The organism is Mycobacterium seoulense (genome assembly GCF_010731595.1).
GTDB classification, from domain to species: domain Bacteria; phylum Actinomycetota; class Actinomycetes; order Mycobacteriales; family Mycobacteriaceae; genus Mycobacterium; species Mycobacterium seoulense.
Genome location: NZ_AP022582.1, coordinates 1,548,090 through 1,604,720 on the forward strand (window position 1 = coordinate 1,548,090; position 56,631 = coordinate 1,604,720).

Below are 56,631 nucleotides of genomic sequence, written 5' to 3' on the forward strand. Positions count from 1 at the left end.
TGCCAGGCGCGGGCGATCGCCTCCGAGCCCGACGCGCACGCTGACACCGGTGTCATCACGCCGGCCCTGGCGTGCCGTTCCAGCCCCACCGCCTGAGCGGCGGCGTCGGGCATGTACTTGCTGACAGCCAGCGGCGAGACGGCCTTGACGCCGCGGGCGCGCAGGGTGTCGCGGGTGAACACCAGCTCCTCGCCGGAACCGAATCCGGTGCCGATGGACACCAGCAGGCGATTGTGGTCGACCTCGGGGGCGCCGGCGTTCTCCCACGCCCGCCGGTTGACGACCGCGGACATTCTCGCCAGGTAGCCCGTCCGGCGCAGCTCGGCCGGATTCAGCTCGCTGTCGAATTCCTCCAACAGGTGCCCGCCGATGCGGACCGGCAGGTCGAACTCCTCAACGAACGGGTCGTCGAGCTCACGGATTCCGCTTTGGCAGTCGAGCAACAACTTCCAGGTGGTCTCCGCATCCGTGGCCAATGCGGTGGTCATCGCCATCCCCGTGACGACGACGTTCGGAAGCGCCTGCCCAGTAATCAGATTCGTCATTGCTGTCGTGGATCATCCTTTCGCAGCGCCACCCCGGCCGTCTTCACGGCCCCACGCGTCATCGGGGCACCCTCCCGACGGACAGGAGGGCGCTCGGCTCCGAACCTTCGCACGCTCCCCATAGCGCCGGCCGTGGAATCAACCTCGATCGAGCGTAGCGCCAACGTGGCGTCCCGCCCGTGAAGACCCCGCCGCGACGTTGGCGTTGCCGCTCTTACGCGAGCGTAGCCGGACCTCAGCTCAGAAAGGCGTTGATCGCCGCGGCGAGGTCGGGGGACGCCGACGTGGCAAGGCTCTGGTAGCCACCGCCGCTGAGCTGGGCCACGGCTTCCCACGTAGCCCGGTCCGGGTCGCCGCCGAAGTCGATGACGTTCACCGCGATCGGTTTGGCCGGGTCGGCGCTCTTGCGGATGAAATCCTGCAACCCGGGGCCGTCCAGGCTCTGGTCGGTATGCGGGCCCGCCGTGACGACCAGAATCGAGTTGGTCTGCCCCGCGCGGTAATTCGCCTGCACGTCTTGGTAGATCATCCGCAGGGTGGTGAACGACACGGCCCCGCCGGCCGACGAGTACTGCTTGTCCAACGCCGCCGTCAGCGCCGCCGAACGCGGCTGGCCGTTGACGGGGTCGCCGAGCGGCCCACCGGCCACCTCGGACCGTCCCTCATGGCCGTCGAACGTCCACAACCCCACCACGGCGGTGGGCGGCAACGCCTTGATCTTGTCCTGAAGTGCCGCGATCACGTTCGCCAGCCGGGACTTCCCACCTTCCTGGCCGGGCATCGACTGGTCGAGCATGATGGTCGCCGCCAGTCCGCTCGACGGGGCCGCCATCGCCTCGGCAAGCGTGGCGCGCATCGCATCGTCACCCACGGACAACGCCGGCGGCAGCGCCGGGAACGTGGTGACCGGGCTGCTCGGCGGCGTGACGCCGTTGACCCGGAAGCCGGCCTTGGCCAGCTTGGCGAGTTGGTCGGGCTTGCGCATGAAGCGGGCGAACTCGCTGGCCGCCGAGGTCTGCTCCTGCGTCAGCCACGAGCCGCTCAGCAGCACCGTGGGGTAGTCGGCGACCGGCACGGGTCCCTGCGGCAGCCAGGAAGCGAGCGCGCCCTTGGCGTCTGGCAGCGACTGCCCGCGCTGGAACAGCTGCTGCTCGGTGGTGATCACCGCGTGCACCGGCGCGGTCGCCGGGTCGCCGGGCTTGAGCAGCGCGTTCATCGCCTCCGTCAGCGAGTTGTCGGCCAGTTTGGGTTGGGCGCTCAGCAAGGTGCGCACCGCGCCGGTGCCCTGCGTCGCGGGCGCGCCGGGGGGCACCGTGCCCGCGGCCACCGCTTCCCCGGCCAGGAACGCCGCGTCGCCGTTGCCGTTCGTCGGCACGGCCAGCCGCAGCGACCCCCACGCCGGCAGGTTCAGGCCGGCCAACCCGCTGGGGTTGGTCTGCAGGCCGGGCAGCGCCGCCCAGTTCTGGCTGCCCAGGGCTGACGCGAGTTCCGGCCGGACGGCCAGTACCACCGGCGACGTCACCAGCGAGCGGCTGTCGGTGATCGTCTTCTGCGCCGTGGCCCCGGCGAGCCGCGCGGCCGAGACCGAGCTGCCCGGGATCCACAACGCCGGCTGCCCACCGAGCTCGGCGGGCCACTTGCCGATGAAACCGTTCAGGACGGCGTCCGAGCCCGCCGGTTTGACGCTTACCTCCATGCAGTGGTCGCCGACGGGGCCGGCCGAGGAGTTGTAGCTTTCCGCGGACTGCCGCACCACGTCGGCGATCGACGGGTCGGCGATGACGGCGACCGTCTCCTTGCCGCCCACGCAGCGCCCGGCGGCCTTGTGCGAGCGGTTGGACAGCGCGTCACCGAAGAAGCTCCACAGGATCACGGTGCCCACCACCACGATGACCGCGACCAGGGCCACGATCACGCCGATGCTGACTCCGCGGCGCCCGCCCTCGCTGCGATGACCGCCGCGCCAATCGCCGAGTCCGCGGTGGCCGCGGCTGAACAGCGACGGCGAGGAGGCCGGCGGCTCGGACGCCGCCGGCCCCGGCTGCCGCGGCGGGAACTCCGGGTACTCGTCGGCGGTGCCGTCTTCGAACGCGTCCTCGGCGTAGAGGTCTTCCCCGGCGGAGTAGTCGTCCGCCGAGAAGTCCTCGTCGGGCGGGTAGTGACCCTCGTCCGGGTAGTCGTCGGTGACGGGGTGACGGTCGTCCGGCTCGCCGCGTTGGTACGGCTCGTCGGCGGAGTCCTCAGGGTCGGGCAAACTGTGCCTACCCATAGCGGTGCCCGTCGCCTTTCCGTTGATCCGTCCGACTTGTTGTCAACCCGCCGCTGATCTTAGTCACCAGCGGGCTCGATGCGTGGCGAGCCCGATTAAGGCACGAACTCAATTTGATTGCGCCGCGCGGGCCTTGGCTTCGCGACGGCGGCGATGCAGGATCGGCTCGGTGTAGCCGTTGGGCTGCTGCGTGCCGGTCAGGATCAGGTCCTGGGCGGCCAGGAACGCCAGGCTGTCGTCGAAGTTGGGCGCCATCGGCAGGTAGGCCGCATCCTTGGCGTTCTGCGCGTCCACCAGCGGCGCCATCCGCTCCAGGCTGGCCCGGACGTCCTCCTCGGTGATCACGCCGTGGCGCAGCCAATTGGCCAGCAACTGGCTCGAGATCCGCAGCGTGGCACGGTCTTCCATCAGCGCCACGTCGTGAATGTCGGGCACCTTCGAGCAGCCGACGCCCTGGGCGACCCAGCGCACCACGTAGCCGAGGATCGACTGGCAGTTGTTGTCGACCTCCTCACGGATCTCCTCGGGAGCCCAGGCCAGTTCCTTGGCCAGCGGGATGGTCAGCAGCTGGTCGATGTTGGTGCGCTTCTCGCCCGCCAGCTCGTCCTGCACGGCGCCGACGTCGACGTAGTGGTAGTGCATCGCGTGCAGGGTTGCCGCCGTCGGGGAGGGCACCCACGCGGTGGTCGCGCCCGCCTTGGGCTGGCCGATCTTCTGCTCGACCATGTCGGCCATCAGCTCGGTCATCGCCCACATGCCCTTGCCGATCTGCGCCTTGCCCTTGAAGCCGGCGGCCAGGCCGATGTCGACGTTGGCGTCCTCGTAGGCCTTGATCCACGTGGTGTTCTTCATCGCGCCCTTGCGGATCATCGGGCCGGCCTCCATCGACGTGTGGATCTCGTCGCCGGTGCGGTCCAGGAAGCCGGTGTTGATGAACACGACGCGGTCGGCCGCGGCCTTGATGCACGCCTTGAGGTTGACGGTGGTGCGCCGCTCCTCGTCCATGATGCCGACCTTGAGGGTGGCCTGCGGCAGGCCCAGGACGTCCTCGACGCGGCTGAACAGCTCGCAGGTGAACGCGACCTCGTCGGGGCCGTGCATCTTGGGCTTGACGATGTAGATGGACCCGGTGCGGCTGTTGACCAGCGGCCCGTTCACCTCACCCGTCCTGAGCCCGTGGATCGCGGTCAGGCCGGTGAACAGCGCGTCCATGATGCCCTCGAACACCTCGTTGCCGTCCGCGTCGACGATGGCGTCGTTGGTCATCAGATGCCCGACGTTGCGGACGAACAGCAGGCTGCGACCCGGCAGGGTCAGCTGGCCCTCACCGTCGGGCGTGGTGTAGGTGCGGTCCTGGTTGAGCACCCGGGTGAAGGTCTTGCCGTCCTTGGCGACCTCTTCGGACAGGTCGCCCTTGTTCAGCCCGAGCCAGTTGCGGTAGCCCAGCACCTTGTCGTCGGCGTCGACGGCGGCCACGGAGTCCTCGAAGTCCATGATCGTGGTCACGGCCGATTCGAGGACCACGTCCTTGATGCCGGCGCGGTCGGTCTTGCCGACGGGCGACTCGGGGTCGACGAGGATCTCGATGTGCAGGCCGTGGTTGACCAGGAGCACCGACCAGTCGGGGGAGCCGAGTTCGCCGGTGTAACCGGCGAACTTCTCCGGGCTGGCCAGCCCGACGGCGCCGTCGGCGGTCGCGACCTTCAGCTGGCCGTCTTCGACGGACAGTCCCGTCGCGCCGGCCCAGGAGCCGGCTTCCAGCGGCACCGCCTCGTCGAGGAAGTTGCGCGCGTAGGCGATGACCTTGTCGCCGCGAACCTTGTTGTAGCTGGTGCCCTTTTCGGCGCCGTCGCTCTCGGGGATGACATCGGTGCCGTACAGGGCGTCGTACAGCGACCCCCAGCGCGCGTTCGCCGCGTTCAGCGCGAACCGGGCGTTGAGCACCGGGACCACCAGCTGCGGGCCCGCGGTGGTGGTGATCTCGTCGTCGACACCCGAGGTCGTGATCGTGAAGTCCTCGGGTTCGGGCAGCAGATAACCGATTTCGGTGATGAACTGCCGGTACGCGTCGACGTCGAACGGCTCGATCACGCGTTGCCGGTGCCACTTGTCGATCTGGGCCTGCAGCTCATCGCGGCGGTTCAGCAGGTCGCTGTTCTTCGGGGTGAGGTCGGTGACGACTTTGTCCACTCCCGCCCAGAAGCTGTCGGGGTCGATGTCGGTGCCGGGCAGGGCCTCGTTGTTCACGAAGTCGTAGAGCACTCGGGCGACGCGCAGGTTCCCCGCCGACACGCGATCAGTCATGTTTCTCCTCCATAATGAAGCCTCTTCAAGCCGCCATTGGCTCGGAGCGGCAATGCCTTCAGCGTACCGAGCAGCAGCCCGGTGAGCGTATTCGCCCGACCTACCACACCAGGTCAGACCGCGCTGACAGCTGAAAACCATGCCGCTGCGGCGAGCCCGGGGATCAAATCCCAGCAACGCATCAACGCGCCGGCGATCCTGCGCCCTCCAGCACTTTCTTGACTGGTAACCGTTGAAATCATACGGGCTCCCCGCCGACCGACCCGGGGACCAGTCCTCCTACGCGTCGCGCATCGTCCCGACGAGGTCCTCGACCAGGTCTTCCATCGCCACCATCGCGACCACGTCGCCGCCGGCGTCGGTGACCAGCGCCAGATGGCTGTTACTGCGGCGCATCCGGGACAACGCGTCGGCCAGGGGCAGCGACCTGGGCAGCCGGGGAAGGGGGCGCACCATCGCGAGGTCGATCACTGTGTCGGGGTCGTCGCCGAGGGTCAGCATGTCCTTGATGTGCAGGTAGCCGATGAAGTCGCCGTTGACGTTGGCCACCGGAAACCGCGAGTAGCCGGTCTGGGCCAGGGCTTGCTCGACGGCGCCGACGGTCGGGCCGCTGCCCGCGGCGGCCACGGGCACCGCGTGCACCTCGGGGAGCGGGACCGCCACGTCGCCGACCACCCGGGTGCCGATCTGCAGCGCCCGGGTCAGCCTGGTGTGTTCCTCGCGGTCCAGCAGCCCCTGGGACACCGACTCGGCGATCATCTCGCTCAGCTCGATGGGGGAGACGGTGATCTCGAGCTCTTCCTTGGGTTCCACGCCCAGCGCGCGCACCACCACGCTGGCGCACTTGTTGTAGAACACGATGAACGGCCGCGCGGCGCGCACATAGGCCAGGTAGGGCGGCACCAACAGCATCGCCGTGCGCTCGGGACCGGCCAGCGCGATGTTCTTGGGCACCATCTCGCCGAGCAGCACGTGCAGCGTCACCACGATCGCCAGCGCGATCGCGAACGACAACGTGTGCAGCAGCGCCGGGGGAATGCCCGTGAGCCCCAGCGCCGTGCGCAGCAGGCTGGAGACCGCCGACTCGCCGATCCGCCCGAGCAGCAGCGAGGCGGCCGTGACTCCGAGCTGGGCCCCGGCGAGCATGGCCGGCAGCTGCTCTCCGGCGCGCATGACGGTGACCGCGCGGGCCTTGCCCTGTTCGGCCAGCGCTTCGAGGCGGTCACGCCGGGCCGAGATCAGCGAGAATTCCGCCCCGACGAAGAAGGCGTTCACGCCGATCAGCAGGATCGCCAGGAACACGCCCATCGGGTCGCTCATCGGGGCCCCCCTGCCGCCGGGCCCTCGCTGCGACCATGCAGCTCGGTCAACTCCAGCAGGTCGATGCGGCGGCCGTCCATCCTGATCACGGTCGCCTGCCAGCGCAGCGAGGTGTCCAGCAGCCCGTCGGCGTCCAAGGCCGGCAGCTTCACCGTCTCGCCGGCCACCGGGATATGGCCGAATTCGCGCAGCGCCAGCCCGCCGATGGTCTCGTAGGGACCTTCCGGGGCGCGGAAGCCGGTGGCGGTGGCCACCTCGTCGATGCGCAACAGGCCCGAGACCCGCCAGCCGGTTCCGGCCGCCACCACGTCCGGGGTGGCGTCGTCGTGTTCGTCGCGGACGTCGCCGACGATCTCTTCGATCAGGTCCTCGACGGTCACCATGCCGGCGGTGCCGCCGTACTCGTCGACGACCATCGCGGTCTGCAGGCTGTTGGCGCGGATCTCGGCCATGACGGCGTCGCCGTCCAGCGTCGACGGCACCACCGGGACGGGCTGCGCCACCGTGGTCAGCGGTGTGCGTGCCCGCTCGGCCGCCGGAATGGCCAGCACCTGTTTGACGTGCACGATGCCGACGGTTTCGTCGAGGTCGCCGTCGACGATCGGGAATCGGGAGTACCCGGACTCGGCGGCCGCGGCCACCAGGTCGGCAACCGTGTCGTCGGTCTGCAGCGCCACGATCTTGGACCGGGGCGTCATCAGTTCCTCGGCGGTCAGTGCGCCGAATTGCAGCGAGCGCCGCACCAGCGACGCGGTGGCCGCGTCCAGGGAGCCGCTGCGCGCCGAGGAACGCACCAGTGACATCAGTTCCTGCGGCGAGCGCGCCGATCGCAGCTCCTCGGCCGGCTCGATGCCCAGCTGGCGCACGATCCAGTTGGCGGCACCGTTGGTGAGCCGGATCGCCGGGGTGAAGAGCAGCGAGAACAGCAGCTGGACGCCCACCACGGCCCGCGCGGTGGACAGCGGCCGCGCCACGGCCAGGTATTTCGGGACCAGCTCGCCGAACACCATCGACACCGAGGTGACGATGACCAGCGCCACGAACGCCATGATCGCGTCGGCCGCCCGGTCCGAAATCCCCATCGCGTCGAACCAGGGGTGTGGCAGGTTGGCCAGCATCGGATCGGTCAGGTAACCCGCCGCCAATGTGGTTGCCGAGATGCCCAATTGGGCGCCGGACAGCTGAAACGACAGCTTGTGGTGCGCGCGCCTGATCGCGCGGTCACGCCGTCCGCCGCCGCGGGCGTTGGCCTCCACCGCGCTGCGGTCCAGCGTCGTGAGCGAGAACTCGGCGGCGACGAAGACCGCGTTGCCGAAGATGAGCACGGCGATGGCCACGACGCTGATCACGGTGACAGTGGTGGCGGTGACGTTCATCGATCGCCGCCGCCCGCCGGCCGATGGCCCTTGCGATAGGCCGGGGGAGGCTCCGCATCGGGCGATTCGTCCGGCGACCGCCGCGCCCGAAAGCCCATGGCCTGCATGGGTGCCTGCGGCACGTCGATCCCTTCGCTGCCTGGAGCCGGTGCGGACGCGGTCGCCTCCGTCGTTGCTGATTTATGGTAGCCGGATCGCCCCCGCCCACGGTCGACCACCATTTCCGGGAAGCCGCGAGCGCCCCTTATGAGGGAACCCGAGTATGGGTTGCCTAACCTTACCAAGCTAAGCTGCCGCATTATGGCGTCCGAAGCCCCGCCCGAAACCCGATCAGCCCACGTCCTGCCCCGCGAGCGCCGCGACCTCACCGACGAGATCGCACGCATGGCCCGACCCCCGCTTCCCGCGCTGGATCCGCCGTTCGCGCTGCGCGTCGCGCAGCGCGGCGACGCGGGCATGGTGTCGGAATGGATGAACCTTCCGCACCTGGCGGCGGCCTGGGAATACGACTGGCCGACGCCCCAATGGGAGCGCCACCTGGGTGCGCAACTCGACGGAACGTACTCGCTGCCGCTGGTGGGCAGCGTCCGCGGCAGGGATGTTGCGTACCTCGAATTATATTGGGGCGCAAAGGATCTTATTTCGGAGCACTACGATGCCCAGCCGTATGACTTGGGGCTGCACGCCGCCATCGCCGACCCGGCCCTGGTGCACCGGGGACTGGGCCCGATGCTGTTGCCGCGGATCGTCGCCAGCGTTTTCTCCGTCGAGCCGCGCTGCCGCCGCATCATGTTCGATCCCGATCACCGCAACACCCCGGCGCGCCGGGTGTGCGAGGAGGTCGGATGCGCGTTCCTCGGCGAGTACGACACGACGAACCGGCGCATGTCGCTGTACGCGCTGGAACGCCCCACCGCCGGGGCGTGACCGGGATGGTGACCCGGCGTCACCAACCCAGCGGCAGGGGATGGCCTTCGGCGAAGCCGGCGGCCGACTGCACCCCGACGACGGCCCGCTCGTACAACTCCGTCAGGTTGCCGGCCCCGACGTACGTGCACGTGCTCCGCACGCCCGAGGTGATGTGGTCGATCAGATCCTCGACGCCCCCGCGGTCGGGGTCCAGCCCCATGCGCGACGTTGAGATGCCTTCCTCGAACAGTGCTTTGCGGGCGCGGTCGAACGCGGTGTCGGCGGCGCTGCGGGCGACCACCGCCCGTTTAGAGGCCATGCCGTAGCTCTCCTTGTAGGGCTGGTCTTCGCGGTCGCGCATCAGGTCCCCGGGCGATTCGTAGGTTCCGGCGAACCACGACCCGATCATCACGTTGGACGCCCCGGCGACCAGCGCCAGCGCCACGTCCCGCGGATGGCGGACGCCTCCGTCGGCCCAGACGTGCCCACCCAATTGCCTTGCCGCCGAAGCGCATTCGACTACGGCAGAGAATTGGGGCCGGCCCACGGCGGTCATCATCCGGGTGGTGCACATCGCCCCCGGCCCGACGCCGACCTTGACGATGTTCGCCCCCGCGCCGAGCAGATCGCGGGTGCCTTCGGCCGAGACGACGTTGCCCGCCACCAGCGGCACCCCCAGTTCGAGGGATGCGACCGTGCGGATCGCGTCGAGCGTCTTGACCTGGTGCCCGTGTGCGGTGTCGACGACGAGCACGTCGACGCCCACCTCGGCCAGCGAGCGCGCCTTGGCCCCCACGTCGCCGTTGATGCCGACGGCCGCGCCCACCCGCAGCCGGCCGCCGGCGTCGACCGCCGGGGTATAGAGGCCCGTCCTGACGGCACCGGTGCGGGTCAGCACACCCGCCAGCGTCCCGTCTGCGTTCGTCACCACCGCGACCCCGATCGGGGCATGCTCGAGCAGGTCGAAGACCTTGCGTGGCTCGGTGCCGACCGGGGCCGTGACGAAATCGGTGATGGCCACGTCGCGCACCCGGGTGAAGCGGTCCACGCCCAGGCAGCTCGATTCGCTCACCAAGCCCATCGGGCGGCCCTCGAAGACGACGACGGCGACCCCGTGCGCGCGTTTGTGGATCAGCGCGGTGGCATCCGACACCGAGTCGTCGGGCGCCAGCACGACCGGGGTGTCGAGCACCAGATCACGGGTCTTGACGAACTCCACCGTCTGCTGCACCGCGGTGATCGGGATGTCCTGCGGCAGGATGACCAGACCGCCCCGCCGAGCGACCGTCTCGGCCATCCGCCGTCCGGCCACCGCCGTCATGTTGGCGACCACCACCGGGATCGTGGTGCCCGACCCGTCGTTGGTGGACAGGTCGACATCGAAGCGCGACGCGACCTCCGACCGGTTCGGCATGACGAAGACGTCGTTGTAGGTCAGGTCGTAGCCGGGCCGATGCCCGTCGAGAAATCTCATCGCTGTCGCTGTGCCCCCTCGTGTCCTCCGGAGTACCCGCTAGGCGGGTACTTCGCTGCGGTCTGCGCTCCACAGCGTGTGGAAGCGCTTGTCCGGGTCGTCGTCGATGCGGCCGTAGGTGTGCGCGCCGAAGAAATCGCGCAACCCCTGGGTCAGCGCCGCGGGCAGCCGCTCGGTGCGCAGGGCGTCGTAGTAGGACAGCGCGGAGGAGAAGCCCGGGATCGGAATGCCCAGCTGCGTGGCGGTCACGACGACGCGGCGCCAACCGTCGATCGCGGCCTCGATCGCGCTGCGGAAGTAGGGCGCGACGATCAGCGTCGGCAGGTCGGAGTCTTCGTCGAACGCGTCCTTGATGCGGTTGAGGAACTTGGCCCGGATGATGCAGCCGCCGCGCCAGATGGTGGCCAGGTCGCCCGGCGTGATGCCCCAGTCGTATTCGGCGCTGCCGGCCTGGATCTGGTTGAACCCCTGGGCGTAGGCGATGATCTTCGACGCGTACAGGGCCTGCCGCACGTCCTCCACGAATTGCTTGGCGTCAGCCGGTTTGCCGCCCAGCTCGCCAGACGCCAACCCCGTGGTGGCCTTGCGCTGGGTCACGGACCCCGACAGCGCGCGGGCGAACACCGCCTCGGCGATGCCGGTGACGGGCACGCCGAGGTCCAGCGCCGACTTGACGGTCCAGCGGCCGGTGCCCTTCTGCTCGGCCTCGTCGAGGATGACGTCGACGAGCGGCTTGCCCGTCTTGGCATCCTTCTGGCGCAGGACCTGGGCGGTGATCTCGACGAGGAAGCTGTCCAGGTCGCCGGAGTTCCACTCGTCGAACACGTCGGCGATCTCGTCGGCGGTCTTGCCGAGGGCGTCGCGCAGCAGCTGGTAGGCCTCGCCGATCAGCTGCATGTCGGAGTACTCGATCCCGTTGTGCACCATCTTGACGAAGTGACCGGCGCCGTCGGGGCCGATGTGGGTGCAGCACGGGACGCCGTCGACGTGGGCGGAGATCTCCTCGAGCAGCGGGCCCAGCGACTTGTACGACTCGGCGGGGCCACCCGGCATGATCGACGGGCCGTTGAGCGCGCCCTCCTCCCCGCCGGAGATTCCGGCGCCGACGAAGTGCAGGCCCCGGTCGCGCATCGCCTTCTCGCGGCGAATGGTGTCGGTGTAGAGGGCGTTGCCGCCGTCGATGATGATGTCGCCTTCTTCCATGGCGTCGGCGAGCTCGTTGATGACGGCGTCGGTGGGGTCGCCGGCCTTGACCATGATGAGCACCCGGCGCGGCTTCTCCAAGGCGTCCAGGAATTCCGCGATGGTCTCCGACCGCACGAACTTGCCCTCGTCACCGTGCTCTTTGAGCAGCGCGTCGGTCTTGGCGACCGACCGGTTGTGCAGCGCCACGGTGTAGCCGTGCCGGGCGAAATTGCGTGCGATGTTCGACCCCATCACCGCCAGACCGGTCACGCCGATCTGCGCGGAAGCGGTCTTGGAACCAGGGGCGGTATCCGACGAACCCATGTCTTCGCCTCTCAAGTCGGAGAACGTTGCCGAAAAGCTTTCCGTCACACTGTGGCACAGCGGACATGTGCCCGCCCGGGGTGATGACGCCCGCGCTGGGTCAGAGGTTGAACAGCCGGCGCAGCTCGGTGAGCCACGGTACGGCCAACGCGACGGTGGGCACCACGAACACGGCGACCGCGGCCAGATAGGCGGCGGCCGACAGTGCCCAGCTGTTGCCACACCCGCAGAGCCGGCGCACGCGGACCACCGTGCTGGTGCCGCCCGCTGCCAACGCGCCCGACGGCGCCCGGCCGGCCGCGCAGGCCACCAGCGCCCGCGCCAGGGGAGCGCGACCCGCCGCGCGCACGGCGGCGTCGTCGGCGAGCAACTCGACGAGCAGCTGCACCGCGCCGAGCGCGTTCGCGCTGCGCACCAGCCGCGGGAACGCGGCGTGCACCGCGGTGAAGGCTTCCAGTACCAGGTCGTGCCGGGCGCGCAGGTGAGCCCGCTCGTGGGTGAGGATCGCCGCGACCTCCGCATCGGCGAGCGTGTTCAGCGCTCCCTCGCTGACCACCACCCGGCTGCGCACCCCGGGCAGGCAGTAGGCGAGCGGCTGTGCGACGTCCAGCACGCGCAGGTCGCGCGTGCTGGCACAGCGCTGGGAGAGCGCCGCATCGTGACCGACCCCGACCAGATCGACCACCATGCGGTGATGGGCCCGCCGCCGCCGGTTCGCGATGGCCACCCGGACCACGGCGACCATCAATCGGGCGCCGACCAGCACCGTCAGCGCGAAAACACTGATGTATGCCGCCCATAGCAGCCACCCGAGCCGGCCCGCGTCGCCGACGATGCTCGCGGTGGGCCGGCCGTCGGGACCGGGCATCAGCAGCCGAGTGGCGATCGCGATGCCGGCGCTGAACGCCGAGAGGACCGCGGCCAGCGCGACGGCCTGCCACAACACCATCGCGGCGCGGGGCGCGCGCAGCGGCCAGCTCGCGCGTGCCAACAAGGCCGGCACCGGGCCGACCAGCAGCACCGCGAGGATGGTGAAGGCCAGCGCGGACACGCTGTCAGTCTCCCTCAGTCCTCCGCCGGCGCGCCAGCGGCTGGCGCGTTGCCGCGTTGACTGGCTTCCAGTTCGGCCAGCGCTCGCCGAAGCGCGTCCGCCTCGTCGGCGCCCACCCGCTCCACGAAGTGGACCAGTGCGGCCTGCCTGCCACCGGAATCCTCCGCCTGGGCCAGCGCGTCCACCATGAGCCCGGCGACCAACTCGTCGCGGCCGTGCACGGGCGCGTATCGGTGGGCGCGGTCGTCGCGGAGCTGGGAGACCAGGTTCTTCTTGGCCAGCCGTTGCAGGACGGTCATGATCGTCGTATAGGCAAGGTCGCGTCGAGCGGACAGCGCGTCGTGGACCTGGCGGACAGTTTGAGGTTCCGCCGTGGACCACAAGTGATCCATCACGGCGCGTTCGAGATCCCCCAGCCGGGTCAGTTTCGCCATAGTGCGTTCTCTCCTGAGCGTCGACATCATCTTACTCCGCGTACTACGGACGGTCGTACCGAAGCTGCTCACCCTTCCACCGAAAAGGCGCTTGCGAAATTAGGGCAGCCTTGCCTATGCTAACCGGGTCGAGCGACAATGACCGCGGCAGAGTCCTGAGGGCTGCAGTGACCCCCGGTCTACTCGATCGGCGAGCCCCGTGCCCCCGGCACGGGGCTCAGCCGTTTCTGGAGCAGCGTTGCCGACGCGGGCGTCCGCCGAAAGCGCCGCCGTCCGATCGATGGTGTAGACACAGAACGTGCCACAGCCTCCGGAAACGACCAGCCCGACGGACTTCACCGCGCCCTTCGACCAGGAGATCGGGCTGCAATTCACCGAATTGAGCCCCGACGGCGCCCGCGCGCAGCTCGAGGTCACCCCCAAGCTGTTGCAGCCGATGGGCCTCGTGCACGGCGGCGTCTACTGCTCGATCATCGAAAGCATGGCCAGCGTGGCCGCCTACACCTGGCTGGCCACCCGCGGGGGCGGGAATGTGGTGGGGGTCAACAACAACACCGACTTCCTGCGTTCCATCGGCTCGGGCATGGTGTACGGCACAGCCGAGCCGCTCCATCGCGGCCGGCGCCAGCAGCTGTGGTTGGTCACCATCACCGACGCCGACGACAAGGTGGTCGCCCGCGGGCAGGTGCGGCTACAGAACCTCGAGGCGTAGGCCAGCGGAGCTTCGGCCCACGGCACCATCCCAGGCCGCGGCGCCGATCCATGAATGACGTTGCGCCGGAATGCCTTTCGGGAAATCAGCGGCGGCGCCGGTTCGAGCCGGTTTAGCTCGCCCGCTTGGCGGCCGCCGGCCGCTTGGTTTCCGCGGCGAGCACCGCCAGCTGTTCGAGGCGGGTGCGGGCGAACGCCTGCTGCTCGGTGATGGTCAGCTGGCCGCGCCGGGTGCTCAGGAAGGTGACCGTCCACGACAGCAGCGTGCTGACCTTGGTCTTGAACCCGACCAGGTAGACCAGGTGCAACACCAACCACATCAGCCAGGCGATGAAGCCGCTGAACTCCAGCGGTCCGACCTTGGCCACGGCGGAGAACCGCGAAACGGTGGCCATGGACCCCTTGTCGAAGTACTGGAACGGCTCGCGTTCCGCCGGATCGGCCCCGCCGAGTTCGGCCTTGATCGTGTTGGCGACGTACTTGGCGCCCTGGATCGCGCCCTGGGCCACGCCCGGTACGCCTTCGACGGCCGCCATGTCGCCGACCACGAACACGTTCGGGTGCCCCGGGACCGACAGATCCGGCAGCACCTTGACCCGCCCGGCCCGGTCGAGTTCCACCGAGGACTGCTCGGCCAGGTCCTGGCCCAGCCCACTGGCCTGAACGCCGGCGGACCACACCTTGCAGGCGGACTCGATGCGCCGGATGGTGCCGTCGGAGTCCTTGACCGTGATGCCGTTGCGGTCGACGTCGGTGACCATCGCCCCCAGCTGGATCTCCACGCCCATCTTCTCCAGCCGGGCCCGCGCCCGCATACCCAGCTTGTCGCCGAAGGGCGGCAGCACGGCGGGCGCGGCGTCGAGCAGGATCACCCGGGCTTTGGTGGAGTCGATGCCGCGGAACGAGCCCTTGAGCGTGTGGGCCGCCAATTCGGCGATCTGGCCGGCCATTTCGACGCCGGTCGGGCCGGCTCCGATGACGGTGAACGTGAGCAGCTTGGCCCGCCGTTCGGGGTCGCGTGACCGTTCGGCTTGTTCGAAGGCGCTCAGGATCCGTCCCCGCACCTCGAGTGCGTCGTCGATCGATTTCATGCCGGGCGCGAACTCGGCGAAGTGGTCGTTGCCGAAGTAGGACTGACCCGCGCCCGCGGCGATAATCAGGCTGTCGTAAGGGGTTTCGTAGGTGTGGCCGAGCAAGTCGGACACGACGAGCTTCCTGGCCAGATCGACGTGCGTGACGTCACCGAGCAGCACCTGGACGTTGCGCTGCCTGCGCAGGATGACGCGGGTGGGCGGGGCGATGTCGCCTTCGGACACGATGCCCGTAGCCACCTGGTACAGCAACGGCTGGAACAGGTGGTGGGTGGTGCGGGCGATCAGCTTGATGTCGACGTCGGCGTGCTTGAGTTTCTTTGCCGCGTTGAGTCCACCGAACCCCGAACCGATGATGACGACCTGATGGCGACGTTCGGTTCCAGCTGTGGTTTCCGGTGGGGGGCTCATGGTTCCGTTGCTCCTGACGGGGGCTTTTGGACACGCGACTGCAGTTAGCCACAACGCTAGTCAGGCGAGTACCCGGAAACCTAATTGATAAGCATGTGTTGTTTGCAACACTAACGGTGTGCGGCGCCGTAATGCCTGGTGGGCATCGGGCCGTGTGGCGTACCTATCAGGGGGTTTCAGCCGGCCCGGCGCGCCGCCGTCGTCACTGGCTGGAGCCCTCTCCCGCGCAGTGGTCGTGGCCCGCCTGGATCGTTCCGCCGGGGGCACGCTCGAGCGCCTGGGCTTCGGCTTCTTCGCGGGTCGGGCCCCAGCCGCCGAAGTATCGGGACTTGGCCGCGTTCAACACGAGCGCCACGCACCCGCCCTGCCCGCTGGCCAGCAACCGGCAGTCGCTGATGCTCTTGCGGCACGTCTCCATGACCGCTTTCTCGGCCGCGCCCTGGCTGGCCGCTCCATCGGCGATGTTGATGCGGCCGGTGGAGTCCGAGATCGCCATGGCGATCCAGTTGTTGTCGGCGTGCGCGATCGGGGGGGCGGCGAATGCCACACCCGCGGCCATCGCCGCCAGGGCTCGTCTCTTCATGTCCTCCCCGGCCTTCTTCTGCGCTGCGCCGATGTGGCGCAGGTAAACGCGGCTACACAGAAGTATTACCGCGGCGGGGCCAATCCGCGACCCCACCCGGGCGGCGGCTACAGGCCGACGACCGGGCGCAGCGCGTCACCCACGGCGCTGATGACGCCGGGGGTGTAGAAGGGCAGGTTGATGATCACGCCGTCGATGCCGGCATCCACCACTTTGGTTTTGATCTGGTCGGCGACCGAATCGGGGCTGCCGACCACCATGCGCTGCGCCATTTCGGCCGGGATCTGATCGGGTTTCGCGTTCTCGTCGATCAGCACGGTGGTCAGGGTGCTGGTCTCCAGCGTCGCCGGGTCGCGGCCGACGTCCTCGCAGCGCCGCCGCACAACCTCCAATTTGCCTGGCAGCTCGTCGAATCCGGCGATCACGTTGAGGTGATCGAAGTGGCGCGCCGCGAGGGGGATCGTCTTCTTCTCGCCGCTGCCGCCGATCATCAACGGAATATGTTCGCGGAAGCGCGGATTCGCCATCGCCTCGCGGACCCGATACCACTTGCCCGAGAATGTCGGCCGCTCGCCCGCGATCATCGGCAGGATGATCTGCAGCGCCTCCTCGAGCCGGTTGAACCTGTCGGTGAAGGTGCCGAATTCGAAACCCAGCTGGTCATGTTCAAGTTCGAACCACCCGGCACCGATGCCCAGAATCGCGCGGCCCTGACTCACCACGTCGAGGGTGGTGATGATCTTCGCCAGCAGCGAGGGGTTTCGGTAGGTGTTGCCGGTTACCAAGGTGCCCAATTGAACTCGTTCGGTGGCGGTGGCCAGCGCGCCCAGGGCGGTATAGGCCTCCAGCATCGGCTGGTCGGGATCGCCCAGCATGGGTAGCTGGTAGAAGTGGTCCATCACGAAGACCGAGTCGAAGCCGGCTGACTCGGCCTCGCGGGCCTGGGCCAGAACGGTGGGGAAGAGCTCCGCCACCCCGGTGCCGTAGGAGAAGTTGGGAATCTGCAGACCGAGTCGGATAGCCACGCGATCTACCGTAGTGCGGCTCCGCGCGGGGCGACACGGCTCGGCGCCGGATTACGCCCTCAGCCGAATTGCGCGAGCGCGCCGTGGCTGACGTGCAGCGTCTGACCGGTGATGTGGCGGGCGGCCGGGGTGGTCAGGAACAGCGCCAGACGCGCGACCTCGCCGGCGACCGACCGGGACGTGCGGGACAGGCCGTCGTAGCCGGGCTGGGCGCTGCGCCCGCTGGCCACGGCGTTGACGGTGATGCCGCGGGTGCCGAAGACGCCGGCCTGTCCGGCGACCCAATTCGACAGCGTTGCTTTGATCGCGGCGCCGACGCTTCCGGCCGGCGGGTTCTCGGGCACCACGCTGATGATGGAGCCGCCCGAGCGCAGGTGATCACCCACGGTCTGCACCGTCAGCACCGCCGACAGCACGGTGGCGTCCAACGCTTCACGCCACGCGTCGGCGGTGTCGGCGATGGAGTAGGTGCGTGGGTCGCCGGCGTCACGGGTGGGCGCCGGCACGTTGACGATGGTGTCCAGATGGTGGGGGAACAAGCCACGGGCCTCGGTCAGGCTCGCCGGGTCGGTGGTGTCGCACACGATGGCGTCCACGTCCAATTCCTTGGCGACGATTTCCAGGTCGCTGCGCCGCGCACCCACGAGGGTCACCTTGTGACCGTCATCGCGGAAGCCCTCGGCCACTGTGCGCCCCAGTTCGGTGTCTCCGCCGGTGACCAACACCTCCACTGCCATGACCTCCTCGTGTTCAACGTTGAACCCAGACCCGGGCAGTTCCGTAGGGCCAACCACGGGACCGCTGAGGGGGACCTGCCTGGGAGCTCAGCGCGTTATGGCATCAATCTTCCTTGATGTTACTGGACAGTAGCTAGTCGGCGAAATTCTTGACGGCGCGACGCGCGGATCATTTGCGTAACTATTCGTCCCTCACTTTTTTGCGACTAATAGACCAGCAAGCTGGCCGCATCGTCGGCGGGCTAGGGTGCAAACATGCGGCAGATCGGGATCCTGGCCGGTGTGGTGGCGATGACGCTGGCTGCCGGGTGCGGTGCGCATCCGTCTTCCCCGGGCGCTGCGGGCCCAGGGCGGCTTGTAGTGTTCGCCGCGGCCTCCCTGAAGCCCGCATTCGGTCAGATCGGTGCGCAGTTCAAGGCCCAAAACCCGGGCAGCGACGTCGAATTCGACTTCGCGGGTTCCTCGGAACTGGCCACCCAGTTGACGCAGGGCGCGACGGCCGACGTGTTCGCGTCGGCGGACACCGCGCAGATGGACACCGTCGCCAAGGCCGGCTTGGTGTCCGGCAACCCGACGAACTTCGCGTCCAACACACTGGTGATCGTCACCGCGCCGGGAAATCCGAAAAACGTCGGCTCCTTCGGCGACCTCGCCCGGCCCGGGCTGGGGGTGGTGATCTGCCAGAGGCCGGTGCCGTGTGGAGCGGCGACCCGGCACGTCGAGGACAGCACCGGCATCCGCCTCAACCCGGTGAGCGAGGAGCCGAGCGTCACGGACGTCCTCAACAAGGTCACCACCGGACAGGCCGACGCCGGGCTGGTATACGTCACCGACGCCCACAGCGCGGGGAACAAGGTGACGACCGTGAGCTTCCCGGAGGCCGCCGGTGCGGTGAACGTCTATCCGATCGCGGTGCTCAAGAACGCGCCGCGACCTACGTTGGCGCAACGGTTCGTGGCCCTGGTGACCGGCGACGCCGGTCAGAACATCCTGGCCCAGTCGGGTTTCGCGAAACCCTGAACCATGCACCGGCATACGAATCTGCCGCGGTGGGTGTACGTCCCCGCCGCCGTGGGGACCGTGTTCGTGCTGCTGCCGTTGCTGGCCATCGCGGTCAGGGTCGACTGGGCGAACTTCTGGTCGCTGATCGCCAGCTCGTCGTCGCGGACGGCGCTGCTGCTCAGCCTCAAGACCGCCGCGGCCAGCACCGTGCTCTGTGTGTTGCTGGGCGTGCCGATGGCGTTGGTGCTGGCCCGCAGCACCGCACCTCTGGTGCGGCTGCTGCGGCCGCTGATCCTGCTGCCGTTGGTGCTGCCGCCGGTGGTGGGTGGGATCGCGCTGCTCTACGCGTTCGGCCGGCTCGGATTGCTCGGCCGCTACCTCGAAGCGGCCGGCATCAGCATCGCCTTCAGCACCGCGGCCGTGGTGCTGGCGCAGGCCTTCGTGTCGCTGCCGTTCCTGGTGATCTCCCTGGAGGGGGCCGCGCGCACCGCCGACGCCGACTTCGAGATCGTGGCGGCCACGCTGGGGGCACGACCGAGCACGGTCTGGTGGCGGGTAACCCTGCCGCTGCTGCTGCCCGGCGTGATGTCGGGGACGGTGCTGGCGTTCGCCCGCGCGCTGGGGGAGTTCGGCGCGACGCTGACCTTCGCCGGTTCCCGGCAAGGGGTCACCCGCACGCTGCCACTCGAGATCTATCTGCAGCGGGTGGACGACGCCGACGCGGCGGTGGCGTTGTCGATTCTTTTGGTGGCGGTGGCGGCGCTGGTGGTATTGGGGCTGGGCGCGCGCCGGCTGACCGGGGTCGACGCGGGGCGGCCGGGGCCATGAGCGAATTGCAGCTGCACGCCGTCGTGGCCGACCGCCACCTGGACGTGGAGTTCGCGGTATCGGCGGGCGAAGTGTTGGCCGTCCTGGGGCCCAACGGCGCGGGCAAGTCGACCGCGCTGCATGTCATCGCCGGGCTGATCCGCCCGGATCACGGGTTTGTGCGGGTGGGGGATCGGGTGCTCACCGACACCGCGACCGGGGTGAACGTGGCGACCCATGACCGCCGGGTCGGCCTGCTGTTGCAGGACCCGCTGCTGTTCCCGCATATGAGCGTCGCCGCCAACGTGGCCTTCGCGCCGCACAGCCGACGCGGATGGCTGCGGCCCGCCCGGGCCGCGCAGAAGGCGACCGCGCTGCGCTGGCTGCGCGAGGTCGAGGCCGAGCGGCTCGCCGACCGCAAGCCGCGCCATCTTTCCGGCGGTCAAGCCCAGCGGGTGGCGATCGCCCGGGCGCTGGCCGCCGAGCCCGGGGTGTTGCTGCTCGACGAGCCGCTGACAGGTCTCGACGTCGCCGCGGCCGCGGGAATCCGCGCGGTGTTGCGCGGCGTGGCCGGCCGCACCGGCTGCGCGGTCGTCCTGATCACCCACGACCTGCTCGACGTGTTCGCGCTGGCCGACCGGGTGCTGGTGCTGGAGGACGGGCAGATCGCCGAGATCGGCCCGGTCTCCGACGTGCTCACGGCGCCGCGCAGTCACTTCGGGGCGCGCATCGCCGGCATCAACCTGGTCAACGGGACCGTGTCCCGCGATGCCTCCCTGCTCGTGCGCTCCGGGGCCCGCTGGCACGCCACCGTGCCGGAGGGGGGCGAGGAACTCGCGGCGGGGCAGAACGCGATCGCGGTCTTCCCGCCCACGGCGGTGGCGGTTTACCGGGACCAACCGCACGGCAGCCCGCGCAACACCGTCGAGGTGACAGTGGCGGAGGTGGACATTCGCGGGTCGGCGGTGCTGGTGCGTGGCGAGCAGCAACCCGACGGCGCCCCCGGTCTGGCCGCGGAGATCACCCTCGACGCTGCCTCGGAGTTGCGCCTGGCGCCCGGCGAGCGGGTGTGGTTCTCCGTGAAAGCTCACGAGGTGGCGTTGTATCCGGCGGCGCACTGAGAGGCGGAATGACGCGCCCGGCCGCGCGGCGGGTTGCGCATCGGCAACATCGGCAAAACGGCGTGGCAATTGTCCGCAAGGCTCCTTGCGTCACAGCCGTAACACGGTAGGTTCGTCGCCATGGATCAGGTGGAACCCAACTCGACACGTCGCAAAGGCCTGTGGGCGACGCTGGCGATAGCCACGGTGACCAGTGCCAGCGCCGTCACGATCGCATTGCCCGCGACCTCGTACGCCGACCCGGAGGTTCCGACCCCGGTCCCGCCGACCACGGCGACGGCCCCGCCGCCTGCGGCCGGCCCCGCCGCCCCGGGAACCACGCCGTCGCCCGGCGCGCCGCCGGCGGCGGCCGATCCCAACGCGCCACCGCCCCCGCCCGTCGACCCGAATGCACCGCCGCCGCCGCCCGTCGACCCGAACGCCGGACGGGTCGCCAACGCCGTGGGCGGCTTCAGTTACGTCCTGCCCCCCGGCTGGGTGGAGTCGGACGCCTCGCACCTCGACTACGGTTCAGCGCTGCTGAGCAAGACGACGGGGCCGCCGCCGCTGCCCGACCAGCCGCCGCCCGTCGCCAACGACACCCGCATCGTGATGGGCCGGCTGGACCAGAAGCTCTACGCCAGCGCGGAAGCGAACAACGCCAAGGCCGCCGTGCGGCTGGGCTCCGACATGGGCGAGTTCTTCCTGCCGTATCCCGGCACGCGGATCAACCAGGAATCGACCCCGCTCACCGGGGCCAATGGCATCACCGGCAGCGCCTCGTACTACGAGGTCAAGTTCAGCGACGCGTCCAAGCCCAACGGCCAGATCTGGACGGGCGTGGTCGGGGCGCCCGCGGCGAGCACGCCCAACGCCGGACCACCGCAACGCTGGTTCGTGGTCTGGCTCGGGACGGCCAACGACCCGGTCGACAAGGGCGCGGCCAAGGCGCTGGCCGAGTCGATCCAGCCATGGGCGGGTCCGCCCGCGCCGGCGCCCGGAGCCCAACCCGAGCCGGGAGCTCCGGCTCCCGGAGCACCCCCACCCGCTCCAGCACCGGGAGCCCCCGCGCCGTCTCCTGCCCCGGCTCCGGCGCCGGCGGGAGAGGTCAGCCCCACCCCCGCACCGGCACCACAGCGGACGCAATCGACCTGACGCGCGGTCGGCGCGTCGGGATGAGGCGCCAACCGTCTGAAAACCGGATCCTTTTCGTTACGCAAACCGGGTATACCGAAGTGACGGCCCAGCAACATGCTGGGCTTTGCCAGCGATAAGGAGACCCGCATGGACGTCATGGCAGCAACCGAATACCTGGCCCGCTCAACAACGTTCACGAGCGTCGGCCTCATCGGCTACATCATCATCGGCGGCCTGGCGGGTGCGCTCGCCAGCAAGATCATCCGGGGCAGCGGCGCCGGCATCCTGATGGACATCGTGATCGGCATCATCGGTGCGCTGATCGGCGGCTTCATCCTGAGCTTCTTCGTCAACACCGCCGGTGGTGGCCTGATCTTCACCTTCTTCACGGCGCTGCTCGGCTCGCTGATCCTGCTCTGGATCGTCGGCATGGTGCGACGGACCTGACCGGCTAGCACGTTGCGGCCGTGGTGGTTGGCGGCATGATGGACGGATGGTCCCACCGCTGACGACCACGACCATGCGCGCGTGGCGGGTGCGTCGTCCCGGACCGATGGACACCGACCCGCTCGAAGAGGTCACCGCCGACGTGCCGCGCCCCGGACCGTCGGAGTTGCTGGTCGCGGTGCGTGCCTGCGGGGTGTGCCGCACCGACCTCCACGTCACCGAGGGCGACCTGCCCGTGCACCGCGACCGTGTCACGCCCGGCCACGAGGTGGTGGGCGAGGTCGTCGAGGTGGGCCCCGAGGCCGGCGACGACTTCCGGGTGGGAGACCGGGTGGGCATCGCCTGGCTGCGCCACACCTGCGGCGTATGCAAATACTGCCGCCGGGGAGACGAGAATCTGTGCCCGCAGTCCCGCTATACCGGCTGGGACGCCGACGGCGGCTACGCCGAATTCGCCACGGTGCCCGCCGCTTTCGCGCATTCGCTGCCGACCGGTTACAGCGACGCCGAGTTGGCGCCGTTGTTGTGCGCCGGCATCATCGGATACCGCTCCCTGCTGCGCGCGGATCTGCCACCGGGCGGACGGCTAGGGCTCTACGGGTTCGGCGGAAGCGCCCACATCACCGCGCAGGTCGCGTTGGCGCAGGGCGCCGAAGTGCACGTGATGACCCGCGGCGCCGAGGCGCGCGAACTGGCGATGCAGCTCGGCGCGGCGTCGGCGCAGGGCGCGGCCGACCCGCCACCGGTGCAGCTGGATGCGGCGATCCTGTTCGCGCCGGTCGGCGATCTGGTGCTGCCCGCGCTGGAAGCGCTGGACCGCGGCGGCACCTTGGCGATCGCCGGCATTCACCTGTCCGACATCCCGCCGCTGAACTACCAGCGTCACCTGTTCCAGGAACGCCAGGTCCGCTCGGTCACGTCCAACACCCGGGCGGACGCGCGGGCGTTCCTCGATTTCGCGGGCGAGCACCACATCGAGGTGACCACGCCGGAATACCCGCTGGGCCAGGCGGATCGCGCGCTGAGCGACCTGAGCGCGGGCCGCATCGCCGGCGCGGCCGTGCTGTTGGTGTGACGGCCCTCAGGCCGTCAGGTGCCAGACCAGGGCGGCGGCCAGTGCCCCGAGCCCGTTCAGGGACCAGTGCAGTGCGATCGGTGCGATCAGGCTGCCGCTGCGGCGGCGCAGCCAGCTGAAGACGAAGCCGGCCGCCCCGGTGGCCAGCACGGCTCCGGTCACCCCGGCCAGCATCCCGACGATGCCGCCGCCGAACAGCCGGGTGAAGCCGACGTTGCTGCTGGTGAGCCCGAGCGACGTCGCGACATGCCACAGGCCGAACAGCAGGGACCCCGCCAGCGCGACCCCGCGGAAACCCCAGGCCCGGTGCAACGCACCGTGCAGGACGCCGCGGAAGGCCAGTTCCTCCGGGATCACGGTTTGCAGCGGGATGATGACCATCGAGGCGATCAGCGCGCCGGAGACGGTGGCATAGCGGTGGTTCAGGAACATCGGCCGCGTGATGGGGAGCAGCACACCGATGGCGATCACCGAAGCGACGACGACGACCGCGGCCAGCGCGTAGCCCAGCCCCGACTTCCAGTGTTCGCGCCCCAGGCCCAGGTCGGCCCAGTCCAGACCGTTGGCGCGCATCAGGAACACCAGGCCGATTGCGGCGGCGGGAACGACGGCGATGCCCGCCCACGGCGTGGTGAAGTGCGCGACCAGGTTGGTGAGCACCAGCACGACCACGACGACGGCGATGTCGAGATGGATCCGGAACCTGTGCAGCGCCCAGAGCTGCGAGAGCACCGGATGGGTGCCGGCTGTCCCGGTGTCGTCAAGCATCCGGCCAGTCTACCGGCGCGCCCCGCCCCCGACTCGGTTCGCCGAGATTGCCGCCGCGGTTGTGTTCGCACAACGAAGGACACCCGTCACGGCAATCTCGGCAAAACGGGTCCGCCCGCCCGGTCCAGATCACTCCGGGTCCCAGGTCCAGCCGGCGATCTGCGGGTCGTCCTCGCCGTGCTCGCGGGTGTAGGCACGCGCGGCGAGCCGGGCGTCGACCATGCGCTGGCGCAGCACGGCGGCCCGGCTGGCCAGCCCGTCGACCCGGTCGATGACGTCCATGACCAGGTGGAACCTGTCGAGGTCGTTGAGCATGACCATGTCGAACGGGGTCGTCGTGGTGCCGCGCTCCTTGAACCCGCGCACGTGGATGTGCGGGTGGTTGGTGCGGCGGTAGGTGAGCCGGTGGATCAGCCACGGGTAGCCGTGGTAGGCGAAGACGACGGGTTTGTCGCGGGTGAACAGCGCGTCGAACTCCCGGTCGGGCAAGCCGTGCGGGTGTTCGGATTCCGGCTGCAGCCGCATCAGGTCGACGACGTTGGCCACCCGGACCGCCAGCTCAGGCAATTCGCGTCGCAGGATGTCGGCGGCGGCCAGGATTTCCAGCGTCGGGATGTCCCCGGCGCAGGCCAGCACCACGTCGGGCTCGGCGGTCGCGGTGCTCGCCCACGGCCAGATGCCAACGCCGCGCGCGCAGTGCGCGATCGCCTGGTCCATGTCCAGGTAGGCCAGCGCCGGTTGCTTGCCGGCGACGATGACGTTGACGTAGTTGCGGCTGCGCAGGCAATGGTCGGCGACCGACAGCAGCGTGTTGCCGTCCGGCGGCAGGTACACGCGCGTCAACTCGGCTCTCTTGTTGGCCACCAGGTCGATGAAGCCGGGGTCCTGGTGCGACGCGCCGTTGTGATCCTGGCGCCACACGTGCGAGGAGAGCAGGTAGTTCAGCGACGCGATCGGCCGCCGCCACGGCAGCTCCCGGCTGGTGGCCAGCCACTTGGCGTGCTGGTTGAGCATCGAGTCGACGATGTGGACGAACGCCTCGTAGCAGTTGAACAGGCCGTGGCGCCCGGTCAGCAGGTAGCCCTCCAGCCAGCCCTGGCACAGGTGCTCGGAGAGCACCTCCATCACCCGGCCGTCCGCGGCCAGGTTCTCGTCGTCGGGCCCGAGCTCGGAGAGCCAGACCTTGGCCGTCGACCCGTACACCGCGTCCAGCCGGTTGGAGGCGGTCTCGTCGGGGCCCATCAGCCGGAATCGGTCCATGTTGCGGGCGATCACGTCGCGCAGGAAGGTGCCAAGCACCCGGGTCGCCTCGTGGGTCTCGGCGGCCGGCCGCGACACCGGCACGGCGTAGTCGCGGAAGTCGGGCAGGTCGAGGTCGTGCAGCAGCAGGCCCCCGTTGGCGTGCGGGCTGGCGCTCATCCGGCGGTCACCGCTGGGGGCCAACGCCCGCAGCTCCGCGCGCAGCCTGCCGTCGCCGTCGAACAGCTCCTCGGGCCGGTAGCTGCGCAGCCACTCCTCGAGCTGCGCTCGGTGCTGAGGATTGTCGTGCGTCTCGGCCAGCGGAACCTGATGCGCCCGCCAGGTGCCCTCGACCTTCTTGCCGTCCACCACTTTTGGGCCGGTCCAGCCCTTGGGGGTGCGCAGCACGATCATCGGCCAGACGGGCCGCGGCGTCTGGTTGCCGCTGCGCGCGGCGTCCTGGATGGCCGCGATGTCGTCGAAGGCGTCGTCGAGCGCGGCGGCCAGCTGCTGATGCACGTCGGCGGGGTCGTCACCGGCGACCGTGATGGGCCGGTAGCCGTAGCCGCGCAGCAACGCCTCGAGTTCTGGGTGGGGGATGCGCGCCAGCACCGTGGGGTTGGCGATCTTGTAGCCGTTGAGCTGCAGGATGGGCAGCACCGCGCCGTCGGTGACGGGGTTGAGGAACTTGTTGGAATGCCAGCTGGCGGCCAGCGGCCCGGTCTCGGCCTCGCCGTCGCCGATCACACAGGCCACCACCAGGTCCGGGTTGTCGAAGGCCGCGCCGTAGGCGTGCACCAGCGCGTAGCCCAGTTCACCGCCCTCGTGGATGGAGCCGGGCGTCTGGGCCGCGACATGGCTGGGGATGCCGCCGGGAAAAGAGAACTGCCGGAACAACTTTCGCAGTCCCTCGCGGTCTTCCTCGATGCCGGTGTACACCTCGCTGTAGGTGCCCTCGAGATAGGCGTTGGCGACCAGCGCCGGGCCGCCGTGGCCGGGCCCGGTGACGTAGATGACGCTGGCGTCGCGGGCGCGGATGATCCGATTCAAGTGCGCGTAGATCAGGTTCAGCGCCGGGGTCGTGCCCCAATGGCCCAGCAGCCGCGGTTTGACGTGCTCCGGGGACAGCGGTTCGGACAGTAGCGGGTTGTCCAGCAGGTAGATCTGCCCGACCGACACGTAGTTGGCGGCGCGCCAGTACGCGTTGATCAAGTCGAGGTCGTTATCGGTCAGGGGAGCGGTGGTCTGGGTTTCTAGGCTCACCCCGCCGATTGTCCGCGCCTGCGGTGAACGCCGCCCGACGCGGCGCTCACTCTTCGCCGCGGGCCCGCGCCTCGTAGGCCCTGCGCTTCTCGGTATCGACGTGATCGGTGAAGACGTGCTCGCCGCCGAGCACGCGGTTCAGCCCCTCAGACAGCGCCCGTGGCATGAACTTCTGCGACGCGATGATCGCGCCGGCCGTCTTGGTGACCCGGACTCGCGGCCGCGGATGGGCGACCAGTTTGACGATCGCCTCGGCGATGTCGGCCGGCTCCGCGTTTTTGATGCCCTTGGCCCCGGACGTCCCGGCGATCAATTCGGTGTTCACGAACGTGGGCATGACGACCGAGAACTTCACGCCCGCGCGGCGGTGCTCGATCCGGGCGGCATCGGTGAACCCGATCACCGCGTGCTTGCTGGCGCAGTAGGTGGCGGCACCCGCGATGTACGTCTCCCCGGCCAGCGAGGCGACGTTGATGACATGGCCGGATCCGCGGGGGACCATCCGCTGGGCCGCCAGCTTGCTGCCCAGGATCACGCCGTAGACGTTGATGTCGAGGACGCGCCGGGTCACGGCGTCCGGCTCGTCGACGATCCGGCCGAGCGGCATGATGCCGGCGTTGTTGACCAGCACGTCGATCGGGCCGAGCTGGCGCTCGACCTCGTCCAGGAAGTCCGAGAACGAATGCGGGTCGGTGACGTCGAGTTTGCCGTAGACATCCAGGCCGAGCGCGGCGCCGGATTCCTTCACCCGCACCTCGTCGACGTCGCCGATCGCCACTTTCGCGCCGAGATTGTGTAGCGCGGTGGCGGTGGCCAGCCCGATGCCCCGGGCGCCGCCGGTGATCACGATGACCTTGCCACCGACCTTCAGCCCAATCGATGCCGCGTCTGCCATTGCCGTACCCTCCGGATTCTTGACGGGTGTCAACAGGGCAATCTACGCCGCGCGACAAACCGTCCCGCCCAGCACGTCCATACTGCGACGATGACCGAGGTGCGGGCGGCGGTCCCGGCGGATGCCTACGAGGTGGCCGGCCTGCACGCGCGGTCTTGGCGGGTGGCGTACCGGGGGCTCATCGCCCAGGACTACCTGGAGAGCCTCAGCGCGGAGGCGTTGGTCAACCGTTACACCTTCGGCCGCATCGGGTTAGGTATGCCGTCCACCCTGGTCGCGGTCGACGGGTCGGCGATTCGCGGTTTCGCCACCACGGGCCTGTGCCGCAACAGCGACTTGCCGAACTTCGGTGAGCTGATGGCGCTCTACGTCGACCCGGCCCATGAGGCAACGGGCGTGGGGCGTCTGCTCATGTCGGCCGCCCGGGGGCGGTTGCGGTCGGTCGGGGTGACGGGCGCGGTGCTGTGGGTGCTGGATGCGAACACCCGCGCCCGGCGCTTCTACCAGCGCGACGGCTGGTGGCCCGACGGGGCTTGCCGCGCAGCGGCATTCGGCAACGAAACGCTGCGACTGGTGCGTTATCGGCTACAGCCGGTGTAGCGCAGGCGGCGCCATCACCAACCCACCGAACCGGGACCGCCTTTGAACGGGCCGGTCACCCAGCTGGTGATCCAGCCACCGTAGAAACCGCCGGGCTGGGGCACGACGACCTCTCCGTTGACCGTGCAGCGGTCGACGTCGCCGGCCATGATCGCGACCGCCCCGGCGATCGGTTCGAACCCGGGCGTTGGGTCCAGATAGCTCCAGGCGGATTTCGGGGCGACGACGCCGCCGCCGATCAGGTCGTAATACGTCGCGCGGCCTTTCCATTCGCACCAAGAGCTCCCGGACGTCTCGCGCAGGGCCCCTTCGACAAAAGCGTCGCGCGGGAGGTAATACGCCGGCGGATGACTGGTCTCGAGCACCCGCCAGGAGCGGCCGGTGGATGCGATGACTTCGCCACCCAACTCGACGGTGATCGCACCGGTGAACGGCTCGACGCGGGGTGGGCGCGGATAGTCCCATACCGACTCCCTCGGGGGTCCGGCGTGTGTTGGGTCTGTTCGGCTCATCTGGCGTTTGCCTGATCAAGGATCGACGGGCTAACGAGTCCACGAGAACTCTTGCGGCCAGTTGGGCTGCTGCGGTTCATCGCTCGATCAGACTCGTGACGGCGCCATCGGTCTCGGTCACTTCGCCTCCTCTGCAGCTCCTGTCCATCGTCCAGCGTAGAGCCGCCGTGGCCTCGCCTATCCCCAACGAGGTCCAAGCGCTGGTCCGTGGGCTGACCATCCGATTCCGATCCGACTATTTGGGAGAAAGACTCACAGGCTGCACAGCGATTGTCATGCGATGGCCGACTCGTACATCATCGCGCCGGGCGCGGCCCCTAGAGCTATGGCGTCCAGTATTCGTTCATCGGCTGGGCGTACTTGTCGTTGTTGGTGAGACGGGGGAGCTGGAAGGAGTCCTCGATGGTGCGCAGCAGGCTGTAGTGATTGTTGTGCGCGGCGGCCACCAGATGTCCTTGACGCATACCGGAATTCGGCGACGGGATGACGATCATGGGGATGTGGTTGCCCTCGTTGCCGAGAGTCAGCGACAGGTTGTTGAAGTCCTCGTCCCAGGTGATGAAGATGGCGCTGCGCTGCGTCTGGAACGCGGGCGAATTCACGATCGTGGGCAACACCTGCTGCAGAAACCGGTCACCGGCCTTGATGTTGTACTGATGGGACGTGAGCTCACTGCCGACGAAGCGCAGGTTGATCGGTCCCTCCATGTTGTTGTTTTCGTCCGCGGCGAACCACACGAAGTTCGGGGTGGTCGAGGCCGATGCGAGGTCAGTGGCCATCCGCGTCAGGGGCAGCACGTGTGCCTGGCAGCGGGCGGCATTGGAGACGATGTCGTGGAAGGCGAGAAATGGTAGTTCGCCGGGGGTGTAGGGACCGCTGGACGCGGTAGCGCAGGGGGTGGGCATGGACTGCTCGTAGCTGGCCCACGTTTTGCCCGCCGCCTCGAGGGAGTCGGCAAGGTTCGGCGCATCGAAGCAGTTCATTTCGCAGTTGTAGTTGGCCCCGAAATCGGATCCCCCGAGGATCGGGTAGTAATTGGGCAGGCTCGGGTGCGTCAGCGCGAAGTAGTTGGACCCGTATCCGTAGGAGCTGATGAGGCTGTTGATGTACGGCGCATTGGGGCTGCCCACAACGTCTTTCACGCCGTGGTTTTCCATGTAGACCAGAAACACGTGGTCGAGGGGCCCGACGGTCGAGTTGGGCGGCGTGGGTGGCGGCGGGGCGGGCAGGGGGGCGCCGATGGTGAACGAGAGGTTGTCGGCGTACGAGTGGTTATAGGCGCCGCCCGCCCAGTGGGTGTCCTTGAAGGTGACGGTGACGCGTGCGCTGCGGGTGCCCGCCGGGATCGTCCCGGTGGTCTCGCGTGGGAACAGCTCGGTCTGAAACCCGCGCTGGAGTATGGAGACCGGCCCGATTGTGCCTGTGCCCAAAGGCAATTGGCTGGCGGCCAGGAAGTCGACGGTGGCCGATGCCTCGGACAGTTCCAGCCTGTTGCCGCCCAGCCAGCCACTCAGCGTGTAGGGTACGGCGCCGCCGTCGATGGCCCCCGCGGCGCCGCTCAGGTCGACGACCTGAGTGATGGTGGACGTCGCCACGTTGCCGCCGCCGAAATACTGCGCGCCGCCGTCGGGCGGGCCGTGCTGGGCGGAGGGGAATGCCAGGAACTTCGGCATGGTCGGGCCTGGCGACCCCAGCGGCGACGGCAACCGGACCAGGGTGTTGTATTTGATCACCGTCGGCGTGCCGGTCACGGCCCAGCCCGGGATCGTCACCCCGCTGTAGCCCGACAATGACGGATCACCCAGCTCGGCACCGGGATTGACCAACAGATTCGGGCTCATGGTGGCGGCCGCGACCGCTCTGGGTGCGGCGAACGTCGACAGCACCAGCATGGCAGCCCCGACGGTGGCGCCGGCCACCCGACAAAGGCGACAGAACATTCAGGCATCACCTCTGTGGTTGAGACGCCGCGCATTGCTCCGTCGATGGTGAGCTACGCCACGCTCAGCACATATGCCCTTGCGCGAATCGATACCCAGCAGTTGCCATTTGGTGACCGAGTCGGTGACGCGATGTCATCGACACCGTGTACTGGATCGCCCCGTCAGCTGACCGCCAGCCACACCAGGCTGGCGCCGCCGGCCACCGCGCAATAGACGGCGAACGGGGTGAGGGTGCGGGTCTGGAAGTACCGCGTCAGAAACCGCACGGCGAGGTAGGCGCAGACGAACGACGCGACGCTACCGGCCAGCACCTGGCCGTGGATTCCGGTGGCGCTCGGGCCGAACAGTTCGGGAATCTTGTACACGCCGGCGGCCAGGATGATGGGCGTGGCCAACAGGAAGGAGAACCGGGCGGCGTCCTCGTGGGACAAGCCCCGCCACAGGCCGGCCACCATGGTGATGCCCGAGCGGCTGATGCCCGGCAGCAGGGCCAGGATCTGCGCGGCGCCGATCAGGACGCCTCGGCGCAGGGGGAGTTGGGCCAGGCGATTGTCGACGGCCTCGCCGGTGTGCGCGGCTTTGTCGCCGGCCGGTTGGGCGTGGTCGGATTCGGGTGCGACGCGGCGGCGCAGCACTTCTCCCGCGTAGAGGGCGATGCCGTTGAGCAGCAGGAAGATCGCCGCCGGAACGGGCTTGCCGAGCGTGGTGCGGAAGGTCCGTTCCAGGACCAGTCCGGCCAGCCCGACCGGGATGGTGGCCCCCACGATCAGCCAGGCCAGCCGCTCGTCGGGGGTCTGGATCCGGCGATACCGCAACGACGACACGAATCCGGCAACGATGCGCAGCCAGTCCCGCCAAAAGAAGACCAGCAGCGCGGCCGCGGTGGCCACGTGCAGGCCGACGATGAAGGCAAGATAGGGCGATTCGGGGGCGGAGACGCTCAGGTCTTGGGCCCAGCGACCGCCGACCACCGCGGGCACCAACACCGCGTGCCCCAGGCTGGACACCGGGAACAGCTCGGTGACGCCCTGAAACGCGCCGACCACCACGGCCTCGATATAGGTCAAGTGCGCGCTCATCTGGGGTGCCTCCGTCGGATCGTTTTGGCGGATACGGCCGCGCCGATCGGCCTGTGACGATAGCCGACGGCGCATTCATCCACCCAATCAGCTTGCCCAGTTGGCTTTTTGGCCGGCGGCACAATAGTCGGCCCGTCCGGGCCCAGCACCGGCGGGTACGGTGTGCTGATGTCCGAGGGGTTGCTCGACGCCGTGCGCGTCCTCGACTTGTCGAGCGGTAACGGCGACGCGGTGACGCGCCTGTTCGCCGACTTGGGCGCCGATGTGCTCAAGGTCGAACCCCCGAGCGGAAGCCCGGCGCGCGATGCGCCGCCGACACTGGCCGGGGCAAGCATCCCGTTTGCCGTGCACAACGCCAACAAGCGCAGCGTGGTGCTGGACCCGTTCGACGAGGACGACTGCGAGGTCTTCCTCGACCTGGCCGCGCAGGCCGACATCGTCGTCGACGACGGTTTCTACGGGGAGGCTCCCACCTTCGGGACGTCGGTCGAGGAGCTGGCCGCCCAGCACCCGCATCTGGTGGTGCTGTCGATCACCGACTTCGGCGCGACGGGCCCACGGTCGTTGTGGCGGGCCACCGATCCGGTGTTGTACGCGATGTGCGGCTCGCTGTCGCGATCCGGCCCCACCACCGGCACCCCCGTGTTGCCGCCGGACGGCATCGCGTCGGCCACCGCCGCCGTCCAGGCGGCGTGGGCGGCCCTCGTCGCCTACTACAATCGGTTGCGTTGCGGCACCGGTGAATTCATCGATTTCTCGCGATTCGACGCGGTGGTCATGTCGCTCGACCCCGCGTTCGGGGCGCACGGACAGGTCGCCGCCGGTATCCGCCGCACCGGGCAGTGGCGCGGGCGCCCGAGGAACCAGGACGCCTACCCGATCTATGCGTGCAAAGACGGTTACGTCCGGCTTTGCGTGATGGCGCCGCGTCAGTGGCGTGGCCTGCGGCGCTGGCTGGGCGAGCCGGACGATTTCCAGGATCCCAAATACGACGTGATCGGCGCGCGCTTCGCCGCGTGGCCGCAGATCAGCGAGTTGGTCCAGGCGCTGTTCGCCGGACAGACCATGAAGGAGCTGGTGGCCGCGGGGCAGGCCCACGGCGTGCCGATCGCCGCGGTGCTGACGCCGTCGTGGGCGATGGATTCCGAACATTTCCGGGCGGTGGGCGCGATCACCGACGCGGAGCTCGTCCCGGGCGTTCGGGCGAGCATTCCGACCGGATATTTCGTCGTCGACGGACGACACGCGGGCTTTCGCAGCCCGGCCCCCGCCGCGGGACAGGACGGACCGGGCTGGCGCGGAAACCCGGCCGTGGTGTCCTCGCCCTCCGGCCGCGTCGGTGACTATCCCTTTGCGGGACTTCGCATCCTGGACCTCGGCATCATCGTCGCGGGCGGCGAGCTGAGCCGGCTGTTCGGCGACCTGGGCGCCGAGGTCATCAAGATCGAAAGCGCCGAATACCCGGACGGGCTGCGGCAGGCCCGGGTCGGCGAGGCGATGAGCGAGTCGTTCGCCTGGACACACCGCAACCACCTGGCGATGGGCCTGGACCTGCGCAGCGCCGCGGGCAAGGAGATCTTCACCCGGTTGGTCGCGGAGTCCGACGCCGTCTTCGCCAACTTCAAGCCTGGAACGCTTACCGCGCTTGGCTTTTCCTACCACGATCTGCGCGCCGTGAACCCGCGGATCGTCCTCGCCGAAAGCAGCGCCTACGGCGACCAAGGGCCATGGAGCACCCGCATGGGGTACGGGCCGCTGGTCCGCGCCGCCACGGGCGTCACCCGGCTCTGGACGGCCGACGAGCCGGAGAACCGGGACGGCGCTGCGCGCCATGCCTTTTACGACGCGACCACGATCTTTCCCGACCACGTGGTCGGGCGGATCACCGCCATCGCGGCGCTGGCCGCGCTGATCCACCGCCACCGGACGGGCGGCGGGTCGCATGTGCACATCTCCCAGGCCGAGGCCGTGATCAATCAGCTCGACGCCCTGTACATCACCCAGGCCGCGCTGGCCGCGGGCGTGCCGAGAATCTCCGAAGACGCCAGCCTGCACGCCGTCTACCCGTGCGCGGGCGACGACGAATGGTGCGTCATCTCGATCGACTCCGACGAGGAATGGCGTTGCGCGGCAGGCGTTTTCCATCACCCCGAATGGGCCGACGACCCGCGGTTCGCCACCGGCGAGGCGCGGCTGGCCAACCGGCGAGAGGTGGTGGAATCGGTGGCGGCCTGGACCCGGACGCGTACGCCGGCGCGGGCCGCGCAGCTGCTGCAGTCCTCGGGAGTCGCGGCCGGACCGATGAACCGACCGCCGGACCTCTTGGAGGACCCTCAGCTGGTCGAGCGCAAACTGTATTCCGAGATGCTGCATCCGCTCGTCGAGCGTCCGCTGCCTGCGGAAACGGGCCCGGCGCCCTTCCAGCACATCCCGCGGGCCCCGCAGCGGCCGGCGCCGCTGCCTGGCCAGGACACCGTCGACATCTGCCGAAGGCTGCTCGGCATGACCCCCCGGGACATCGACCGGCTCTTGGCCGAGGGCGTCCTGTTCGGGCCGCCGTAAAACGGAGCGATCCAACCCACGCGACCAGACGGATCGATAGCCCCGCTAAATTCGTCGTATGACCGTGGACCCCAGGACCCCGGTGCTGATCGGCTACGGCCAGGTCAACCACCGCGACGAGATCGACCCCGCAAAGCGATCGGTCGAACCGGTGGACCTGATGGTGGCCGCGGCCCGGCAGGCCGCCGATGCTCGGGTGATCGAGGCCGTGGATTCCATCCGCGTGGTCAACATCCTGTCCGCGCACTACCGGGATCCCGGGCTGCTGCTCGGCCAGCGGCTCGGCGCCGGTGACTTCACCACGTTGTACAGCCCCGTCGGCGGCAACGTGCCGCAGTCGCTGGTCAACCAGGCGTGCCTGGACATCCAGCGGGGCAGCGCCCGGGTGGTGCTGCTGGCCGGGGCCGAGACGTGGCGCACCCGCAGGGGCCTGCGGGCCAAGGGTGCAAAGCTCGAGTGGACCGTTCAGGACGACTCCGTCCCGATGGCACAGGTCAGCGGCGACGACGTCCCGATGGCCGGCGACGCGGAGATCAGGATCCGGCTGGACCGGCCGGCCTATGTCTACCCGCTGTTCGAGCAGGCGCTGCGGATCGCGAACGGCGAGTCGGTCGAGCACCACCGCAAGCGCATCGGCGAACTGTGGGCCCGCTTCAACGCCGTCGCGGTCGGCAATCCGCACGCATGGATCCGCAAACCGGTGACCGCCGAGGAGATCTGCGAGCCGGGGCCGCAGAACCGCATGATCAGCTGGCCCTACACCAAGCTGATGAACTCCAACAACATGGTCGACCAGGGTGCCGCGCTCGTCTTGACCTCGGTGGAGCAGGCGAGGCGCCTGCAGGTCCCCGCCGACCGCTGGATCTACCCGCACGCGGGAACCGATGCGCATGACACCTCGGCCGTCGCCGAACGTGACGAGCTGCACCGCTCTCCGGCCATCCGGATCGCCGGCGGCCGCGTGCTCGACCTGGCGGGGGTGGGTATCGACGAGGTCGACTACGTCGACCTGTATTCGTGTTTTCCCTCGGCCGTTCAGGTGGCGGCGGCCGAACTGGGCCTGCCGGTCGACGATCCGGCCCGCCCGCTCACCGTCACCGGGGGACTGACGTTCGCGGGCGGCCCCTGGAGCAACTATGTGATGCACTCGATTGCCACCATGGCGCAGTTGCTGGCGGCCAATCCCGGGCGGCGCGGGCTGATCACCGCCAACGGTGGCTACCTGACCAAGCACAGCTTCGGCGTGTACAGCACCGAGCCACCCACCGGGTTTCGCTGGGAAGATGTGCAGCCGGCCGTCGACCGGGAACCGACCCGGGACGGCCTGGTGCAGTGGGAGGGTGTCGGGACGGTCGAGGCGTGGACGACGCCATTCGACCGCGAGGGCCGGCCGGAGAAGGCCTTCTTGGCCGTACGCACGCCCGACGGTTCCCGCACGCTCGCGCAGATCACCGACGGCACCGAGGCCGAGGCAACGGTGCGTGAGGACATCGGCGGCACGAAGGTGGCCGTCGCCGCCGACGGTTCCGCCACGCTGCAGTAAAACCGGCCGAGACGTCCCGCCAGCTCACAGTGTTGTTTGCCCCGTAACGGTCGCGTAGGTCATGCCGGCGTGCCTATTGTTTAGTTTGAGGTCCGGGGAGGTGAGCCCAGGTGCAGATCCTGGTTACCGACGCCACCGGCGCACTCGGGCGGCTGGTTGCACGGCAGTCGATTGCTGCCGGGCACACGGTGACCGGGATTGCTGAGCGACCGCACTCCTGTCTGGACCGCAATGTCGAGTTTGTTTGCGCGTCGCTGCGCAGCCCCGTTCTGCGGGAGCTCGCCGACGAGGCCGACGCGGTGATCCACCTGGCCCCCATCGACACCACCGCGCCCGGCAGCACCGACATCGACGGCCTCGCGTATGTGACCGATGTGGCCGCCCGCGCCGGCGCCCGGCTGCTGTTCGTGTCCCAGGCCGCGGGGCGACCGGAGCTGTACCGGGCGGCCGAGGAACTGGTGTCCACGAGTTGGGGGCCCAGCCTGGTCGTCCGCAGCGCCCCGCCGGTCGGCCGGCAGCTCGACTGGACGGTGTGCCGTACCGTGGCCACGCTGATGCGTACCAGGGTCTCGTCGGTGCCGATGCGGGTGCTGCACGTCGACGACCTGGTGCGCTTCCTGGTGTCGTCGTTGAACGCCGACCGCACCGGCGTGGTGGACCTCGCCTCTCCGGACACCGTCAACGTGGTCACGGCATGGCGGATGCTGCGATCCGCCGACCCGCGATCCCGGCTGAATCGGGTGCGCAGCTGGGCCCAGCTCATTCCGGACATGGATATTGCGGCGGCACAAGAGGATTGGGCGTTCGACTTCGGGTGGCAGGCGCTCGAAGCGGTGGCCGACACCGCCCGCGGCCTCGTCGGCCGCCGGATCGGCGCCGCGGGCGCCACCGGCCACGGACCCCGACTGGCGCTCCCGGTCGAGGTCGCCCCGCGCCCCGGCCCCTCCGGCGAGGAGCACAGCGCGGCGCCCGAGGGCGTCGAGGGTGAATTCGACGACCGGATCGACCCCCGCTTCCCGGTCTTCAGTGCGGGCACCCTCGCGGGGGCGCTGCCCGGGCCACTCACCCCGATCACGCTCGATGTCCAGCTGAGCGGATTGCGGACGGCGAACCGGGTGCTCGGTCGCGTGTTGGCGCTCGGCGGGGTGGTGGGCGAGGAGTGGGGACGCAGGGCCATCGCCGTGTTCGGTCACCGGCCCTACGTCGGGGTGTCGGTCAGCATGGTCGCGGCGGCCCAGCTGCCCGGCTGGGATCAGGACGCCGTCGCACGCAACGCCGTGGCCGGCCGGCCGCAGGTGGGCGACCTGCTCCCGTTCGGTGAGCCCGCGCTGGCGGGCGGAGCGCTCGGTTCCATCGCCAAAGCCGTCGTCGCGGGACGATCGCTGGCCCTGCTGCGCCACCTCAAGGCCGACACGCACGCGTACGGCGCGGCCGCCGAAGCGGAACACCTCGACGCGGCGCAGCTGGCGACGCTGCCTGACGCCGCCCTCGAAGTCCGGATTCCCTTGTTGCGGGACCGCATTCACCAAGGCTGGATCCTCACTGCGTTGTGGCTGATCGACACCGGCGTCACCGCGGCGGCCCTGGAGCGCAGCAACGCGGCGCGCAGCGTGCCCGGGGTGGACATGATCATGGACAGCACCCGCGTCGCGACGGAGACCGCTCAGCTGGCGGCAGTGCTGCGGGCCGACCCGCCGTTGTGCGCGCTGGCCCAGGAAGGCAATCTCGCCAGCATCCGCGCGTTGTCGCCCACCACCGCCGCCGCCGTGGACGCCGCCGTGGCCAGGGTCGGGCATCGGGGACCGGGCGAGGCGGAACTGGCAAGCACGACGTACGACGATGACCCGGCGATGCTGCTCAGGGCGGCCGGAGATGCCGCCGTGGCGGCCGCGGCGTCGACGGAGCCGCCGTCGTCGACGCTGGCCCAGCGGCTGGCCACCAACGCTCGCGACTCCCGCGAGCTCGCCCACGACACGACCCTGCGGTTCACCCATCAACTGCGGATGACGCTGCGCGAATTGGGATCCCGTCGAGTCGCGGCGGACCTGATCGACGTCGCCGAGGACGTGTACTACCTGACGTGCGACGAGCTGGTCATCATGCCGGGCGACGCCCGGCTACGCATCAAACGCCGCCGCGCCGAACGGGAACGGTTGCAGGTGCAGCGCCCGCCCGACGTCATCGACGGGACGTGGGTCCCTGTCGATGCGCCCGCCGTTTAACCCAGGAGTTCGCGCAGATACAGCGCGTTGCGCACCGCGTGCCCGCCCAGGTCGTTGTTGAAATACATCCACACGTCCTTGCCATCGCCCCGCCACGCGGCGATCCGGTCGGCCCACTCCCGCAGCTGGTCGTTCGTGTAGCTGCCGGCATAGATGGCGTCTTGATCCGGCCCGTGCATGCGGACGTACACCAGATCGGTGGTGGCCCTCGGGACGCACGCCAGCCCGGCGCCGCTCATCACCACGTAGGCGGCCCGGTGGCGCTTCAGCAGGTCGTAGACGGCGGCGTCGTTCCAGGAGGGATGGCGCAGCTCGACGGCCACCCGGATCGATTCCGGCATGCCGTCCAGGAAAGCGTCCAGGCGCGCGTCGTCGCGCTGCTGCTCGGGATGCAGTTGAACCAGTAGGACCCCACGGCGATCACCCAGTAGGTCCCAACAGCGTTCGAAGCGCTCGATCCACGGCCCGGCCGACGCCAGGCGCCGATAGTGGGTCAGTCCTCGATGCGCCTTGACCGACATCCTGAAGCCGTCCGGCAGCCGGTCGCGCCACCCCGCGAAGGTCGAATCCTTCGGCCAGCGGTAGAAACTCGCGTTCAACTCGACGGTGTCGAACACCTCGACGTAGCGAGCCAGCCTGCGCGCGGCGGGCAGGCCGGGCGGGTACAGCACGTCCGCCCAATGGTTGTAGGACCACCCGGAGGTGCCGATCCGTACGGTCAACCGCTCACCTGCCGGCGTACGTCGTCGTCCAGCGACACCCTGATGAGGGCGGCGGCCAGCCGGGCATTGCCCTGCGGCGCAAGGGCTCCCAGCTTGTCCGGCTGCGTGGGCAGATCCAGTTGCCTGGCCGTGGCGGTGGCGCGGTCGTCGAAATACGGCCGCACCCAGGTCCATACGTCCTGGACCTCGCGCAAGTAGATGTCGGCGCCGGTATCTCCGATTCCCTTGAATTCCTTGAGCAAACGCTTCGCCGCGGCGACGTCGTGCCGACTGCGTTCGGCGAGTTTCCGCAGATCGCCGGAATATTCGTCGCGCACGCGTTCGGCCATGTCGGCGAGCCGGGTCGCCGAGCTTTCGTCGTAGCGCACGTAGTGGGCGCGGCCGAAGGCGTCGATCATGGTCTGCCGCTGCGCGGCCAGCACGGCGTTGGGCGTGCGCAGGCCGGCCTTGAACAGTTCGCGCGCGGCGCTGGTGGCGATGGCGGCATCGATCGGCTTGCTGGCCAGCATGCAGAGAACCAGCAGCTGAAACAGCGGCATCGGCTTGTCGCCGAGCCTGATTCGCGCCTCGGCGGCATACGTGGTTCCGGCTGCGTCAAGCAACCGTCGCACCAATTGGCCTTCGGACATACCTGATCGCGTACCCGCGCCAAGTTTCAGCAAACCGCGCGGTCACTTGGCCGGCAGGCTGCGCGCGTATTCCACACCGCGCGTCACCCAAGACTGGAGCTGGCGCCTCGTCCGTACGCCGGCGACGTCCACCCGCACCCAGCCGCGGACGTCGCGGCCCCCCATCACCATGGGGCTGACGTGGGCGCGCCGCAGCACCTTGTCGAGTTCCTCGGCCGGCACGCGGACCAGCAGACCGCCCTGGCCGCTGACCGCCACCGACATGTTGCCGTTGACCAGAAACGCGAGCCCGCCGAACATGCGTTTCTCTTCGATGCCGCCCTCGCAGGCGACGAGCTCACGGATTTCGTTGGCCAGCTCTTCGTCGTAGGCCATGCGCGGGGCGTCAGTCCAGATCCACCCGGATGGTCAGCAAGTCGCTGCCCATCAGGCGTACCACCGCGCTGTTGAGCCGCGGGAGGTCGCCGAGCCGCTGCAGCGGGTCGTCGTCGGGCAGCAGGTGGGCGGTGCCGTTGCGCCAGCGTCCGCCGACGCGGACCCGAACCGCGGGGTCGGCCTTGATGTTCCGGACGTAGTCGGAGTGCTCGCCGTGTTCGGAGACCATCCAGAACTGGTTGTCCACCACGCGCCCGCCCACGGCGGTCCGCCTCGGCTTGCCGCTCTTGCGGCCGGTGGTTTCCAGGATGATCCCCGGCATCTGCCGGCCCACCGGGTTGACGAATAGTCGTTGCACGCGGTGGACCACTTGGCGTTTGAGAGTCATGTGCCCATTCAACGCCGCGCCTGCTTGCGCTGTCACCGTGCGACGGGAACAGCCGCCCCCTTTCGGGGGCGGCTGCCCACATTCCGGCTATTGGGTACCGGCTTTAGGTCCCGGGGTTGATCCCGCCGCTGACCTGGCCTGAGCCTGAGGTCCCGCCTACGGGCGTGTACACCTGGAAACCAGTCGAGGTGTTGACGCCCCAGGCGTTGTACTGCGGGTTGAACACCAGCGGAAGCTGGGTGCCGTCGGGGTCACCCACCGGCGGAACCCAGGTGGCCGGGAGGCCGTAGCGGCCCGGGTCGTCATAGTGCCCCGGCGGCGGGAACCGGTCCTGCCCCGGAGGAAGCGGGCTGCCCGGACCGTTGCAGTTGACACCCGGGCCACCGTTACAGATCGGCTGCCCCGGCACGTACGGAGCCTGACCCGGCCCGTCGCGGTCCGGGACGCCCGGCACGTTCGGACCCGGCACGTTGGGACCGGGGCCGTGGCCACCGGGCTCGGCCTGTGCCAAACCGGCGCCAATTCCGAACGCCGCGGACGTGATGGTGCCGGCCATGACCGCGCCGGCTGCGATTCTGTTCAACTTCATGATGAATCCCCTTGTCGAGCAGTTTGGCTGCCTACGCAGCTGAACCATTGACTTGGTGATTCGCTCACCCCATCGCCCTTACGGGCAGTCGAACCTCCAACCCCCAGATACCCGACCGATGGACGGCGAAAACCTCTTCGGCGTATTTGCTGGCCTCACGCAGGTCGGGGGAGCGGGAACGCCGACGGCACGCAAAACCCACTCGCGTGGACGCCGAAAGTCAGCGACCGCCGCGGGATAGCGGTCAGCACCGATTCCGGAATCGTGGTCTTGTAGTGCAGCGAGAGCTGACCGGAGAACGCGGGATCGACCTGGCCGACATCAACGTTGATCGCAAGACCGCTGGGCGAAAGATCCGCCTTCACCAGGCCTCACCGAAGTGCATCCCAACGCTGGTGGACGGCCCGTCCAGGATGATTCCCTCCGGTTCGACTTCCGCCCGCAAGCCGCCAGGGAGGTTGCCAACGCGGGGCAATCTGCCCAAGACCACGGCGATCCACGGAGCTTAACGGGCTGGGCCGGGAGGCGAGCCAATTTGCTGCGCATCCCGGCCAAGCTCATCTCAAGCAGCGAGCGTAGCGGTGTCCGCCGCCGGTTCAAGGGCCTGCGCGACGATCTCCGCGACGTCGGTCATCGGGCGCACGTCCAGCGTGGCGAGCACCTCGGCGGGCACGTCGTCCAGGTCGGGTTCGTTGCGTGCCGGGATGAAGACCGTTGACAGGCCGGCCCGCTGGGCCGCGAGCAGCTTCTGCTTCACGCCGCCGATCGGCAACACCCGGCCGTTCAGCGTGACCTCGCCGGTCATGCCGACATCCGAGCGGACCTGACGTCCGGTGGCCATCGACACCAGGGCGGTCACCATGGTCACACCGGCCGACGGGCCGTCCTTGGGCACCGCGCCGGCGGGCACGTGCACGTGGATGCGCCGGTCGAGGGCCTGGGGGTCGACGCCCAACTGGGCGGCGTGCGAGCGCACGTAGGACAGCGCGATCTGCGCCGACTCTTTCATCACGTCGCCCAGTTGACCGGTCAGCTGCAGACCCGGCTCGCCGTCGGTGGCCCCGGCCTCGATGTAGAGCACGTCGCCGCCCAGGCCGGTGACGGCCAGGCCGGTGGCCACCCCGGGCACCGCCGTGCGCTCGGCCGATTCCGGCGTGAACCGCGGGCGGCCAAGGTACTCAACCAGATCCGGCTCGTCGATGGTGATCGGCTCGGAAGTCTCCGCCAGCTTGGTGGTCACCTTGCGCAGCGCCTTGGCCAGCAGCCGCTCGAACTGGCGCACACCGGGTTCCCGCGTGTAGTCGGCGGCGATCTTGCGCAATGCCGCATCCGTCAGCGTGACCTCGTCCTCGGTCAGCGCCGCACGTTCCCGCTGCCGGGGCAGCAGGTAGTCGCGGGCGATCGCGACCTTGTCGTCCTCGGTGTAGCCGTCGATCTGAACCAGTTCCATGCGGTCCAGCAGGGCCGACGGGATGTTCTCGATGACGTTGGCGGTGGCCAGGAACACGACGTCGGACAGGTCAAGGTCGAGATCCAGGTAGTGGTCGCGGAACGTGTGGTTCTGCGCCGGGTCCAGGACCTCCAGCAACGCGGCCGACGGGTCACCCCGATAGTCGGAACCGACCTTGTCGATTTCATCCAGCAGCACAACGGGATTCATCGATCCCGCCTCGCCGATGGCACGCACGATCCGGCCCGGCAACGCCCCCACATAGGTGCGCCGGTGCCCGCGGATCTCGGCCTCGTCGCGCACACCGCCCAGGGCGACGCGCACGAACCTGCGGCCCAGGGCCCGGGCGACGCTCTCACCCAGCGACGTCTTGCCGACACCGGGGGGACCGGCCAGCACCATCACCGCGCCGGAGCCGCGCCCGCCGACGACCTGCAACCCGCGCTGGGCGCGGCGGGCACGCACGGCCAGGTATTCGACGATGCGGTCCTTGACGTCGTCCAGCCCGTGGTGGTCGGCGTCCAAAACGCCGCGCGCGGCCTTCAGGTCCGTCGAGTCCTCGGTCCGCACGTTCCAGGGCAGGTCGAGCACGGTGTCCAGCCAGGTGCGGATCCAGCCGCTCTCCGGGCTTTGGTCGCTGGACCGCTCCAGCTTGCCCACCTCCCGCAATGCGGCCTCGCGCACCTTCTCCGGCAGATCTGCCGCCTCGACGCGAGCCCGGTAGTCGTCGGATCCGTCGGGCTCACCTTCGCCCAGTTCCTTGCGGATCGCGGCCAGCTGTTGGCGCAGCAGGAACTCCTTCTGCGTCTTCTCCATGCCCTCGCGCACGTCCTCGGCGATCTTGTCGTTGACCTCGACCTCGGCCAGATGCGAGCTGGTCCAGTCGATCAGCAACCGGAGCCGCTCGGCGACGTCGACCGTCTCGACCAGTTGCCGCTTCTGCTCGCTGGACAGGTAGGACGCGTACCCGGAGGTGTCCGCCAGCGCCGACGGGTCGGTCAGCCGGTTGACGTAGTCGACGATCTCCCAGGCCTCGCGGCGTTGCAACATGGCCAGCAGCAGCTTCTTGTACTCCGACGTCAACGCCTTGATTTCGTCCGTCGTCTCGGCCTCGGGCACCTCGGTCACCTCGACCCACAGCGCCGCGCCGGGCCCCGACGCTCCCGTCCCGATCTGCGCCCGGCGCTCACCGCGCACGACGGCCGCCGTGCCGCCGCCGGCGATGCGTCCGACCTGCAATATCTTGGCGATCACACCGTGCGACGGGTAACGGTCGTCTAGCCGGGGCGCGATGAGCAGCTGCCCGGATTCACTCGCCTGGGCAGCGTCGATCGCCGCCCGCGCGGCCTCGTCGAGCGCGACCGGGACGACCATGCCGGGCAACACGACGGTGTCGGTGACGAACAGCACCGGCATTGACTTGGCTTCAGCCATCAATCCTCCAAAATCTGAGTCTGATGCGCTCAACCCAGCCCGGCGCCGGTTTGTTCCCTCCCGGGCCCCCTCCGCGGCTGAGTGCTGGCGATCACACTGGCGGTCTTGGATAATCGGCCCGTGCCGCTGACGCACCCCGCCCCGACCGCCCTTGACCCGGACGTCCTCGAATCCGCGGCCAGAGATCTCGCCTCCACCGGCGCCATCACCTTCCTCGTCGACGACGACGCCGTCACTTACGCCGTCGAGGGTTCGACGATCCGCGTCGGCGAGGGGCAGCGCACCGGAGATGCCGTCGTGCGCCTTTCCCGGCAGTCGTGGGACGACATGGTCGGCCAGATCCGCACGGTCATCAACCTCCTGCTCAGCGACGAGTTGTCCTTCGAGCGGGGCGGCTTCGACCAGCTGGCCGACTGGGACCCGGTCCTGCGGTACCTGCACGCCGGCATCCCGCCGTACGACCCGGCTCGCGCCGACTTGGGCGGGCGCGACCCGCTCGCCACGTTCACGCTCGACGCCGACGACGCCGAGTTGGCCGCTCAGCTGCAGACCATGGGTTACCTGCACGTCAAGGGGGTCTTCGACGCCGATGAGATGCGGGCCGCCAACCGCGAGATCGACCGCCTCGCGGCCCAGGCCCGACCCGGGGACGACCGGTCGTGGTGGGCCACCGCCGAGGACGGCGGGAGCGTGCTGTGCCGATTGGTCTACGCAACGCTGCGCTCGCCCGCCCTTGCCGCGCTGGAGAACGATCCCAGGGTGCGCAGGCTGGGCACCCTGATCGATCCCGCGCTGCGCACCGCGCCCGACCGGATGGAAGGCAGCGCGGTGTTGCTCAAAGTCCCGGGGAACACCAGCGGGCTGTCCAACATCCCATGGCATCAGGACTGCGGCATGGGCGGACACGCTCTCATGTGCCCCGCGGTCAGCATCGGCATTCAACTCACCGGCTCGGACGCCGGCACCGGCAACCTTCAGGTGGTACCGGGCAGTCACGGTCAGGCCATTCATTACCGGTGGGAACAGCGGCTCCAACAGGTACCGGTGGTGAGCATCGACACGGCCCCGGGCGACGTGACCGTCCACGTCCAGGACCTGATGCACGCCTCACCCCGGCCGACCGGGGCCGGCGGCCGCCGCACGATGTACGTCACGCACTATCCGCCGCAACTCTTCGAGCACGTCGGGCCCGGCGAGGCCTTCAACGACCTGGTACGCAACCGCACCGAACGGGTCGCCCGCCTGCAGTAGCACCGAGATTGCCGCCATGGTCGCGCCGGGTACCTACCGCATGACCCTCACGGCAATCTCGGCGCAGACGACCGTCACGCGAGCGGCGCAACGGGCCCCAGCCGCCGCAGCTGCGTGACGTGCTTGGGCGAAAGTTCCTCGAGACAGGTGACACCCAGCAGTCGCATGGTGCGGATCACCCCTTCGGCCAGGATGTCGATCGCGCGGGTGACGCCGGCTTGGCCGCCGGCCATCAACCCGTACAGGTAGGCCCGCCCGACGAGCGTGCACCGCGCGCCCAGCGCGACCGCCGCCACGACGTCGGCGCCCGACATGATGCCGGTGTCCAGCAGGATCTCGGTGTCCTTGCCGACCTCACGCGCGACCGAGGGCAACAGGTGGAACGGAACCGGGGCCCGATCCAGTTGGCGTCCGCCATGATTCGACAACACGATGCCGTCCACGCCGCGGTCGACGACGGCGCGCGCGTCGTCGAGCGTCTGGATGCCCTTGACCACCAACTTGCCCGGCCACTGGGCCTTGATCCACTCCAGGTCGTCGAAGGTGAGGCTCGGGTCGAACATGGTGCTCAGGTACTCGGCGACGGTCCCCGGCCAGCGGTCCAGCGACGCGAAGGCCAGCGGCTCGGTGGTCAGCAGGTCGAACCACCATTTCGGGTGCGGCACCGCGTCGAGCACGGTGCGCAGCGTCAGAGTCGGCGGGATCGTCATCCCGTTGCGGTTGTCGCGTAGCCGGACGCCGGAGACCGGGACGTCGACGGTGGCCAGCAGGGTGTCGAAACCGGCGTCGGCCGCGCGCCGCACCAGCGCCATCGAGCGTTCGCGATCCCTCCACATGTACAGCTGGAACCACTTCCTGCCCTGGGGGACAGCGGCCACCAGGTCCTCGATCGCACAGGTGCCGAGCGTGGACAGCGAGAACGGAATGCCGGCCTTGGCCGCCGCCGCCGCGCCTGCGATCTCGCCCTCGGTGTGCATCAGCCGGGTGAAGCCGGTGGGCGCGATGCCGAACGGCAGGACGACCGGTTGGCCCAGGACATTCCAGCCGGCGGTGACATTGGTGACGTCACGCAGGATGGTCGGGTGAAACTCGATGTCGCGGAAGGCTTGTCGGGCGCGCGCGATGGACAGCTCGTCCTCGGCGGCGCCGTCGGTGTAGTCGAACGCCGCCTTGGGCGTGCGCCGTTTGGCGATGCGTCGCAGGTCAGCGATGGTGTACGCGGCGTCGAGGCGGCGCTTGGTCGCGTCGAACTGCGGTCGCTTGAACTTGATCAGCGGCGCGAGATCGCGCACCTTGGGCACTCGTCGCTGGACGGCCATGTGTGCAACCGTAGTCACATGGAACCGGAGAGCGACCCCTTCGACCTCCAGCGCTTCGTCGACGCGCAGGCCCCGGTGTACCCCACCGTGGTCGACGAGCTGCGCACCGGGCGCAAGCGCAGCCACTGGATGTGGTTCGTCTTCCCGCAATTGCGCGGGCTGGGCGGCAGCCCGACCGCGGTGCACTACGGCATCTCGTCGCTCGAGGAGGCCCGCGCCTACCTGCGGCACGAGGTGCTCGGGCCGCGATTGCGCGAGTGCACGCGGCTGGTCAACCAGGTGCAGGGCAGATCGGCCGGCGAGATCTTCGGCTCGCCCGACGACCTCAAGCTGCGCTCGTCGATGACGCTGTTCGCGCGAGCCACCGACGACAACGAGGATTTCCTTGCGCTGCTGGACAAGTACTACGGCAGCCGGCAGGACCAGCTGACGCTGTCGCGCCTAGACCGCGCTTAGGATCCGCCAGCCATGCGGCTCGACGACCAGCTCGTCGACGACTTCCCGGGGTGGCGCCGAGGACCCGCCGATGACCTGCCGGTGGGCCGTGCCCAGCGCCTTCAAGGCAACGCGCATCGGTTCGTCGCCGATGTTCAGCGCGACCAGCAGCGCGTCGGCGCCGCTGCGGGTCTCGTACACGTAGTGCCGGTTCTCCAGCCGCAGTGCGGTGGTCGTCGCCCTGTGCAGCCACGGGTGACGGCGACGCAGCCCGATCAGGAACTGGTGCAACGCCCAGATCTGGGCGCCGAAGGCATCTAGTTCCATTGGGGGAGAGCCGAACTCGGGCCGCACCGCGTCGTCGCCGCCGTAGCGTTCCTCTTTGACGCCGCGCAGTCTGAGCTCGTCGCCCGCATACACGCTGGGCACGCCGCCGACGGTCAGCAGGATCACCAGCGCGTGCGCCACGTGCTCCGCGCGCTCGAGTCGGCTGGCGATGCGGGTCACGTCGTGGTTGCCGACGAAGGTGAGCGGGGCGAAGCCGGCCACGAACTCGCCGTGCCGCTGCAGCGCCCAGTCCAGTTCGAAGAAGTTGCCGTCGTTGAGGCTGCTCCAGATCGCCTTCCACAGCTCGTATTGGGTGGCCGAGTCGAAGGTGGCGGCCCGCACCACCGCGGCGTAGTCGCCGTGGATGAGCTCGCCGACGAACCAGGCGTCCGGGAACCGCTCGCGCACCCGCGGCAGTGCGGACGCCCAAAAGCGTTCTGGCACGGTGTAAGCCGCATCGAGGCGCCAACCGTCGGCGCCGCGTTGCAGCCAGTGCGCCATCACGTCCACGACGTAGTCGACCACTTCGGGGTTGTCGTGGTTGAGTGTGATCAGCTCCGAGTGGCCCTCGAACGTGTGGAAGCGCCCGGGGCGTCCGTGAAACCAGCGCGCGGCCGCCTCGTTGCTCGGCGCCTCCCGGTAACGGCCGAAATCCACGCCGACGTGGTTGAACACGCCGTCGAGCAGGATGCGCAGGCCGCGGCGACGGGCCTCGGAGACGAGGTGGTCGAAATCGGCGTCGTCACCGAGCCGCGGATCGATGCGGTAGTGGTCGGTGGTGTCGTAACCGTGTGTGCGCGAGGCGAAGATCGGTCCCAGTGCGACGCCCGACGCGCCCAGTGCGATGGCGTGATCGAACCAGTCGACGAGCCGCCGCAGCCGGTGTTCGTCCGGCTGCGGCGGCTCGTACGAAGGAAATGCGCCGACGAACCCCAGCGGATAGACCTGCCACCAGATCGCGTGCTCTACCCAGGCTGGTGCCGTCACTGCGTCAGCCGACGGTGGTCAGCGCTTGGGAGGCGACGAGGGCTTGTGCCACGCCGGAAATGATCGCCGCGGCCTTCAGCGCCTCCTGGATGGTCTCCCGGGTTGCGCCCGCCTCGCGCAGCGTCTGCTCGTGGGAGGCCACGCAATCCGGGCATCCGTTGATCGATGACACCGCGAAGCACCACAGCTCGAAGTTGGCCTTTGCCACCCCGGGGTTGGCGATGATGTTCATCCGCAACCCCGCGCGCAGGTCGTCGTACTTGCCGTCGAGGAAGCCGCGGCCACGGTAGAACACGTTGTTCATGCCCATGATCGACGCGGCTCCCAGCGCCGCGTTGTATGCCTCGGCGGACAGGACGTCGGCCGCCTCGGCGCCGATCTCGCTGATTACCTGGGTGTTTCGCGTCGCCGCGGCGCAGGCCAGCAGGGTGCCCCACAGCTGTTCCTCGTTGAGCTCGGTGGTGCGCGTGATCGAGCCCAGGTTCAGCTTGAGGTCCTTGGCGTACTCGGGCAGCGCCTCCTTGAGATTCTCTACGCTCATCTCGCCTCCTGATCAGACCCTATGGGACCGGGCCGACTAAGCCGAGGCCTTGAGGAGCTCGGTCGCGTTGAGCGTCGGGTCGCCCTTGCGCCAGTTGCAGGCGCACAACTCGTCGGACTGCAGCGCGTCCAGGACCCGCAGCACTTCCTCCACGTTGCGTCCCACGGATCCCGCGGTAACCGAGACGAATTGGATCTCGTTGTTGGGGTCCACCACGAAGGTCGCCCGGTCGGCGACGCCGTCGGCGTTGAGAACGCCGGTGGCCAGGCTCAGCTCACGCTTGATGTCCGAGAGCATGGGGAACGGCAGCTTCTTCAGGTCCTCGTGCTGGGCGCGCCAGTTGAAGTGCACGAATTCGCTGTCGATCGACACGCCCAGCACCTGCGCGTCGCGGTCGGCGAATTCGTCGTTGAGCTTGCCGAACGCGGCGATCTCGGTCGGACACACGAACGTGAAGTCCTTGGGCCAGAAGAACACAACGCGCCACTTGTCGGCGTGGTCCTCGCTGGTGACGGTGGTGAAGTAGTCTTCGGGCTGCTTGGCGTCCACCTTGGACAGGTCGCCCGCGATCAGCGCGGTGAGCTCGTAGGCGGGGAACTGGTCGCCGATGGTCAGCAGAGGCATTGTCGCTCCTTAATTGGATTTACTCAAGATTAGCTTTCCTTGCCCATCGTGCCCGTTTATCCCCTTTGAAGTAAAGGTGATATTTCCCACTACACTTATAGGCATGCCCGATAGGATCTATCAGCCCACGATCGCCGGCCTGCGCGCGTTCGCCGCCATCGCCGAAAAGCGTCAATTCAGCTCCGCTGCAACTACTCTCGGTGTCAGCCAGTCCACGCTGTCGCAGGCGCTGGCGGCGCTGGAGACCGGACTCGGCACCCAGCTCGTCGAGCGCTCGACGCGGCGTGTCTTCTTGACTGCCGAGGGGGCGGAGCTGCTGCCGCGCGCCCAGGCCGTCATCGAGGCGATGGACGGGTTCACCGCCGCCGCCGCGGGATCATCGGATCCGCTGCGCGCCGGGATGCGGCTGGGGCTGATCCCGACGGTGGCGCCCTACGTCCTGCCGACCGTGCTGGCCGGCCTCGCCGAGCAATTCCCCGGAATGACGTTGCGGGTGACCGAAGACCAGACCGAACGGCTGATGACGGTGTTGCGCGAGGGGGCGCTGGATGCCGCGCTGATCGCCTTGCCCGCCGACGCGGGCGGGGTCACCGCGATCCCCATCTACGACGAGGATTTCGTCCTCGCACTGCCGCCCGGACATCCGCTGTCGGGCAAGCGGCGGGTTCCGGCGACCGCGCTGGCCGACCTGCCGCTCCTGCTGCTGGACGAGGGGCACTGCCTGCGTGATCAGGCGCTGGAGGTGTGCCACAAGGCGGGCGTGCGAGCGGAGCTGGCCAACACACGGGCGGCGTCGCTGGCCACCGCGGTGCAATGCGTGACCGGCGGATTGGGGGTCACGCTGATCCCGCAGAGCGCGGTGCCGGTGGAGGCGACGCGAAGCCGCCTCGGCCTGGCGCGGTTCGCCGCGCCCCGGCCCGGACGGCGCATCGGCCTGGTGTACCGGTCGTCCAGCGGCCGCGACGAGTCCTATCGCCGGCTGGCGAAGACGATCGGCGCCTTGATCGGCGGCCGGCACGAGGTGCGGCTGGTCAAATAGCGCGGCCGCCGACGGTAGGTTCTGCCTATGGAAAAGGTCATCGCCGTGCTCATGCGTTCCGACTCGGACGACCGGTGGTGCGCCCGCCAGCGCGGCCCCGTCGCCGACGCGCTCCTGGCGTCGGGCCTGCCGGGATTGTCGGTCAACGTTCGCGACGATGCGGTGCGCCATTCGCTGATGACGCTCACGACGCTGGACCCGCCGGTCGCCGCGGTGGTGAGCATGTGGACCCAACAGTGCTACGGCGAGCAGATGACGGCCGCGCTGACCCTGCTGGAGGCCGAATGCGAACACCTCGCCGCCTACCTGGTCACCGAGTCGGTCCCGCTGAAGGCGCCGGCAACCGAATCGGGCACTCGCACAACGGGTCTGGCCAACATCGCGCTGCTGCGCCGACCCGCGGGCCTGGACGAGGAGAGCTGGCTGACCCGGTGGCAGCGCGACCACACCACGGTGGCCATCGAGACGCAGTCGACCTTCGGCTACACCCAGAACTGGGTGGTGCGGACCCTTACGCCTGACGCACCGGGAATCGCGGGCATCGTCGAAGAGTTGTTCCCCGAGGAGGCGATTACCGATCTCAAGGCGTTCTTCGGGGCCGCCGACGACGACGACCTGCAGGACCGCTTGGGCCGAATGGTCGCCAGCACCACGGCGTTCGGCGCCAACGAGAACATCGACACCGTCCCCACCAGCCGCTACGTCTTCAGGACACCGTTCACCGAGGAACTCACATGACAACTCTGCGCGACGCCGTGGCGCTGGCCGCCCCGGAAAACGGGCTGGCGGTGGTGTCCACCGTGCGTGCCGACGCGACCGTGCAGGCGTCGCTGGTCAACGTCGGCCTGCTGGCGCATCCGGAAAGCGGCCAGGACGTCCTGGGCTTCACCACCTACGGCAAAGTCAAGTTGGCCAACCTCCGGGAGCGACCGCAGCTGGCGGTCACCTTCCGCAACGGATGGCAGTGGGCGACCGTCGAGGGCCGCGCGGAGCTGGCCGGCCCGGACGACACCCAGCCCTGGCTCACCACGGACGATCAGCTGCGGCTGTTGCTCCGCGAGGTTTTCACCGCCGCGGGCGGTACCCACGACGACTGGGACACCTACGACCGCGTCATGGCCCGGGAGCGCCGGGCCGTCGTGCTGATCGCGCCCACCCGCGTCTACAGCAACGGCTGACCTCGTTAGGCTGCAGCCGTGACGCTGCAGATCGATGACGAGAAGCGGGTACGCACCCTCACGCTGAACCGGCCCGAGGCGCTGAACGCATTCAACGAAGCCCTGTACGACGCCACCGCGGAAGCGCTGCTCGCCGCCGCCGAGGATCCCGAGGTCGCCGTGGTGCTCCTCACGGGCGCGGGCCGCGGCTTCAGCGCCGGTACCGACCTCGCCGAGATGCAGGCACGCATCACCGATCCGGGTTTCACGCCCGGCAAGCACGGGTTCACCGGACTGATCGATGCGCTCAGCGCGTTCCCCAAGCCGCTGATCTGCGCGGTCAACGGCGTCGGGGTCGGCATCGGCGCGACGATCCTCGGCTACGCGGATCTGGCGTTCATGTCATCGACGGCCCGCCTGAAGTGCCCCTTCACCAGCCTGGGCGTGGCGCCGGAGGCGGCTTCCTCATATTTGCTGCCCCAGCTGGTGGGCCGGCAGAACGCCGCCTGGCTGTTGATGTCCTCGGAGTGGGTCGACGCCGACGAGGCGTTGCGGATGGGCCTGGTCTGGCGGGTCTGCGATCCCGATGACCTGTTGCCCCAAGCCCGTCGTCACGCGGAAGTCCTTGCCAGTCGGCCCATTTCGAGCCTGATGGCGGTCAAGCACACGATGATGGAACCGGTCCGCCCCGAGATCACGGCGGCCACCGCGCGGGAAAACGCCCACTTCGCCGAACTGATGGGGGCGCAGGCCAACGCCGCGGCCCTGGCGGAATTCAACACGTCCCGCTGAGCGGGTGGCGGTTCAGAGCGACGGAGCGGTTTCCAGATTGGCCGACGCGGCGATGATCGCCCGCAGCGTCCTCTTGCACCGTCCGCAGTCCCCACCGGCGCCACAGGCGGCCGCAACCTCCTTGGAGGTGGAGGCGCCGCGCGCGACCACCTCGGACACCGTGTGGTTGGTCACGCCGACACACAGGCACACGTACATCAGCGCATCCCCTGCATGCGGGCGGCATTCCCTTCGTCGACGGCGTGGCCAAGCGAGCGCACTTCGTCCTCCCTCTCGGGACCCCGTGTCACCGGAGTCGCCAGAAAAAGTGCCGAACCGAGACCCAGTATTAGTTGAGTCTAACCTAAGTTCGTTAGCGCAGTCTAACCTTACCCGCCAGCAACGTCGGTCACGAGAGCCGCGCAGGACACACACTGAGCACAGCCATACCTTGCTGGCAGATTGCCCCTCGGCATGGCAAAGTGCGACTACGGCCCGGGCAAGGTGCGCGCAGCCCTGCGCACCCCACCATGGCCAGGATTGACCACCGTTTACACGTCACCGTAGGGGAGTGATCATGCAAGGGGATCCGGATGTCTTGCGCTTGCTCAACGAGCAGTTGACCGGCGAGCTCACCGCGATCAACCAATATTTCCTGCACTCCAAGATGCAGGACAACTGGGGATTCACCGAGCTCGCCGAGCACACCCGGGCCGAGTCCTTCGATGAGATGCGGCACGCCGAGGCGATCACCGACCGCATTCTGCTGCTCGACGGGTTGCCCAACTACCAGCGCCTCTTTTCGCTGCGCATCGGCCAGACGCTGCGCGAGCAGTTCGAGGCGGACCTGGCCATCGAATACGAGGTGATGGACCGGCTCAAGCCCGGCATCATCATGTGCCGCGAGAAGCAGGACACCACGAGCGCCAATCTGCTGGAAGAGATCGTCGCCGACGAGGAAAAGCACATCGACTACCTCGAGACGCAGCTGGAGCTGATGGACAAGCTCGGCGTGGAGCTCTACTCGGCGCAGTGCGTCTCGAGGCCGCCGAGCTAAGCCTCGGTCAGGGCCGCGGCCGCGTCACATCGCCTCCGCCGACCCCGTTGCCGCCGCGGTGAGATTGCCTTTGGCTAACCGTGGGCATCCCTGAGCAACGGTCGCCGACGGAAGGCAGGCATGACGAGCCCGGCAGCAATTCGAGGTGGTTCATCGACGGACGCCGCGCCCAGCGGCGCGCTGGTCGACCCGCAGCGACGCAATTTCATCTTCGTGGCGATCCTGCTCGGCATGCTGATGGCCGCCCTGGACCAGACGATCGTGGCGACCGCGTTGCCCACCATCGTCGCCAATCTCGGTGGCGCAGGCCATCAATCGTGGGTAGTCACCAGCTACTTGCTCGCCTCGACCATCATCACCGCCCTCGTCGGCAAGTTCGGTGACCTGTTCGGCCGCAAACGGGTGTTCCAGGCCGCCGTCGTATTCTTCGTCGCCGGATCGGTGCTGTGTGGGCTCTCGAGCTCGATGGGCATGCTGGTCGCGTCACGAGCGCTGCAGGGCATCGGCGGCGGCGGGCTCATGGTCACCGCCATGGCGCTGATCGGCGAGGTGATCCCGCTGCGGGACCGCGGCCGCTACCAGGGCGCGATGGGCGCAGTATTCGGCGTCACCACTGTGATCGGTCCCTTGCTCGGCGGCTACTTCACCGACCACTTCACCTGGCGCTGGGCGTTCTGGATCAACGTGCCGATCTCCGTTGTGGTCTTCTTCGTGGCCGCCGCCGCCATCCCGGCGCTCTCCGACCGCACCAGACCGGTCATCGACTACACCGGCATCCTGTTCGTCGGCCTGGGCGCCGCGGGGCTGACACTGGCCACCAGCTGGGGCGGGACCACCTACCCGTGGGGATCGCCGATGATCATCGGCCTGTTCGTCGGCTCGGTGATGGCGTTGTGCGTCTTCGCCTGGGTGGAAAGCCGCGCCGCCGCGCCGATCCTGCCGACGCGGCTGTTCGGCAGTCCGGTGTTCACGGTGTGCTGCGGCCTGTCCTTCGTGGTCGGTTTCGCGATGCTGGGCGCCCTGACGTTCCTGCCGACGTACATGCAGTTCGTCGACGGCGTCTCGGCCACCACGTCGGGCCTGCGCACGTTGCCGATGGTGCTCGGGATGCTGACCACCTCGATGGGCAGTGGTGTCATCGTCGGCCGCACGGGCAGATACAAGGTCTTTCCCGTCGCCGGCACCGCCGTCATGGCGGTGGCGTTCTTCCTGATGTCGCGGATGGACCCGTCGACATCGGTCTTGGTTCAATCGCTGTTCCTTGTCATCCTCGGCGCCGGGATCGGGATGTGCATGCAGACGCTCGTCCTGATCGTGCAGAACACCGTGGGCTTCGACGACCTCGGCGTCGCGACCTCCGGCGTCACCTTCTTCCGCACGATCGGCAGCTCGTTCGGCGCAGCCATCTTCGGTTCACTGTTCACGAACTTCCTGCACAGCCGGATCGGCCCGGCGCTGGTGGCCAGCCGCGCGCCTGCCGCGGCCGCTGCGTCGCCGGAGGCGTTGCACCGATTGCCCCGCCAGGCGGCCGCTCCGATCGTCGCCGCCTACTCCGAGTCGCTCACCCACGTGTTCGGATGGGCGGTTCCGGTCGCGCTGGCGGGGTTCGTCCTGGCGTTGTTCCTGCGGGAGGTCCCCCTGCGGGAAATGCACGACAGCACAATCGATCTCGGCGACGCGTTCGGCATGCCGAACACCGAGACACCGGATCAGATGCTGGAAGGCGCGGTCGAACGCATGCTGCGCGGTGCGCCCGGCATGCGATTGCGCAGCATCGCCATGCGCCCCGACTGCCGACTCGACGTGGCCGGCTTGTGGGGCGTCCTACGCATCAACCGCTACGGGGAGATGTACGGCACGGCCCGGCTCACCGACATCGCCGACTACCTACGGATACCGTTCGAGGTCTTGGAGCCCACCTTCTCGCGCCTGATCGCGACCGGATACGCCCGGGGCGACGGCAACCAGTTGTGGCTGACACCCGCGGGGGCCCAGCAGGTGGACTACGTGCACTCGCTGCTGGTGGGCTGGCTGGTCGACAAGCTCGCCCGGTCACCGGGATTCGACGGACGGCCGGATCGTCGCGTGGTCGAAGCGGCGCTGAATCGAGTCGCGGGTCGTGTTCTGGCGCAACGGGACTGGAACGACGACCGTCCCACCACGAAGATCCCGGTGCCCACACCCTGAAACGGGCGCTCCGGGCGTACCATCACGCCATGAGCCGAATCGGAACATTTGCTGACGACGACCTGGCCGGCTGGTTCGCGAAGTCTCCGGACATCGGCGGCGCACTCGGCGGCTTCAGCAACGCGGTCTACACCAAGAACCGGTTGCCGCTGCGCACCCGCGAACTGGCCCGCGCCGTGATCGCCCACCGCAACGAATGCGTCGTCTGCGTCAACACCCGCGACGAGGACGGGCCCGCCGCCGGTGTCGACGAAGAGCTCTACGACCACGCCCGGGAGTGGCGCACCTGGCCCGGCTACAGCGAGCAGGAGCGGCTGGCGGCCGAGTTCGCGGACCGATTCGCCACCGACCACACCGCGCTGCGCGACGACGAGGATTTCTGGAGCCGTTGCTCCGAACACTTCTCCGACGAGTTGCTGGCCGACTTGGCCCTGTCGTGCGCGCTGTGGGTCGGCATGGGCCGCGTGTTGCGGACCCTCGACATCGGCCAGGCCTGCAAGCTGACCATCCCCAGCCGCGCATAGCCGCTCTCGCCGCGGGCATTCGTGGGCACAAACCGCGGCACCGCGGTGTTGCTCGGTGGGTGAAGATTCGTTTCGGCGTCGGCCTGGGTGCGGACACCGCTCCAGATCAGTTGGGCCCCATCGTCGATCACCTGGAGGCCAGCGGGGTCGACTCGCTCTGGTTCTCCGAGCTGGTATACACCCCGGCGGTCGATCCGGTGGTGGGGATGGCCTACGCGCTGGCCAGGACGACCCGGTTGAAGGTCGGCACCTCGGTGGCGGTGCTTCCGGGGCGGCACCCGGTATTGGTCGCCAAGCAATTGGCCTCGCTGGCGGCCCTGGCGCCCAAGCGGGTCCTTCCCGTCTTCGGCCTACGGTCGGCGATCCCGGCCGAGCGAGAGGTGTTCGTGGTCCCCGACGGAGAGCGGGCCGCGGTGTTCGAGGAGTCGCTGCGGGTGCTGCGCTCGGCGCTGGTCGAGGATTCGGCCGACTACAGCGGCAGGTATTTCACCGTCAGTGGTGCCGCGGTCATGCCGCGGCCGAACCCGCCGTTGGACATCTGGTTGGGCGGCTCGGCGCCGGCGGCGTTCCGGCGCATCGGCGCGCTGGCCGACGGCTGGTTGGGCAGTTTCTTGACCCCGGCGGAGGCGCGGGCGGGCCGGGAGACGATCGAACGGGCCGCGGCGCAAGCGGGCCGGCAGATCGATCCCGATCACTTCGGGATCTCATTGGCCGTGGTGGACGGGGCCGGCGGCGAGCTACCCCCGGGCCTGGCCGCGGCGGCCCGGAGCCGGCGGCCTGACGTCGACCCCGCCGAGCTGATCGCCGCAGACTGGGATCAGCTGCACCGACAATTGGACGCCTACATCGACGCGGGACTGACGAAATTCGTCATCCGGCCGG

General features: G+C 69.0%; 53 protein-coding genes (2 of these 53 running past the window's edge). 22 read left to right on the plus strand and 31 right to left on the minus strand.

The window, feature by feature from the left end; all coding sequences use genetic code 11:
- From kasB to G6N37_RS07000, 5 genes are all read right to left on the minus strand, one after another.
- Positions 1-545: the beginning of a 3-oxoacyl-ACP synthase KasB gene (gene kasB, locus G6N37_RS06980; protein ID WP_163677838.1), read on the minus strand. 709 nt of this gene lie to the left of the window's left edge; 545 of the gene's 1,254 nt are visible here — the first part of the coding sequence; its start codon is at positions 543-545; its stop codon lies off the left edge, out of view.
- 235 nt (positions 546-780) lie between these two features.
- Positions 781-2,814, minus strand: coding sequence for a substrate-binding domain-containing protein (locus G6N37_RS06985; RefSeq protein ID WP_163677840.1), 2,034 nt, complete (start codon positions 2,812-2,814; stop codon positions 781-783).
- A gap of 108 nt (positions 2,815-2,922) precedes the next feature.
- Positions 2,923-5,118, minus strand: coding sequence for a malate synthase G (locus tag G6N37_RS06990; protein WP_163677842.1), 2,196 nt, complete (start codon positions 5,116-5,118; stop codon positions 2,923-2,925).
- A gap of 279 nt (positions 5,119-5,397) precedes the next feature.
- A complete protein-coding gene (locus G6N37_RS06995) occupies positions 5,398-6,438 on the minus strand; it encodes a hemolysin family protein (protein WP_163677844.1) in 1,041 nt (346 codons plus the stop codon).
- A complete protein-coding gene (locus G6N37_RS07000; protein ID WP_163677846.1) occupies positions 6,435-7,814 on the minus strand; it encodes a hemolysin family protein in 1,380 nt (459 codons plus the stop codon). Before G6N37_RS07000 ends, G6N37_RS06995 begins: the two co-directional genes overlap by 4 nt.
- A gap of 300 nt (positions 7,815-8,114) precedes the next feature.
- Between G6N37_RS07000 and G6N37_RS07005 the strand changes: the two genes are divergently transcribed.
- Positions 8,115-8,741, plus strand: coding sequence for a GNAT family N-acetyltransferase (locus tag G6N37_RS07005; protein WP_163677848.1), 627 nt, complete (start codon positions 8,115-8,117; stop codon positions 8,739-8,741).
- A 19-nt stretch (positions 8,742-8,760) separates the two neighbouring features.
- On the opposite strand, the gene G6N37_RS07010 is transcribed toward G6N37_RS07005, so the two are convergent.
- From G6N37_RS07010 to G6N37_RS07025, 4 genes are all read right to left on the minus strand, one after another.
- Positions 8,761-10,197 (minus strand): GuaB1 family IMP dehydrogenase-related protein, encoded by a 1,437-nt coding sequence (locus G6N37_RS07010; protein ID WP_163677850.1) that lies wholly within the window; start codon positions 10,195-10,197, stop codon positions 8,761-8,763.
- Between the two features lie 39 nt (positions 10,198-10,236).
- Entirely contained in the window at positions 10,237-11,706 is a 1,470-nt protein-coding gene (gene gndA / locus G6N37_RS07015) for an NADP-dependent phosphogluconate dehydrogenase (RefSeq protein ID WP_163677852.1), read from the minus strand.
- A gap of 100 nt (positions 11,707-11,806) precedes the next feature.
- The gene (locus G6N37_RS07020; protein WP_163677856.1) at positions 11,807-12,757 is read right to left on the minus strand and encodes a M56 family metallopeptidase; all 951 of its coding nucleotides are present in this window, start codon (positions 12,755-12,757) and stop codon (positions 11,807-11,809) included.
- 14 nt (positions 12,758-12,771) lie between these two features.
- On the minus strand, positions 12,772-13,191 hold the full coding sequence (locus G6N37_RS07025; RefSeq protein WP_163677859.1) for a BlaI/MecI/CopY family transcriptional regulator: 420 nt from the start codon (positions 13,189-13,191) through the stop codon (positions 12,772-12,774).
- A gap of 298 nt (positions 13,192-13,489) precedes the next feature.
- On the opposite strand from G6N37_RS07025, the gene G6N37_RS07030 reads away from it, so the two are divergent.
- Entirely contained in the window at positions 13,490-13,903 is a 414-nt protein-coding gene (locus G6N37_RS07030; protein ID WP_163677862.1) for a PaaI family thioesterase, read from the plus strand.
- Positions 13,904-14,015: 112 nt separating this feature from the next.
- Here the strand turns inward: G6N37_RS07030 and G6N37_RS07035 are convergent, their stop codons facing one another.
- From G6N37_RS07035 to G6N37_RS07050, 4 genes are all read right to left on the minus strand, one after another.
- Positions 14,016-15,404: an NAD(P)/FAD-dependent oxidoreductase gene (locus tag G6N37_RS07035; protein ID WP_163677865.1), complete on the minus strand. Its 1,389-nt coding sequence runs from the start codon at positions 15,402-15,404 to the stop codon at positions 14,016-14,018.
- Between the two features lie 202 nt (positions 15,405-15,606).
- A complete protein-coding gene (locus tag G6N37_RS07040; RefSeq protein ID WP_163677870.1) occupies positions 15,607-15,987 on the minus strand; it encodes a DUF4189 domain-containing protein in 381 nt (126 codons plus the stop codon).
- Between the two features lie 107 nt (positions 15,988-16,094).
- Complete coding sequence (locus G6N37_RS07045; protein ID WP_163677873.1) at positions 16,095-17,012, minus strand: LLM class F420-dependent oxidoreductase; 918 nt, start codon at positions 17,010-17,012, stop codon at positions 16,095-16,097.
- A 59-nt stretch (positions 17,013-17,071) separates the two neighbouring features.
- Positions 17,072-17,749 carry an SDR family oxidoreductase gene (locus G6N37_RS07050; RefSeq protein WP_163677876.1) on the minus strand — a complete coding sequence of 226 codons (678 nt, stop codon included), beginning with the start codon at positions 17,747-17,749 and terminating at the stop codon, positions 17,072-17,074.
- A gap of 255 nt (positions 17,750-18,004) precedes the next feature.
- Here G6N37_RS07050 and modA point away from each other — a divergent pair, with 255 nt between their 5' ends.
- The 6 genes from modA to G6N37_RS07080 all read left to right on the plus strand — a co-directional run bounded on the left by modA (position 18,005) and on the right by G6N37_RS07080 (position 23,317).
- On the plus strand, positions 18,005-18,769 hold the full coding sequence (gene modA / locus G6N37_RS07055; protein WP_163677879.1) for a molybdate ABC transporter substrate-binding protein: 765 nt from the start codon (positions 18,005-18,007) through the stop codon (positions 18,767-18,769).
- Between the two features lie 3 nt (positions 18,770-18,772).
- Positions 18,773-19,579 (plus strand): ABC transporter permease, encoded by an 807-nt coding sequence (locus tag G6N37_RS07060; protein WP_163677897.1) that lies wholly within the window; start codon positions 18,773-18,775, stop codon positions 19,577-19,579.
- Positions 19,576-20,679, plus strand: a complete 1,104-nt coding sequence (locus G6N37_RS07065) for a sulfate/molybdate ABC transporter ATP-binding protein (RefSeq protein ID WP_163677900.1) — start codon at positions 19,576-19,578, stop codon at positions 20,677-20,679. Before G6N37_RS07060 ends, G6N37_RS07065 begins: the two co-directional genes overlap by 4 nt.
- Before the next feature lie 120 nt (positions 20,680-20,799).
- Positions 20,800-21,813: an alanine and proline-rich secreted protein Apa gene (locus G6N37_RS07070; protein ID WP_163677903.1), complete on the plus strand. Its 1,014-nt coding sequence runs from the start codon at positions 20,800-20,802 to the stop codon at positions 21,811-21,813.
- A 129-nt stretch (positions 21,814-21,942) separates the two neighbouring features.
- Positions 21,943-22,242: a GlsB/YeaQ/YmgE family stress response membrane protein gene (locus tag G6N37_RS07075; RefSeq protein ID WP_055403625.1), complete on the plus strand. Its 300-nt coding sequence runs from the start codon at positions 21,943-21,945 to the stop codon at positions 22,240-22,242.
- Positions 22,243-22,288: 46 nt separating this feature from the next.
- Positions 22,289-23,317 carry a zinc-binding alcohol dehydrogenase family protein gene (locus tag G6N37_RS07080; RefSeq protein WP_163677908.1) on the plus strand — a complete coding sequence of 343 codons (1,029 nt, stop codon included), beginning with the start codon at positions 22,289-22,291 and terminating at the stop codon, positions 23,315-23,317.
- A gap of 6 nt (positions 23,318-23,323) precedes the next feature.
- Here G6N37_RS07080 and G6N37_RS07085 read toward each other — a convergent pair whose 3' ends face one another.
- The 3 genes from G6N37_RS07085 to G6N37_RS07095 all read right to left on the minus strand — a co-directional run bounded on the left by G6N37_RS07085 (position 23,324) and on the right by G6N37_RS07095 (position 27,482).
- Positions 23,324-24,085 carry a CPBP family intramembrane glutamic endopeptidase gene (locus tag G6N37_RS07085; protein WP_163677911.1) on the minus strand — a complete coding sequence of 254 codons (762 nt, stop codon included), beginning with the start codon at positions 24,083-24,085 and terminating at the stop codon, positions 23,324-23,326.
- A 129-nt stretch (positions 24,086-24,214) separates the two neighbouring features.
- On the minus strand, positions 24,215-26,587 hold the full coding sequence (locus tag G6N37_RS07090; protein WP_163677914.1) for a phosphoketolase family protein: 2,373 nt from the start codon (positions 26,585-26,587) through the stop codon (positions 24,215-24,217).
- Between the two features lie 46 nt (positions 26,588-26,633).
- The gene (locus tag G6N37_RS07095; RefSeq protein WP_163677917.1) at positions 26,634-27,482 is read right to left on the minus strand and encodes an SDR family oxidoreductase; all 849 of its coding nucleotides are present in this window, start codon (positions 27,480-27,482) and stop codon (positions 26,634-26,636) included.
- A 90-nt stretch (positions 27,483-27,572) separates the two neighbouring features.
- On the opposite strand from G6N37_RS07095, the gene G6N37_RS07100 reads away from it, so the two are divergent.
- Positions 27,573-28,082 carry a GNAT family N-acetyltransferase gene (locus G6N37_RS07100; RefSeq protein ID WP_163677920.1) on the plus strand — a complete coding sequence of 170 codons (510 nt, stop codon included), beginning with the start codon at positions 27,573-27,575 and terminating at the stop codon, positions 28,080-28,082.
- Between the two features lie 14 nt (positions 28,083-28,096).
- Here G6N37_RS07100 and G6N37_RS07105 read toward each other — a convergent pair whose 3' ends face one another.
- The 3 genes from G6N37_RS07105 to G6N37_RS07115 all read right to left on the minus strand — a co-directional run bounded on the left by G6N37_RS07105 (position 28,097) and on the right by G6N37_RS07115 (position 31,616).
- Positions 28,097-28,594, minus strand: a complete 498-nt coding sequence (locus G6N37_RS07105; protein ID WP_163677923.1) for a DUF427 domain-containing protein — start codon at positions 28,592-28,594, stop codon at positions 28,097-28,099.
- Positions 28,595-28,917: 323 nt separating this feature from the next.
- Positions 28,918-30,513, minus strand: a complete 1,596-nt coding sequence (locus G6N37_RS07110) for an alkaline phosphatase family protein (protein ID WP_232075334.1) — start codon at positions 30,511-30,513, stop codon at positions 28,918-28,920.
- A 185-nt stretch (positions 30,514-30,698) separates the two neighbouring features.
- Positions 30,699-31,616, minus strand: a complete 918-nt coding sequence (locus G6N37_RS07115) for an undecaprenyl-diphosphate phosphatase (protein WP_163677929.1) — start codon at positions 31,614-31,616, stop codon at positions 30,699-30,701.
- Between the two features lie 168 nt (positions 31,617-31,784).
- On the opposite strand from G6N37_RS07115, the gene G6N37_RS07120 reads away from it, so the two are divergent.
- The 3 genes from G6N37_RS07120 to G6N37_RS07130 all read left to right on the plus strand — a co-directional run bounded on the left by G6N37_RS07120 (position 31,785) and on the right by G6N37_RS07130 (position 37,943).
- Positions 31,785-34,178 (plus strand): CoA transferase, encoded by a 2,394-nt coding sequence (locus tag G6N37_RS07120; protein ID WP_276066110.1) that lies wholly within the window; start codon positions 31,785-31,787, stop codon positions 34,176-34,178.
- 58 nt (positions 34,179-34,236) lie between these two features.
- Entirely contained in the window at positions 34,237-35,721 is a 1,485-nt protein-coding gene (locus G6N37_RS07125; protein WP_163677932.1) for an acetyl-CoA acetyltransferase, read from the plus strand.
- A gap of 110 nt (positions 35,722-35,831) precedes the next feature.
- A complete protein-coding gene (locus G6N37_RS07130; protein WP_163677936.1) occupies positions 35,832-37,943 on the plus strand; it encodes an NAD-dependent epimerase/dehydratase family protein in 2,112 nt (703 codons plus the stop codon).
- Here G6N37_RS07130 and G6N37_RS07135 read toward each other — a convergent pair.
- The 7 genes from G6N37_RS07135 to lon form a co-directional block, all read right to left on the minus strand.
- On the minus strand, positions 37,940-38,665 hold the full coding sequence (locus tag G6N37_RS07135; RefSeq protein ID WP_163677939.1) for a DUF72 domain-containing protein: 726 nt from the start codon (positions 38,663-38,665) through the stop codon (positions 37,940-37,942). The genes G6N37_RS07130 and G6N37_RS07135 overlap by 4 nt on opposite strands.
- The gene (locus G6N37_RS07140) at positions 38,662-39,294 is read right to left on the minus strand and encodes an endonuclease (protein WP_163677942.1); all 633 of its coding nucleotides are present in this window, start codon (positions 39,292-39,294) and stop codon (positions 38,662-38,664) included. The genes G6N37_RS07135 and G6N37_RS07140 overlap by 4 nt, the downstream gene beginning before the upstream one ends.
- Before the next feature lie 42 nt (positions 39,295-39,336).
- Complete coding sequence (locus tag G6N37_RS07145) at positions 39,337-39,669, minus strand: TfoX/Sxy family protein (RefSeq protein WP_163677945.1); 333 nt, start codon at positions 39,667-39,669, stop codon at positions 39,337-39,339.
- A 10-nt stretch (positions 39,670-39,679) separates the two neighbouring features.
- A complete protein-coding gene (locus tag G6N37_RS07150; RefSeq protein ID WP_167527420.1) occupies positions 39,680-40,069 on the minus strand; it encodes a nitroreductase family deazaflavin-dependent oxidoreductase in 390 nt (129 codons plus the stop codon).
- Positions 40,070-40,160: 91 nt separating this feature from the next.
- Positions 40,161-40,646, minus strand: a complete 486-nt coding sequence (locus G6N37_RS26145) for a hypothetical protein (protein WP_232075337.1) — start codon at positions 40,644-40,646, stop codon at positions 40,161-40,163.
- A 155-nt stretch (positions 40,647-40,801) separates the two neighbouring features.
- Positions 40,802-41,011 (minus strand): hypothetical protein, encoded by a 210-nt coding sequence (locus tag G6N37_RS26150; RefSeq protein ID WP_232075339.1) that lies wholly within the window; start codon positions 41,009-41,011, stop codon positions 40,802-40,804.
- 197 nt (positions 41,012-41,208) lie between these two features.
- Entirely contained in the window at positions 41,209-43,530 is a 2,322-nt protein-coding gene (gene lon / locus G6N37_RS07165) for an endopeptidase La (protein ID WP_163677949.1), read from the minus strand.
- 120 nt (positions 43,531-43,650) lie between these two features.
- Between lon and G6N37_RS07170 the strand changes: the two genes are divergently transcribed.
- The gene (locus tag G6N37_RS07170; RefSeq protein WP_163677952.1) at positions 43,651-44,781 is read left to right on the plus strand and encodes a phytanoyl-CoA dioxygenase family protein; all 1,131 of its coding nucleotides are present in this window, start codon (positions 43,651-43,653) and stop codon (positions 44,779-44,781) included.
- A 74-nt stretch (positions 44,782-44,855) separates the two neighbouring features.
- On the opposite strand, the gene G6N37_RS07175 is transcribed toward G6N37_RS07170, so the two are convergent.
- On the minus strand, positions 44,856-46,100 hold the full coding sequence (locus G6N37_RS07175) for an alpha-hydroxy acid oxidase (RefSeq protein ID WP_163677954.1): 1,245 nt from the start codon (positions 46,098-46,100) through the stop codon (positions 44,856-44,858).
- Between the two features lie 18 nt (positions 46,101-46,118).
- Here G6N37_RS07175 and G6N37_RS07180 point away from each other — a divergent pair, with 18 nt between their 5' ends.
- Complete coding sequence (locus tag G6N37_RS07180; RefSeq protein ID WP_163677956.1) at positions 46,119-46,556, plus strand: DUF1810 domain-containing protein; 438 nt, start codon at positions 46,119-46,121, stop codon at positions 46,554-46,556.
- Here the strand turns inward: G6N37_RS07180 and G6N37_RS07185 are convergent.
- From G6N37_RS07185 to G6N37_RS07195, 3 genes are read right to left on the minus strand one after another with little or no spacing between them, the layout of a single operon-like run.
- A complete protein-coding gene (locus G6N37_RS07185) occupies positions 46,542-47,849 on the minus strand; it encodes an alpha-amylase family protein (protein WP_163677959.1) in 1,308 nt (435 codons plus the stop codon). The two genes, G6N37_RS07180 and G6N37_RS07185, sit on opposite strands and share 15 nt — an antisense overlap.
- A 4-nt stretch (positions 47,850-47,853) precedes the next feature.
- Positions 47,854-48,390 (minus strand): alkyl hydroperoxide reductase, encoded by a 537-nt coding sequence (locus tag G6N37_RS07190; protein ID WP_163677961.1) that lies wholly within the window; start codon positions 48,388-48,390, stop codon positions 47,854-47,856.
- Between the two features lie 36 nt (positions 48,391-48,426).
- Positions 48,427-49,014, minus strand: a complete 588-nt coding sequence (locus G6N37_RS07195; RefSeq protein ID WP_163677965.1) for a peroxiredoxin — start codon at positions 49,012-49,014, stop codon at positions 48,427-48,429.
- A 103-nt stretch (positions 49,015-49,117) separates the two neighbouring features.
- Between G6N37_RS07195 and G6N37_RS07200 the strand changes: the two genes are divergently transcribed.
- From G6N37_RS07200 to G6N37_RS07215, 4 genes are read left to right on the plus strand one after another with little or no spacing between them, the layout of a single operon-like run.
- Positions 49,118-50,053: a hydrogen peroxide-inducible genes activator gene (locus G6N37_RS07200; protein WP_163677967.1), complete on the plus strand. Its 936-nt coding sequence runs from the start codon at positions 49,118-49,120 to the stop codon at positions 50,051-50,053.
- Positions 50,054-50,080: 27 nt separating this feature from the next.
- Positions 50,081-50,791: an EthD domain-containing protein gene (locus tag G6N37_RS07205; protein WP_163677970.1), complete on the plus strand. Its 711-nt coding sequence runs from the start codon at positions 50,081-50,083 to the stop codon at positions 50,789-50,791.
- Entirely contained in the window at positions 50,788-51,231 is a 444-nt protein-coding gene (locus G6N37_RS07210; protein WP_163677973.1) for a TIGR03618 family F420-dependent PPOX class oxidoreductase, read from the plus strand. The genes G6N37_RS07205 and G6N37_RS07210 overlap by 4 nt, the downstream gene beginning before the upstream one ends.
- An 18-nt stretch (positions 51,232-51,249) precedes the next feature.
- A complete protein-coding gene (locus G6N37_RS07215) occupies positions 51,250-52,002 on the plus strand; it encodes an enoyl-CoA hydratase/isomerase family protein (RefSeq protein WP_163677975.1) in 753 nt (250 codons plus the stop codon).
- A 12-nt stretch (positions 52,003-52,014) separates the two neighbouring features.
- Here the strand turns inward: G6N37_RS07215 and G6N37_RS07220 are convergent, their stop codons facing one another.
- Positions 52,015-52,200, minus strand: coding sequence for a (2Fe-2S)-binding protein (locus tag G6N37_RS07220; RefSeq protein ID WP_066954279.1), 186 nt, complete (start codon positions 52,198-52,200; stop codon positions 52,015-52,017).
- 358 nt (positions 52,201-52,558) lie between these two features.
- On the opposite strand from G6N37_RS07220, the gene bfr reads away from it, so the two are divergent.
- The 4 genes from bfr to G6N37_RS07240 form a co-directional block, all read left to right on the plus strand.
- On the plus strand, positions 52,559-53,038 hold the full coding sequence (gene bfr, locus G6N37_RS07225; RefSeq protein WP_055405255.1) for a bacterioferritin: 480 nt from the start codon (positions 52,559-52,561) through the stop codon (positions 53,036-53,038).
- A gap of 120 nt (positions 53,039-53,158) precedes the next feature.
- Positions 53,159-55,225: an MDR family MFS transporter gene (locus tag G6N37_RS07230; protein ID WP_163677978.1), complete on the plus strand. Its 2,067-nt coding sequence runs from the start codon at positions 53,159-53,161 to the stop codon at positions 55,223-55,225.
- Positions 55,226-55,254: 29 nt separating this feature from the next.
- Complete coding sequence (locus tag G6N37_RS07235; RefSeq protein WP_065442320.1) at positions 55,255-55,749, plus strand: carboxymuconolactone decarboxylase family protein; 495 nt, start codon at positions 55,255-55,257, stop codon at positions 55,747-55,749.
- Positions 55,750-55,808: 59 nt separating this feature from the next.
- Positions 55,809-56,631, plus strand: partial view of a TIGR03854 family LLM class F420-dependent oxidoreductase gene (locus tag G6N37_RS07240; RefSeq protein WP_163677981.1) — the 5' portion only. Its footprint extends 68 nt past the window's final position; only the first 823 of its 891 coding nucleotides appear in the window; the start codon lies at positions 55,809-55,811; its stop codon lies off the right edge, out of view.

Coding starts and splice junctions, on each gene's coding strand:
- G6N37_RS06985 (WP_163677840.1), bottom strand. CDS start 2,814: ATGGGTAGGCACAGTTTGCCCGACCCTGAGGACTCCGCCGACGAGCCG.
- G6N37_RS06990 (WP_163677842.1), bottom strand. CDS start 5,118: ATGACTGATCGCGTGTCGGCGGGGAACCTGCGCGTCGCCCGAGTGCTC.
- G6N37_RS06995 (WP_163677844.1), bottom strand. CDS start 6,438: ATGAGCGACCCGATGGGCGTGTTCCTGGCGATCCTGCTGATCGGCGTG.
- G6N37_RS07000 (WP_163677846.1), bottom strand. CDS start 7,814: ATGAACGTCACCGCCACCACTGTCACCGTGATCAGCGTCGTGGCCATC.
- G6N37_RS07005 (WP_163677848.1), top strand. CDS start 8,115: ATGGCGTCCGAAGCCCCGCCCGAAACCCGATCAGCCCACGTCCTGCCC.
- G6N37_RS07010 (WP_163677850.1), bottom strand. CDS start 10,197: ATGAGATTTCTCGACGGGCATCGGCCCGGCTACGACCTGACCTACAAC.
- gndA (WP_163677852.1), bottom strand. CDS start 11,706: ATGGGTTCGTCGGATACCGCCCCTGGTTCCAAGACCGCTTCCGCGCAG.
- G6N37_RS07025 (WP_163677859.1), bottom strand. CDS start 13,191: ATGGCGAAACTGACCCGGCTGGGGGATCTCGAACGCGCCGTGATGGAT.
- G6N37_RS07035 (WP_163677865.1), bottom strand. CDS start 15,404: ATGAGCCCCCCACCGGAAACCACAGCTGGAACCGAACGTCGCCATCAG.
- G6N37_RS07040 (WP_163677870.1), bottom strand. CDS start 15,987: ATGAAGAGACGAGCCCTGGCGGCGATGGCCGCGGGTGTGGCATTCGCC.
- G6N37_RS07050 (WP_163677876.1), bottom strand. CDS start 17,749: ATGGCAGTGGAGGTGTTGGTCACCGGCGGAGACACCGAACTGGGGCGC.
- modA (WP_163677879.1), top strand. CDS start 18,005: ATGCGGCAGATCGGGATCCTGGCCGGTGTGGTGGCGATGACGCTGGCT.
- G6N37_RS07060 (WP_163677897.1), top strand. CDS start 18,773: ATGCACCGGCATACGAATCTGCCGCGGTGGGTGTACGTCCCCGCCGCC.
- G6N37_RS07065 (WP_163677900.1), top strand. CDS start 19,576: ATGAGCGAATTGCAGCTGCACGCCGTCGTGGCCGACCGCCACCTGGAC.
- G6N37_RS07070 (WP_163677903.1), top strand. CDS start 20,800: ATGGATCAGGTGGAACCCAACTCGACACGTCGCAAAGGCCTGTGGGCG.
- G6N37_RS07075 (WP_055403625.1), top strand. CDS start 21,943: ATGGACGTCATGGCAGCAACCGAATACCTGGCCCGCTCAACAACGTTC.
- G6N37_RS07080 (WP_163677908.1), top strand. CDS start 22,289: ATGGTCCCACCGCTGACGACCACGACCATGCGCGCGTGGCGGGTGCGT.
- G6N37_RS07085 (WP_163677911.1), bottom strand. CDS start 24,085: ATGCTTGACGACACCGGGACAGCCGGCACCCATCCGGTGCTCTCGCAG.
- G6N37_RS07095 (WP_163677917.1), bottom strand. CDS start 27,482: ATGGCAGACGCGGCATCGATTGGGCTGAAGGTCGGTGGCAAGGTCATC.
- G6N37_RS07100 (WP_163677920.1), top strand. CDS start 27,573: ATGACCGAGGTGCGGGCGGCGGTCCCGGCGGATGCCTACGAGGTGGCC.
- G6N37_RS07105 (WP_163677923.1), bottom strand. CDS start 28,594: ATGAGCCGAACAGACCCAACACACGCCGGACCCCCGAGGGAGTCGGTA.
- G6N37_RS07115 (WP_163677929.1), bottom strand. CDS start 31,616: ATGAGCGCGCACTTGACCTATATCGAGGCCGTGGTGGTCGGCGCGTTT.
- G6N37_RS07120 (WP_276066110.1), top strand. CDS start 31,785: ATGTCCGAGGGGTTGCTCGACGCCGTGCGCGTCCTCGACTTGTCGAGC.
- G6N37_RS07125 (WP_163677932.1), top strand. CDS start 34,237: ATGACCGTGGACCCCAGGACCCCGGTGCTGATCGGCTACGGCCAGGTC.
- G6N37_RS07140 (WP_163677942.1), bottom strand. CDS start 39,294: ATGTCCGAAGGCCAATTGGTGCGACGGTTGCTTGACGCAGCCGGAACC.
- G6N37_RS07145 (WP_163677945.1), bottom strand. CDS start 39,669: ATGGCCTACGACGAAGAGCTGGCCAACGAAATCCGTGAGCTCGTCGCC.
- G6N37_RS26145 (WP_232075337.1), bottom strand. CDS start 40,646: ATGAAGTTGAACAGAATCGCAGCCGGCGCGGTCATGGCCGGCACCATC.
- lon (WP_163677949.1), bottom strand. CDS start 43,530: ATGGCTGAAGCCAAGTCAATGCCGGTGCTGTTCGTCACCGACACCGTC.
- G6N37_RS07175 (WP_163677954.1), bottom strand. CDS start 46,100: ATGGCCGTCCAGCGACGAGTGCCCAAGGTGCGCGATCTCGCGCCGCTG.
- G6N37_RS07180 (WP_163677956.1), top strand. CDS start 46,119: ATGGAACCGGAGAGCGACCCCTTCGACCTCCAGCGCTTCGTCGACGCG.
- G6N37_RS07190 (WP_163677961.1), bottom strand. CDS start 48,390: ATGAGCGTAGAGAATCTCAAGGAGGCGCTGCCCGAGTACGCCAAGGAC.
- G6N37_RS07195 (WP_163677965.1), bottom strand. CDS start 49,014: ATGCCTCTGCTGACCATCGGCGACCAGTTCCCCGCCTACGAGCTCACC.
- G6N37_RS07200 (WP_163677967.1), top strand. CDS start 49,118: ATGCCCGATAGGATCTATCAGCCCACGATCGCCGGCCTGCGCGCGTTC.
- G6N37_RS07205 (WP_163677970.1), top strand. CDS start 50,081: ATGGAAAAGGTCATCGCCGTGCTCATGCGTTCCGACTCGGACGACCGG.
- G6N37_RS07210 (WP_163677973.1), top strand. CDS start 50,788: ATGACAACTCTGCGCGACGCCGTGGCGCTGGCCGCCCCGGAAAACGGG.
- G6N37_RS07220 (WP_066954279.1), bottom strand. CDS start 52,200: ATGTACGTGTGCCTGTGTGTCGGCGTGACCAACCACACGGTGTCCGAG.
- bfr (WP_055405255.1), top strand. CDS start 52,559: ATGCAAGGGGATCCGGATGTCTTGCGCTTGCTCAACGAGCAGTTGACC.
- G6N37_RS07230 (WP_163677978.1), top strand. CDS start 53,159: ATGACGAGCCCGGCAGCAATTCGAGGTGGTTCATCGACGGACGCCGCG.
- G6N37_RS07235 (WP_065442320.1), top strand. CDS start 55,255: ATGAGCCGAATCGGAACATTTGCTGACGACGACCTGGCCGGCTGGTTC.